Below are 53,222 nucleotides of genomic sequence, written 5' to 3' on the forward strand. Positions count from 1 at the left end.
CCGACACCACGCTCGATCAACTCCCTCGCCAACCGCGAGGACGCCGAGTCCAACTCCGCGTAGGTCAACTCACGATCATCGACAGGATCTCCCGTCGGATTGAACCTGATCGCGACCTCAGTGGCGGCGGACTCGACCGCAGCCGTGAGTAACTGCCCGAAAAGCAAACTGCTCGACCTGCGGCGACGGCTACCACGAGCGGATCGACGGGCAGTTTCCATTCGAGTGCATTCACCTCTCGCATCGAGCCAGGACTCGGCCCTACCCCGATCAAGGGCGTGATTTCCGAGGCCAGTGCGGTCCGAGCAATCATATTAGGGACTGATCGGTAGCCACGCGCGATGGGATTGTCACGGCTGCCGCTGCTGTGGTGCGCGCACCCTCTGGTACTGCCATCCTTTCGTCGAACACCGTCCGATCCCGCACGGAAGTGGTGCAGTACCTGATTCCTGCCGTTGGATCGATGCAGGTTCTGTCATGTTGCAGGAGTGGGCGAATCGGTCTACTTGTTCACAGCCATCCACGCCGGGTGGCCTGCACCCCCGCCTGGAACCGGGTGCTCGCGCCGAGCCGCTCCAGCAGCCGGGCGGTACGGCGGACCACGGTGCGTCGGGACATTCCGAGCCTGCGGGCGATGGTGTCGTCGGTGGCGCCGAGACCCATCAGGGTCAGGATCGCCCGGTCACGTTCGTCCAGCGCCTCCGCGCTCGGATTCACCGAGATGGGCGCGGCCAGTGCCCAGAGCACGTCGAAGGTCTTGATCAGCAGGTCCAGCGTGGATGAGCCGGTGATCCGCAGACCCATCGGGTCGGGCCTGCGTTCGTCGGCGTGCAGCACCAGGCTGGCCCGTTCGTCGTCGCTGATGATCAGCTTGAACGGCGGCTCGGGCAGCGTTCTGGCCTGCGCCCCACTGGCATTGGTGGCCAATGCGTGCCGCAGGCGCTCCGGGTCCTGGTAGACCGTGTCTTGATAGAGGGTCTGGTAGCGGATGCCTTCGCCGATCCTGGCTCGTTTGAGCTGGAACAACTGGCGCTCACGGTCCAGATCGCTGAGATAGGGGCCGCGTTCGACGAGCTTGACGCAGGCGCGCGCACCGGTCTGCATCTCCTCGAAATCCGCGAGCATCTCCAAGCGCTCGAACACGGGTACCACCGCGCCGTTGCCGCGTGGCGAGCGGCGCACCGAACGAAACGTCTCGCTCAGCCGCGCGGCGGCAGAATGCATCTGGTTGATTTCCAGCTGCCTGCGCCGCGCTTCGGCTTCGGACAACGATTCCGGCGCGTGCGCGTCCCATACCGGGTCGCCGTCGGGCGACTCGATGCGGACCGCGGCGCGCAATTCACACAACAGATTCAACGAGTCCGCGGCGAGGTCTGCCGAAACGCCCAGGTACTGCGCGATATCGGCGAGGCTCGATCGCGGATGGTGCACCAGCACGGCGTAGGTGCGGCCGTGCGGTGACCCAGGCTCGAAGATGTCGCCCAGCTCGGTCACGGCCCGAGCCTAACGACCGACCGGTGCCTGTGGGGCGGCTCGAGCAGACCGAATCGCGAAGCGCTCATCGTACCGCCGCAGTGCGGACACCTCGCGGTAGACACCGGCGTGATCGTCGGAACAGCAAGCCCGGCAGCTGAACTCAGTGCGCGGACGGGCCCCACTGCAGAGGCACACCCTTGGCGGCCAGGTAAGGCATCGGGTCGATCTTGGTGCCGCCCTGGTCCCAAATCTCCAGGTGCAGATGCGGACCGGTCGACTGGCCCCGGTTGCCGACGGTGGCGATCACGTCGCCCGCGTTCACCCGCTGGCCCGCGTGCACGAACATCTCGTTCACGTGGCCATAGACCGCGGTGGTGCCGTCGTCCTGCAGCACGCGTACCCACAGGCCGAAACCGGAGGCCGGGCCCGCCTCGATCACTGTGCCGTTGCTGACCGAGTGGATCGGCGAGCCGAGCGTGTCCGCGAAGTCGAGGCCATAGTGCATGGCACCCCAGCGGCTGCCGAATCCGGAGCTGATCTCGCCGCCCACTGGGCGCACCGCCGGGGCCGGAGCGACCTGCTGCTGCGCGCCCTGGAGAGCCTCCTCGGCCTGAGCCAGCGGTCCGACGACCTCCGGCGGCAGGTTCGGGATGCCGAACGGAGCGGCCACCGGAGCAGCAATCTCGGTCGCGGCCTGGGTGGCGGCCTTAGCGGCGGCCGGAGCGAGCTCCCCCCTGGCCTCGACAACCGGCTGCTGCGCGGTTTTCAGCTCGGCGACCTGCGTGATTCCGGTGCCCTTCGCGGTGACCTGTTCGGCCACCTCGTCGTCGGCGTCGTGCGCACCGGGCAACTGCGGGGACGCGTAGGTGACCTGGCTGGCGGTGCCGATCAGCGCGCCGGTGGCAACCACGACGCTCGCGGCGAACTTCGCCCGGCCGGTCGAGGACGGCTCGGCGCGGTGCCGCGTCGGCCGACCCGTGACACCATCGCCGATCAGGCTCATGACGGTTATGGAACTGGGGCCTACACGGTGCTGCGACAAAGCTGCGTCCTTGCCTCGAAGAACAGGGGTTCGTCCCGGATGCCATGATTGGCGACGACCGGTTCATAACGATCCGGTGAAGCCGGTTTAGATAACGTTTTGGCGTCCGTTGTGACGGGAACTCTACCTCGTCGTGACCATTCCGCAACCTTTTGCGGAAAAGTTGCTGTTGAAGTCTGGGTTACCTGCCCACATGAGCGAGACTCGGACCGTGATCATCGACCAACTGGGCGTCCCGATCGTGCTGGCCCCGATGGCGGGCGGGCCCTCCACTCCCGAACTCACCGCCGCGGTCGCCGAAGCGGGCGGTTTCGGCCAGCTGGCGGCCGGCTACCTGAGCGCCGCCGACACCGCCACGCGGATCGCGGCGACCCGCGCCGCAACCGACAAGCCGTTCGGCGTCAATCTGTTCGCGCCGGGACCCGAGACGCCCGCCGCCGAGCTCGCGGACTATCTCACCGAACTCGGCGCCGACCATGAGCTCGGTGACGCGAAGTTCGACACCGACGACTGGGACGCCAAGTTGGACCTGCTCGTCGCCGATCCGGTCGCGGCCGTCTCGTTCACCTTCGGCTGCCCGACCATCGAGGAGATCGCCCGGCTGCATGCCGTCGACGCCGAGGCCTGGGTGACGGTGACGTCGGCGGCCGAGGCACGCGTCGCGGTCGAGGCGGGCGCCGACGTCCTCATCGCCCAAGGCGCGGAGGCGGGCGGGCACCGCGCCACCTTCGTGGACCGACCGGCCGATGACGCGACCGATCCGCTCACACTACTGGCCCTGCTGCAGATCCTGACCGCCGCCACCGATCGGCCGCTCGTGGCCACCGGCGGTATCGTCACGGGTGCGGGCATCGCCGCGGCGTTAGCGGCGGGCGCCGCCGCCGTGCAACTCGGCACCGTGTTTCTGCGCTGTCCCGAGGCGGGCACCAATCAGGTGCACCGCGCCGCGCTCACCGAGGACACCCCCACGATGCTCACCCGCGCCTTCACCGGACGCCGTGCGCGCGGGTTGCGCAACCGATTCATGATCGAGCACTCCGCGACCGCGCCTGCCGCGTACCCGGAGATCCACTACGCCACCGCCCCGCTGCGGGCGGCAGCACGGACGGCCGGCAACCCGGACGAGGTGAACCTGTGGGCTGGGCAAACGCACGCCCTGGCACCGGAGTTACCCGCACGCGAACTGGTTCGGACACTGGCCACCGACACGAAAAGCGCACTGGAATCAGCACTTTCGCGCCGAATCCAGCCTTGTTGACAACGACTTTCGATTAGAATCGAGAGGCATCGCATCGACCGTCTATCCCTGGAGGAAAGCGCTATGTCCCTCGATGTCCCCACCGAACTACTCGAACGCGCCGAGCGCGGCGAGGTCGACGACGCCGACTTCGTCGAGGTCGTCCGCAATTCGCTGCCCTACGCTTGGGAAGTCGTCAGCCGGGTCGCCGGTGACTTGCAGTCCGGCACTGCCGAATTCGCCGACAACACGGTTCCGCCACCGGACGAGGTGGCCCGCGGGCAGCTGCTGCGCGCCATGGCCTCGGACGCGATCCGGGGCGGACTGGAACGGCATTTCGGGGTGAAGCTCGCTTTCCAGAATTGCCACCGGGTGGCCGCGTTCCCGATCTCCGCGGTCGGCGGCGACACCTACACCACGTTCATCGGCACCAGGGCCCAGCTGCTCAACCAGAGCCCGGAGCTGCGCAACTGCTGATCGGCAAACTCTGACACCCGGCGCGGCAAGCGGTTTCGGCACGCGCCGGGTGTTCTCTTGTCAGCATCGCACCTTGCGCGTCGGCACCGGCTGCCGTCCAGCCCTTCGAGTAGTGTGAACCGGCATGAGCAGCAACGATCTTCGGGATGAGATCGAGGGAAGGCTGGCGCCGTGGCAGCAACAGCTCGGCGGGGACCGTGCCGCCTACACCAATCACGTGCTGCGCGTGCTAGCTCTGTGCGATCTTCTGGCAGATGATCAGCAACCCCCACCGAGCAGCCGCGAGGAGTATCTGACCGCCGCCACCCTGCACGACATCGGTATCTGGTCGGCCGGTACCTTCGACTACCTCGCGCCCTCCTGCGACCACGCACGGGCCTGGTTGGCGAGCATCGACCGGGGCGACCTGGCCGGGGTGGTGGTGCCGATGATCACCGAGCACCACAAGATCCGTGCCGCGGGTACGCCGGACGACGCGGTCGAGATCTTCCGCCGCGCCGACGCGATCGACGTCGAGTTCGGGCTGCTCGGCCGGTTCGGTGTATCCAGGGCGGCGTACCGTGAACTGGCAAGACGGTATCCGGACAACGGCTTCCACCGCGCGCTGGTGCGGCTGGCCGCGCGGCGACTGTGCACCAACCCCACGTCACCACTGCCGATGCTGAAGTGGTGACGTGGGGTGGTTGTGCTCAGCCGAGCGTGGTGACGTCCAAGTCGCCCTCGGCGTAGTGGGTGCGCAGCCGCTTCTTGTCGAACTTGCCCACGCTGGTCTTCGGCACCTCCGCGATGAACGTCCAGCGTTCCGGCAGCTGCCATTTCGCGACCTTGTCGGCCAGGAACTCGCGCAGCTCCTCGGGTTTCGCCTCGGCGCCCTCGGCGAGCACGATCGCCACCAGCGGCCGCTCGTCCCACTTCTCGTCCGGCACCCCGATCACGGCCGCCTCGGCGACCGCAGGGTGCCCCATGACGGCGTTTTCCAAATCCACCGACGAAATCCATTCGCCGCCCGACTTGATCACGTCCTTGGAGCGGTCCACCAGGGTGAGGTAGCCGTCCCTGCTGATCTTGCCGACGTCGCCGGTGCGCAACCAACCATCGTGGAACTTCTCGGCGTCCACCGAGACGCCGTCCGGCGAGTAGTAGGAGGTGGTGATCCAGGGGCCGCGTACTTCCAGCTCACCGAGCGATTCACCGTCGGTGGGGACCACGCTGCCGTCGTCGGCGACCAGGCGAGCCTGCACGCCGGCCGGGAACCGGCCCTGGGTCACCCGGTAGGCCCACTGGTCTTCCTCGGTGAGCGCACTCGCCGGCGGGTGCGCGACACTGCCCAGGGGCGAGGTCTCCGTCATACCCCACGCGTGCAGGACCCGCACGCCGTGCTTGTCCCGGAAGGCGCGCATCATCGACGGCGGAACGGCCGAGCCGCCCACCACGACCGAGCGCAGGTGCGTGATGTCCTGTGGTTTCGCCGCGAGACCAGCCAGCACCCCGCCCCAGATGGTGGGCACTGCGGCGGCGAAGGACGGTTTCTGATCGGCCATGCACTCGAGCAGCGGGCCCGGCTGCAGGAAGCGGTCCGGCATGAGCAGGTTCGCCCCGGACATCAGTGCGGCATACGGCAGGCCCCATGCGTTCGCGTGGAACAGCGGCACGATGGTGAGGATGGTGTCGGTGCCGATCAGACCCATGCCGTTGTTCGCGGCGACCTGCATCGCGTGCAGCCAGTTGGAGCGGTGCGAATACACCACGCCCTTCGGGTCGCCCGTGGTGCCGGAGGTGTAGCACATTGCTGCGGCGGACCGCTCGTCGATCACCGGGAAGTCGTAGGTATCCGGCTGCGCGCCGAGCAGTTCGGTGTAGGAGTGCACCTGGACACCGTCCGGCGCGGTGAGCGTCGCCGCGTCGCCGTTGACCACGATGACGTGGCGGACCGTCTTCATCTTCGGCAGCAACTGGGTGAACATCGGCACCAGCGTGCCGTCCACCAGCACCACCTGGTCTTCGGCGTGGTTGGCCACGTACACAACCTGGTCCGGGAACAGCCGGATGTTCAGCGCATGCAGCACCGCACCCATTGCGGGCACCGCGACGTAGGCGACCAAGTGCTCGTTGTTGTTCCACATGAACGTGCCGACCCGGTCGCCGACGCCGATCCCCAACCCGCGCAACGCGTTCGCCAGCCGTACCGACTCGGCGCCGACCTCCCGGTAGGTCATGGTGCGCACGCCGGTACCGGTCCAGGTGGACACGGTGGAATCGCCGACGAACGTCGATGCGTAGCGCAGCAACGTGGCCAGCGACAACGGCTCGTCCTGCATGGTGCTCAACATCGGAACTCCTTTTTCTTCAGTGACTTCCCCTCAGAAAGCCAAGTCGGTGTCGGCAACCTTCGGCGTCTCCGACGTGATCCCGTAGGGCACCCCGATCCCGCGCATCACCTCGGGGTACGGGTCGGTATACCGCTGGCGCGCATGGCGCACGACGGCATGCGCTCGGGGCCGGCCCAGGGCTACGTCGTCGGTGACGCCGAGGTGCCCGAAGGCGCGCCGGATACCAGAGTCGAGATGCTCTGGAATATGGCTCCATCGGACCAGGTCGGGATGCATGGGGAGGTTCGGTACGCGCGCCGGCATGTTTCAGCACACACCGACCATGAGCCACATCACATCGGCGATGCTACCCAACAGTAGGGCGCGGCGGGCAAGGCCTGGCGGGAATCCGGCCGGACGTGCGGTCGCCATCAGCCGCCGCTGGTCAGCTGGGCTATCCGGTCGGAGCGGTCCGGTCCGCCCCGCTGTGCGCCGGATACGCATGGACCACGGCGGTATTCAGTTTCGGCACGACGTGGGTGAGCGTGTGCTCGGCGTCGTGCGCGACCCGATGGGCGTCCGCGAGCGTGATCGTCGGTGCGACGTCGAGCTCGACGTCGGCGTGCAGGCGATGCCCGATCCAGCGCATGCGCAGGCTGCGCACGCCCTGCACGTCCGGCTCGGCGGCCAGCGCCCGTTCGGCCACGCTGACCAACCTGGGCTCGACGGCGTCCATCAGCCTGCGCAGCACGTCCCGTGCCGCGGTCCGTAGCACCGCGAGGATCGCGACAGTGATCAGCATCCCCACGATTGGGTCGGCGAGCGGGAAGCCGAGCGCCACTCCCCCCGCGCCGAGCAGCACGGCCAGCGATGTGAGCCCGTCGGTGCGCGCGTGCAGTCCGTCGGCGACCAGCGCAGCCGAGCCGATATGACGCCCGACCCGGATTCGGTAGAGCGCGACTGTCTCGTTGCCGAGGAACCCGATAACTCCCGCTGCCGCGACCCAGCCCAGATGCTCGATGGGCACCGGATCGATCAGTCTGCGCACCGCCTGATAACCGGCGATCAACGCCGAGAGGGCGATCATGGCGACGACGAACAGCCCGGCCAGGTCCTCGGCCCTGCCGAATCCGTAGGTGTAGCGCCGGGTCGCGGCCCTGCGACCGAGGGCGAACGCGATCCACAGCGGGACGGCGGTCAGCGCGTCGGAGAAGTTGTGGATGGTATCGGCCGCCAACGCCACCGACCCGGACACGCCAACCACCAGCAGCTGCAGCGACGCGGTGATCCCGAGGACGATCAGGCTGATCTTGACCGCGCGGATGCCGATCGCGCTGGTCTCCAGCGCGTCGTCCACGCTGTCGGCGGCATCGTGGCTGTGCGGGACGAAGATCTCCCGCAGGACGCCGCGCAGACCCCGTGGCTTCTCGTGCGCGTGGCGGTGTCCGGCATGCGTATGGTGCCGGTGTCCGTTGCCGAGGTGGTGTTCGTGTAGGTGCGCATCCGCTCCGCGCGGATCTTCCGCTCCGGCAGCATGTTTCGCGTGGCTCATCGGGCGTCCGTCCCATCTTGTCGAGGCAGTTCGCGGACCACGTCGTCGCCGCGGTGATGTGGCGGAACACCGGGCCCGGCGTGCTCGGCGTTGTACACCGCGTCCATCACCAGCTGCCGAACGTGCTCGTTCTCCAGGCTGTAGAAGATCGTCGTGCCCGATCGGCGGGTGTTCACCAGCCGCGCCATCCGCAGTTTCGCCAGATGCTGCGACACCGAGGATGCGGGCTTGCCGATCTGTCCGGCCAAGTCGTTCACCGACAGTTCGCGGTCGACCAGGGCCCACAGCACCTGCACACGGGTGGGATCGGCCAGCATCCTGAATACCTCGACAACCAGACCGACCTGGTCTTCCGCGAGCGGAGGACGCATTTCCTGGTTATCTGCATTCATACGCAGATAATAAGGCAGGAAACGGGTCAGACACCAGCACTCCGAGCCGGTGTGGCGGCGGCACCCCCTGCGTCGCCGCCGACACACCGGTCGCCCCCGGACCCGAACAGCTTTCTGTCTTAGTCGAGTGTGGCGCTTGCGCGCCAGCCGAGTGAACCGATATCACCCGAATGAGACAAACGAGATTTCACAGAGGCGAGTGCGGTTTCGGATCTCGTACGCGGCGGCGCGGTGACCAGTGCGAAACCTGTAGCGCCACACCGAAGTTCACGCGCCTGCCGTGCACACATCTGCACGTGCAGATCCGGCCGTCCGAGCGCCCGGCAACTCGGCCGCACGCCCGGCAAGGCCGCGGTTACTGTGAGTCACGAGACAAACCACCGAGTACCGCCGGAGTAGACGACATGCCAGTGGACCGTATGCTGCCCACCCCCGAGGCCAGGGATCTGCTCGAACTGACCCGCGATATCGCCGACAAGGTGCTGGAACCGCGAGTGGTCGACTGCGAGCAGACCGGGACCTTCCCCGACGGCGTCTTCCCCGCGCTCGGCGCGGCCGGACTGCTCAGCCTGCCGTACCCGGAGGAGTTCGGCGGCGGCGACCAACCCTACGAGGTGTACCTCCAGGTGCTCGAGGAACTGGCCGCCCGCTGGGCCGCCGTCGCGGTCGCGGTCAGCGTGCACAGCCTGTCGTGCCATCCGCTGTTCACTTTCGGTACCGACGAGCAGAAGCAGCGCTGGCTGTCCAGGATGCTCTCCGGCGAAACCATCGGCGCCTACAGCCTTTCCGAGCCACACGCCGGATCGGACGCGGCCGCGCTGCGGTGTCGGGCGACTCGCGTCGAAGGCGGTTACCGAATCAACGGCGCCAAAGCCTGGATCACCAACGGCGGCCGCGCCGACTTCTACACCCTGTTCGCCCGCACCGGCGAAGGCTCGCGCGGCGTCTCCTGCTTCCTCGTCCCGAAGGATGCCGAAGGACTGAGCTTCGGCAAACCCGAGGCGAAGATGGGCCTGCGTGCCGTGCCGACCACCACCGCCGCCTACGACGACGCGTTCCTGCCCGGCGAACGCTTGATCGGCACCGAAGGACAGGGACTTTCGATCGCCTTCAGCGCCTTGGACTCCGGCCGACTGGGCATCGCCGCGGTCGCCACCGGTCTGGCGCAACGCGCCCTGGACGACGCAGTCGCCTACGCCAAGGAGCGCGAGGCGTTCGGCCGCCACATCATCGACCACCAGGGCCTCGGCTTCGTACTCGCCGACATGGCCGCCGCCGTCGACTCCGCACGCGCTACGTATATCGACGCCGCGCGGCGTCGTGACATGGGCCTGCCGTACTCCCGCCAGGCCAGCGTGGCCAAACTCGTCGCCACCGACGCCGCCATGAAGGTCACCACCGACGCGGTCCAGGTGTTCGGCGGCTACGGCTACACCCAGGACTTCCCCGTCGAGCGATACATGCGCGAGGCCAAGGTGATGCAGATATTCGAAGGGACCAACCAGATCCAACGCCTGGTCATCGCCCGTCAGCTTGCCGAGAACTGATCACCGCGAATTGGCCGAAAATACCGATTCAGTGACCGCGGATGTCTTCGGACCTGTGGATTCGCGTCTTACGCTCGAGGCATGACAACGCCGTCCATCATCATCATCGGAGCCGGTTTCGGCGGGCTCGGCATGGCACTGGAGCTGCGGCGGGCCGGATTGGACACGTTCACCATCCTGGAGCGCGCCGACGATCTCGGCGGCGTGTGGCGCGAGAACACCTACCCCGGTGCGGCGTGTGACGTGCCGTCGCCGCTGTACTCCTGGTCCTACGAACCGAAATCGGATTGGCCACGGCGTTTCTCCGAACAGCGGGATATCCATACGTATATGCGCGGCGTCGCCGCGAAGCACGGCCTGGAGCACTTCATCCGCTTCGGCACCGAGGTGACCGACGCGGAGTTCGACGAGCGGACCGGCCAGTGGACCGTCGAAACGGCCGACGGGTCGCGGCTCACCGCCGACATCCTGGTCCCGGCGGTCGGGCAGCTGTCGCGTCCCGCCCTGCCGAACATCCCGGGGATCGACACCTTCGCCGGTCCCGCCTTCCACTCCGCCGAGTGGAACCATGAGGTCGACCTCACCGGCACACGCGTCGCCTGCATCGGCACCGGAGCCAGCGCGATCCAGTACATCCCGCGCATCCAGCCGAAGGTCGCGCATCTCAGGCTGTTCCAGCGTTCGGCGGCCTGGGTGCTGCCGAAGGCCGACGTCGAGTACAACGCCGTGCACCACGCGCTGTTCAAGCACTTCCCGCCCAGCCGCCTCGCCGAGCGCTTCGCGATCTGGTCCTTCTTCGAGGTGATGGCGCTGGCGCTCACCGACATCCCTGCGGTGAAGACCCCCGTCATCGCACTTGCCGACCGGCACCGCGCCGCGCAGGTGCCCGACGCCGAACTGCGCGCGAAGCTGACGCCCGACTACGCGGCCGGCTGCAAACGCGGCCTCTTCTCCAACGAATACTTCCCCGCGCTGGCGCAGCCGAACGTCACCGTGGAGACCACCGCGATCGAGGCGATCACGCCGACCGGAATCCGCACCGCCGACGGCGTCGAGCACGAGGTGGACGTCATCATCTACGGCACCGGGTTCAAGGGCACCGAGTTCCTGGCGCCGATGAACATCTACGGTCTCGGCGGGCGCAAGCTGGCCGACGTCTGGGGCGACACGGGCGCGCGCGCCTACCTCGGCCTTTCCGTGCCGCACTTCCCGAATCTGTTCATGATGTACGGACCGAACACCAACGTCGGTTCCGGCTCGATCATCTACATGCTCGAATCGCAGGCCCGCTACATTCGCCAGGTGGTGCAGCACCTCACCAACCGGCCCGGGCACTATCTCACCGCCCGCGCCGCCACCGAGCAGCGCTGGGACGACTGGCTGCAGAAGCGGCTGAAATATACGCCGTGGAACTTCTGCTCCAGCTGGTATCGGAACGCGGCGGGACGGATCACGAACAACTGGCCCGGCGCCACCGTGCTCTACCGCTGGAAGACAAGGACTTTCGACCCCGCCGACTACGACGAGGCACAGGCACCCGCCGCCGTGCCCTAGCGTTGCCTGCTCAGCCCGGTCTCAGCAAGCCGCCAGTAAACTGGCATTGTCCGGGGTCGAGGCAACGGAAGAGGTACGCGGTGTTGTGGCTGCTGATCGTCGTGGTGATCGTGACGCTTGCCGCCTTGCTGGTGTGGCAGGCGCGGCGGAGCAAACAGCGCGCGGCGACCGAACTCGCCGACGCGCTCGCCGAAGCACGGCAGGTGAACGAGCGACTCGGCGGCCAGGTCTACACCCTCAGCGGCAGCAACGACGCGGCCGTGCAGGCACTGGCCGACGCGTCCGAACGGCATCTCGCGGCGGGATCGCAACTCGATCAGGCCCGCTCACCTGCCCAGGCGCGGCTGGCGAAACAGACCGCGCTGGAAGGTCTTTACTACATCAGGGCCGCACGCACCGCCATGCGCATGGACCCTGGTCCCGCGGTCGCGGCGCTCGACGGGCAGGACACCGCCGGACAGGTCAGCGAGAAGCGAGTCGTCCAGTACGACGGCAGGAAGATCGCGGCCTCGCCCGAGCCCTCCTCGGCGACGCCGAACTACTATCCCGGCGGACGAGTCGCCGGACGACCGGTTCCCGCGGGCTGGTACTCCGAGCCCTGGTGGAAGCCCGCCCTGGTCGGCGGCGCCTGGGGCCTCGGCTCCGCACTGCTGTTCACATCGCTGTTCTCCGGGATGTCCGGAGTGGGATATGACGCGCAGGGGTTCGAGAGCGGATACGGCGAGGGATACCAGGACGGGCTCGCGGCCGACGACGGCGGCGGATCAGGCGCGGGGTATGACCAGGGTGGTGACTACTCGGGTGGTTACGACAGCGGAGGCTACGACGGAGGCGGTTTCGACGGAGGCGGCGGCTTCGACGGAGGGTTCTGATCCGTCGGCCACAGCCCGGAACTGCCAGTTTCAATCCGCACCGGAAAGCGATGCGGAATCCCAGCCCTCGACCCGGTAGACTGCTGACGTCCCGGGTAGGCCCAGCGCCCATCCAACCAGCCTTCGTAGCTCAGGGGATAGAGCACCGCTCTCCTAAAGCGGGTGTCGCAGGTTCGAATCCTGCCGAGGGCACAAACCTGCGACGCGTTTCCGCAGGTCAGCAGGTTTTCCTGATCCGTGCATCGCTTCCGGATAGCCAACAAAACCGAAATGTGCAGGTCAAACGGTTGCCCTGGTGCGAGCCCTCTAGGGAAACACAAACCATGGGCAACCAAGCCGGCAACTCGCCGGAATTCAGGACCGGCCGACTTCAGAGCAAACGCCTGCCATTTCAACAGCGCGGCAAGCGCCTTCCCCTGCGCGGCAGCGATGCGCTCTCCTTCCGCACCACCGACGTATCGAACCTCGAAGGACGCCGTCAACCCGTCACACACGATGTCTACACCCCGTTGGACAGGTATCCCGACCGGACTACCGTCCATCCGGCTGATGCATGGTCGCCACCTCCGCCCCGGTCGCCCATCGAGACCTGGTTCATCGGCACGTCCGACTCGGATATCACCGAGTCGACGGGATCGCTCTCGTTGCTCGCAGCCACGCGCGAGATTCTCGATCAGATCACACTCCAACTCGGGCATGCGCGCAGACGAGAGCCGATCCGCCCGACGATGACGACTGCGGTCAGCGCCGGTCTATTCGACCGGGGTTGCGTCATTCATGACATAGCCGCGTGTACGTAACTGGATTCGTCGGGCGGCCGAGAACCCGCGCACGGTCGCCAGGCCCGCCAGTGGCCCACAGAGCGCCACGCTGGCTCCAGCAGAAATCACGTTCGCGAAAGCCGAAGCGCTCAAGCAGAACCCGGACCCCCGCATCCTCGCCGCCGCTGGCATCCCGATGCCAGACCGGACCGGCGCCGTCGCGCAGCTCGATGTGTGGAGCGTGACAGCGATCGAGACCGCGTCGTGAGCTACGAGGAGGCAGGCATCGTGACCCCCGACGAGATCCTTGTTCTGCTTCAGGTCGCCCAGTCCTACGACAGCCGAAACATCGACCGCCTCATGCAATCCGGATGGTTGGACGCAGCGCAGCGTGCCCGCTGGAACCGGGAGGAAGCGCTCGTGGCGATCCGCGCGCATTACTCCGAATCGACCGAGCGCATCATGCCCGGACACGTCACCGCCCGGATCCGTGCATGGCGGCCGGTCAGCCACGCGCCGGAGTACCGGCCAGCGCTCACTGCAGCGCCGCCAGCGACGGCCGAGCAACGGGCCGCCGCACAAGCGTTGTTCGCTGCCAATACCCAAACGTACGAACCCCGGAAGTCCCCGGGAATGGCCCGTAGACGCGTCGATGAGCCGCCGACCGTACGCGAGAGAGTGTGGCCGGAGCCTGTTCGGGCGTTCTCGGCGGATCTGGGGCGGATCCTGAGCGCGCTGCCGGATGAGTAGGGATGCATTGCAAACCCGCTCGCGCTCCGACCCTTCGCCCCGCCCCAGACCGCTTCAGCTGCGGAATCTACTGGAAGGAACTGACGTTGTTCACATCCTGGTGCGGCCAACCGGAGAAGTGATACCTGCACGTCCACTGGGACGCGTCCGAGGTGTCCCATTCAAGTATCTTGGACTGGCCAGAGTCCGAGAGCAGGAAGTACATTTCGTGCCCACCCTCGAACTGGTCGCTGGTCGCACCGGGCGCCAGGTCGAACACCGCTTTCGGGTTCCAGTATTCCTGTAGGAAGACCGAGACCTGCCTGCCCGTGTCGTTGTAAAGCTGGTAGTAACCGGGTGCAGCTTTCTCGGCAGGCGCCTCGGGAACCGACGGCTGTGGGGTGATTTTTTTGATCGCAAAGCCAGTTTCAGTCATGGTGCACTCCCTTTAGTTGTGGCATTGACTTTTAACCCATTGACAGGACCATGGTGCCGACCGTGTAGCGCTACGCGGTTCACCCTTTTTGGGTGAACTGCATGCACGCCGCGATACGCCGGACGTCAGGCAGATTGGGCCGTAGGCGGGTCGGGCGAGGGCGCGGCGGAGGCCTGCTCGGTTGCTCTCGGCCGACCTGGTACGGATCATGAGCGGGCTGCCGACTGCGCATCGGTACTCGCTTCACCCCAACTGGGTGAATTTCCGTCGAGTCAGTATAGAACATATGTTCGATTCGTTGTAAGGTCGGGCCATGCCCGAACTCAACCGACTCGACTTCGCGCGAATGCAGGTAGAGGACGTGCGCCGCCAACTGCTCGACGCCGCCGCCTTCGGCAAATTCCTACCACCCGAACCACTTGAGATCATGGCGCGGAAGCTCGGTGAGGCGCTGCGCATCTACACCGACGCCGCCCACGGCACGGGATGATCAACGCGGCTTGCTGGACTTGGTGCTGTGGACCGGCAACGGGCATGAACAGCTACCCATAATGCAGTGGTGCCTCAGCAATCCTTCCCCCCACGTACCGGGCGTGCTGGCTAGAAATCAGTGAGCCAGCAACAGGTCGAATCGGCTGCGGAACTGTTCGGCATCGTCCGTGCTGGCCCGGTCCGCGGCCGTCCGTGCTGGCTGCAACTCGCTCACCAAGCAGTGAGACTTCACCGGCCCCTCCAGCAACGCAAGAGCAGACAGGCCCTCCGTGACCGCTGCACTGTCGTCGCCGAGACGGGCCAGCGACGCCGAGTAATAGGCGCGATACGACGCCTCGTCCCGCGGCTTGTTGTGCGCGCCGACGCTCGCCTGATAGAACTCCACTGCCTTGTCATGCTGCCCCAAGAACGTTCCCGCCTGCGCAGTGATGCTTTGGATCTCCGCTGCGGTCACGAAGCGCAGCCAGATCGGATCCTCGGAATCATCCAGGCCACGATCAACCTCACGTAGGGCACGGTTTATCGCCGATTCGGCCTCACGCTGGTCGCCAATCGCCGCGTGAGCGACAGCCTCCCGCGCCGACGAATATGGGAACAGTGAACCGATCCGTGCAGGCGCACCGCAATCGTCAGACCGGGTAGGTACCCACGATGACCAGGCGTTTTTCAGTTGCCCATGTTTTGCGTGTCCTGCCGAGGGCACAAACGTGCGACAGCGTTTCCTCAGATCAACGGGATTTTCCGGACAATCCCGAAATGACCATATCGAGAAGCCCCAGGCCAAACGCGGTCCTCCTGTGCGCTCTGCCGGGCACATCGAACGGCTCGGTTTCGGACCGGCCGTCGCCACCGGGTTGTTCCTCGTGGTCATCGTCGCACTACGGGCGCGACCGCTCAGCTGTTTGGCGTGCGGCTGGTGAAATCGAAGGAGCCGCCGTCGACTCCCCAGGAGATGATCCGGTCGGGATGGGATCCGAATGATCGAGCGCTCCTAGGGAGGGAACGGCGGCTCTTGGTCGTCGAGGGCTTCGGCCGTGCCGCGCACCTCGATGCCGCGAATAACATACGGCTCCAACGAGACCTGTTGGTCGACGACGAACGACACCCGACTGCCCGCCTCGACGTTGCGGTACTTGCGGCTGGTGTGCATGCGCATACCGCCGATGTCGATGGTGCCGTCGGTGTTCACCCGATAGCTGGTCGGGTTGTTCTGCACAACGCCGTCGGGCTATACCGTGGCCAGCCGGCCGATCCCGGCCTCCGCGAGGAACTGCTGCTCATTCGTCGTGAAAGTCACCGATGAAGCGTAGCGGGATGCCTCGGCAGCGACCGCACCATCCTTTGTTTCGTTCAGTAGCCCAAGCCATGTATGCAGGCGTTCAACGCCTGCGACCACGACGCTGCGAAAGACATCTTCACGATCGACTTCGGCGACTCCGGAGACCGCGACACATCCAATGGGCTGGTTCAACCATGAGGCACCCGATGACCGGAGCAGCTCAGAAAGGAACGACAGGGTTCTCGCCCGAGCCTACGAGTAATCGGCGAATCCGCAGTGCTCGTCGGTGACGGATCAGATAGTTCCCGTTGTCGAGTTGGACAGGCTTCTTCCACCGCAAACGGTTCACGTCGAGCGCGACGTAATGCGACAGATGCGGTGACAGGCCGATGCGGTCCGCCAACTCGATGTCAGGAATCGTGCCCGGCGCGATGGTGGTCAGGAATTGACCGCGCCGGTCTCCGGGGCCCCATGACGACCGAAGTTTGCCGCTGCGGAGAATGCTTTCCAATCCGTGGGCGGACGTGTAGTGGTACATGACGCGCGGCGGCCGCTGACCGGTACCAGCTGCCGGCAGCTCGACGCTTCGGCCCGGCCCGAAGGTCGGTTCCAAGGGCCCCATCGAGCCGAACTCGCTATCCGCCGCACGCAATGCCTCTGCGGACTCCGACGTGTATTTCGCTGTGCGACCAATTCTTTCAGCCACCGCATCGCCACCGCGCTGGAACGCCACTGCGATATCGCGGGCAACCCGCGTCAGCAGACGCGCGATCGGCGTGCTCACGGCATCTGGCCTGGCGATCGTCGACCACTCATCGGCCCTTGAAGTCAGACGGTCTGCGGTCCAGCATGGCCTCGACGGCCTCCCGGTGATCCTCGGTGTGATGGGCGGCAGCCTGCATCGCCGCGGACAGCTCCAGGTGGCTTTCCAGGCTCTGATGTAGGCCTTCGCGCAGGAGGCGCTTGGTCATCCGCAGCACGTGCGGTGGGTTGGCGCTTACCCGGGTGGCGAGCCGGTGGGCCGCGTCGAGGAGGGCGTCGGCTTCGACGACCTGGGAGACCAGGCCCCAATCGAGAGCGGTGCGCGCGTCGATCGGTTCACCGGTGAAAGCCATTTCACAGGCTCGGGCCATGCCGATCGCCTTCGGCAGCAGCCAGGATCCTCCGTCACCGGGAATGAGGCCGACCCTGACAAAGCTCTCGGCGAATACCGCGGTGCTCGCGGCGATCCGCAGATCGCACAGCAGCGCCAGATCACAGCCCGCGCCGACAGCGGGACCGTTGACCGCGGCGATCGTTGGTATCTCGCAGTGGTACAAGGCTTTCGGAATGCGCTGGATGCCGTGCCGGTACCCTTGACGCAGCTCCGCCGGTGTGCCGCCGAACATTCCGGCCCGATCGCGCATCTGTTTGACGTTGCCGCCGGAAGAGAAGGCCGACCCTGCACCGGTGAGAATCGCCGCCCGCAAGCTGTGGTCTCGATTGGCCGCCGTCACCGCGTCCTCGAGGGCGATGATGGTGTCGGCTTCGGATATCGGGTTGCGTGACGCTGGGTTGTTCAGCGTCCAGACGACGACATGGCCGATTCGGTCGATCAGGACCGGTTCATTCATTGTCGCCTCCTGATGCTCTCTCCGACAACACGATTCGGATATCAGCGAGGAAAATACCGGAACTCGAGACAATCACCGGATTGAGGTCGAGTTCGACTATCTCCGGGTGCGCGGCAACGAAATCGCCGATGCGGACGAGGAATCGGGCCAGCTCGTGCCGGTCGACCGCCGGAAGATGACGGTAGCCGTCGAGCATGCGGGAGACGATCGTCTCGTCGATCATTTCGCGGGCCTCGAGCTCGGTGAAGGGAGCGGCCCGGAATGCGACATCCCGCAATGCCTCGACCATCACCCCACCGCTGCCGAAGGCCACCACCGGTCCGAAGATCGGATCGTTAGTGGCGCCGACGAGCAGTTCGACTCCGGCGTCGGCCATGGGGGTGATGATCACACCGTCGATGCGGGCGTCGGGCACGTGGGCATGGACGGAGTCGATGATCGCTTGGGCGTGCTGGGCGGCATCGGAGGCCACCACCCCGAGCCTGACCCCTCCGACGTCGGATTTGTGGATCACCTGCGGAGAAACGACTTTCAGCGCACACGGCCGTTCATAGTCGGCGACGGCCGCGACCACCTCAGCAACGGTACGAGCGAATGTCCAGGCGCCGACATCGATTCCGGCGGCCGCGACCACCTGCCGCCCGGTCGGCTCGTCGAGTAGTCCTGATCCTTCGATGGCCGGGGCGGGGGACGGAAGTACGAGCGAGGAGTGTCGACCGGTACCGGCGAGCAGGCGGCCGCGCCGCTCCAGGGCCGCAACGACCCGCACGGCGTGATCGATGGAGCTGAGCACCGGTATACCACCGGCCCGAAGGCGGTCGTGGTTGGCTATCTCGAAACCGGCGTAGCAGCTCTGGATCAGCAGAGGGACACCGTGTTCGGCGATGAGCGCGAGCAACGCGCCGCTGGCGGAGTCCTCGATCTCGCGCAGTTCGGGATCGAATCGCAGGTGGTAGCCACCATAGAGGCCGATGATCAGTACGAGACCGACCTCGGGATCGCGCATGAGGACATCGACGGCCTCGGCGAACACCATCGGGTCGGTGTCGGTGGCGCCGGCCACGTCGACCGGATCGGCCACCGCGGCGGCGTCGCCGAGCAGTTGCCGCAGCCGCAGCCGGGTCCGCTCGCCGAGCCGGGCCAGCTCGATGCCACCCGCCGCTAGGGCATCGGCGGCCAGCGTGGCGTGGCCGCCGCCATCGCTGAGGATCGCGACCTTGCGCCGCGGGGCGATGGGGGCGCAGGTGGCAAGAGCGCCTGCGACGACCGCGAGTTCGTCGGAGCGGTCGACGAGCTCCACCCCGGCCTGCCGGAGCACGGCTGTCGCCACGGCGTCCGATCCGGCGATCGAGCCGGTGTGCGACCGCGCGGCGCGGCGCCCCACTTCCGATCGTCCGCCACGCAGCACGACAACCGGTTTATCCGGCACGGCATGAGCGGCGGCGACCAGAAACGACCGTCCGTCGACGAATCCCTCGGAGTGGATCGCTACGACGCCGGTGCGCGGATCGCGAACGAATTCGGTGAGGCATTCGTCGTAGCGGACATCAGCCTGATTGCCCAGCCCCACGTAGGCGTGGAATCCGGGACCTTTGATCGCGCGATCGTCGTTGACCAGCGATAGCAGCATGTTTCCGCTCTGGGTGATCACACTGATCGGACCGCACGGAACATCCGCGAGGCCGACGAGGTTCGCACCCGAGTAGACGTTGAGCAGGCCCGAGGTGTTGGGGCCGATGACCCGAATACCGGTCTCCGCGATCGTCGCTGCGAGCGCGGCGGCGAGTTCGGCGCCGGCTTCCCCGATCTCTCCGAAACCGTTGGCGAGCACGACGGCTCCGGCGATACCGGCGGCGGCGCACTGGCGCAGCATGTCAGGGACGGCGGCGGCGGGCAAAGCGATCAGCGCGACGTCGACGCCGTAGGGCAGCCGATCGATCGACGAGTACACGCCGAGCCCGAGGATCTGCAGGGCTGTCGGGTGGACCGGATAGATGGGATGGGCGTAGCCGGATTGCTGTAGGGCCCGGATGGCCTGGAACCCGCGCTTCGCCGCATTGGCGGACGCTCCGACGATGGCGATGGAATGTGGGTCGAACAGCCGCTCGAGAGCGGTGCGGACGCGAGCGTCGAGAAGGGACGCGTGCTCGTCGGTGCTGGTCATGCCTACTTTCCTTCGAAGTTTGGGGGGCGGCGTTCGGCAAACGCGGCGAGACCCTCGGCCCAATCCCTGGTCGCCATCAATTCGAGAAGCTCCCTCGGCTCGGTGGCGAACGCGACATCGGGGGGATCGTCGCGGCGCAGCGCCGCCTTCATCCGGGTCAGTGCGAGTGGCGCCTTCGCCGCGAGGGTTTCGGCGAGCGCTTGGGCCGACCCGAGCAGGAGATCCCTAGGTACCGCGGAATGGGCCAACCCCCATTCGAGTGCCTGCCGACCGGTGAATCGCTCTCCGAGGATCAGCATCTCCGTGGCCCTACGCAGACCGACCAGACGCGGAAGCCGGTTGGTCACGCCACCGCCGACGAAGGTGCCGATGCTCACCTCGGGAAACCCCATCTGCGCGTCCTCGGCCATGACCAGGAAGTCCGCGCTGACGGCCAGTTCCGCACCGGCACCGAGGGCATATCCGTTGACCGCCGCCACCACCGGGGTGCACATCGTCTGGATCTGCTCGCAGGCGCGCTGGCCCAGCTCGATGTAGTGCTCCTGCTCCGCGGGCGTCCTGGTGCCGGACTTGTGCGCTTTCAGGTCGGCACCGACGCAGAACGCCCGTCCGGTACCGGTGAGGACGACACAGCGGATACCCGGATCGAAATCGGCGGCATTCAGTTCGTCGACCAGGGTCTGGTACAGCTCCGCACTGACGGCGTTGAGCCGCTCAGGGCGGTTGAGAACGAGTGTCGCGGTGGAACCGGATCTGCTCACCAGCACGGTGGACATGGGCCTCAACTTCTTCCTGATCGCTGCCTGACGCATTGCGGGACAGGCAGATCGGCCGACCCGCACACCCCGCGATCCGCGGCGCCGGGCTGCCCGGCCCGCGTTCGATGGCTCCACTATGCCATCAAATTTGCAAACTGCAAGTTCTATGCAAAATCTATTGCATCTACTGTGCGGGCCGTGTTTCATGTCACTATCAGCTATCGGGTCACGGCCCACGGCGGGAAGAAGGCATCGTGCCAACCTCGGGGAATCTGCAGCGCAGCATCAACACTCGTCAGCTGACAATGATCGGTATCGGCGGAGTCATCGGCGCCGGGTTGTTCGTGGGAAGCGGTAAGGCGATCGCCGCGGCGGGGCCGGGCATCGTCTTCGTCTATCTGCTCACCGGCCTCGTCATCATCCTGGTGATGCGCATGCTCGCCGAACTGGCCACAGCCAGCCCCGAGACCGGATCGTTCTCGAGCTACGCCTCCCGAGAACTCGGTTCCTGGGCCGGTCTGGCGGTCGGGTGGGTGTACGCCTACCACTGGTGTGTCACAGTCGCTTTCGAGGCCATAGCCGGTGCGGCGATCGCCAACCAGCTTCTGCCGTCGGTGCCGACCTGGCTGTATTCCCTGATCTTCATGAGTGCCCTGACCGGCGTGAACCTTGCGGCGGTGACGTCCTTCGCGCGGTTCGAGTTCTGGTTCGCGATGATCAAGGTGATTGCGATCGTGGCCTTCATCGGAATCGGTATAGCCGCGGCCTGTGGCCTGTTCCCGCACTACCACGCGCCAGGGACGGCGAACCTGCTCGGGCAGGGCGGCCTGTTCCCGAACGGATTCACGCCATTGCTCGTGGCGTCGTTGACAGTCTTCTTCGCCTACTTCGGTACCGAACTGGTGACGATCGCCGCCGGTGAGGCGAAAGATCCAGTCAGTGCGGTGCGCGCGAGTATGCGCAGCGTCGCCGGACGCATCCTGATCTTCTACGTCGGCTCCATACTCGTTGTGGTCACGCTATTGCCTTGGAACGCAACGCAAATCACCCAAAGCCCCTACGCCGCGGTACTGAACCTGCTGGGAGTTCCCGGTGCACAGACCATCATGAATCTGGTCGTGCTCACCGCGGTGTTGTCGTGTCTGAACTCGGGTCTCTACTCGTCTTCACGGATGCTCTTCGCGCTGTCGCGCCGCGGTGAAGGCCCCCGTTTGCTGGGCAAGACCGCCCGCTCCGGGGTTCCCGCCGCCGGTGTTCTCGCCGCCTCCAGTGCCGGATTCCTTGCGGTGGTGGCGAACTACTTCCTGCCCACCGGAGCGGTTTTCACTTTCCTGCTCAGCTCCTCGGGCGCGATCGCTGTCGTGGTCTACCTGTGTATCTGCGCCACCCAGATCGTCGGACGTCGCAACAAGACCGCAGCGCAGGTCGCCGCCCTTCCCGTGCGAATGTGGGGCGACCCATACCTGTCCTACGCGGTCGGCGTCATCCTGCTGTCCATCATCGTCGGGATGGCACTGACCTCCAGCACCCGGACTCCGCTCGCACTGACCATGATGGTCACCGCCACCGCCGTCGCCGCAGGCCTGATTCATCAGCGCCGGGCGGTCGCGGCGCAGATGGCGAGGGCGGAGTAGATCACCGCGCCTGCGTTATTCGCCGACGGCATCGGAGGCATAGACGCCGAACTCGCCGAGCAGTTTTTCCTCCTCGAGCAGCGTCGTACGCACCCGATGCCCCAGGATGTGCGCGACCTCACCCGTCATCGCCTGAGCGAGGGAGGTGAAGGCGGTCATCGATCGCAGCACGCTGGCGCTGGACGCCTCGATGTAGAACGTGTCGTGTGCCGAAACCGCCAGCGGTGAGACGGCGGTATCGGTCAATGCGATGACGTGCGCACCGCGCTGCCGAGCCCACTGCGCGGCACGTACGGTGTCGAGGCTGTAGCGATGGATCGACATCGCCACGAAGCAGTCGCCCGCACGCACCCGGCGCAGTTCATCGGTCAGGGTGCCGGCGGTGGCATCGACCGTCGCCACGTCCTCGCGCAGCATGCGCAGCAGGTAGCTCAGCAGATACGCCGGCGCGTGACATTTGCGCAGACCCATCACATGCACCCGGGCCGCATGGGCCAGCCGATCGACGGCCGACTCCCACATCGCGTTTTCGATGCGCGCGAATGTCCGGGCGATATTCGCCTGATCCAGTGCCACGGTCTGTTCGCGCACCCCGGCCCCCTCCGCGACGAGGTGCTCGAGATTGTCGAAGCGGTGCAACAGTTGCGCCTGCTCCTGCAGTCGCTCGCGACACAATCGGGTCAGTCCTGGATACCCCTTCAAACCCAGACCGTTGGCAAACCGCACGACGGTGGCCTCATTGACTCCGACCGCGCTCGCGAGTTCGGAGACGGTCATGAACGCCACCGCTTCTGGATCCGACAGCACGCGCTGAGCCAGCTTCTTGTGCGAAGTGGACAGCGAATCCATTCGACCGCGAATTTCGACCAACAGCTCGGCGAAGGTCGCAGGGCCCGCCGCAACGTTCGCGTTCGTATCCACCGAGCCTCCTCCGACCGACTTTGCAATGGCAGTACTCTGCTAATTTAGCCGATTTCGGCGGTAGCACAGCCGCCCGAAGAGGTCGGCGTCGAGCATCCCCGGGAGGTAGCCGAGCTGTTCGCTTCCGAATAACCCCGAGCACATCGGCAGCAGCGGCAGGAGACGACGATAACCCATGAGCCCCTTTCCTCGCGCCGCGGCGAGAAACGGCCGTTTCCGTTGCAGCCCAGTGCAATTCATGTGTCCGACGAGGTGCTCACCGACCTTCGGCAGCGACTGGAGCCGACTCGCTGGCCGCTCGACGCGGGTAACGAAGACGGGTACTACGGCGTGCCTCGCAGCTACCTCCAGAAACTTGTCGAGTACTGGCGCACCGACTACGACTGGCGCACGGCCGAGGCCGCGATCAATGCCTACGAGCACTACTTCGTCGACGTGCAGGGTGTGCCCGTGCACTTCATGCGCAGGCCGGGCGTGGGTCCCGCCCCGACCCCGGTACTGCTCACCCACGGCTGGCCATGGACTTTCTGGCACTGGGCGAAGGTGCTCGACCCGCTGGCCGACCCCGGTGCGTTCGGCGCTGATCCCGCCGAAGCCTTCGACGTGATCGTCCCCTCGTTCCCCGGCTTCGGGTCCTCCGCACCGCTGCCGGACAACCCGGATATGAACTTCTGGAAGGTCGCCGACCTCTGGCACATCCTCATGACCGAAACCCTCGGCTATCCGAAGTACGCCGCCGCGGGTTGTGACGTCGGCGCGCTGGTCACCGGCCAGCTCGGGCACAAGTACGCCGACGAGCTGTATGCCATCCACATCGGGTCCGGTCAGAAACTCACGCTTTTCGACGGCGACCGGGCATGGGACATCAGCGGGGGCAGGTCTATTCCCGATGGGATACCCGCCGACGTCCGCGCCCGGATCATCGCACTGGAACGTCGCTTCGCCGTCCATCTCGCCGCGCACGTGCTGGAGCCGAGCACACTCGCCTACGGGCTGTCCGACTCGCCCGCCGGGATGCTCGCCTGGATCCTGCAGTGGTGGGTGAGCTGGAGCGACAACGGCGGCGACATTGAGGCCGTCTTCGCCGCAGACGACCTGCTCACCCACGCCATGATCTTCTGGGTGACCAATTCGATCAGCACCTCGATCCGCACCTACGCCAACAACAACCGATACCCGTGGACTCCGTCACACAACAGGCAGCCGGTCATCGAAGCGCCCACCGGCATCACCTTCGTCGGCTACGAGAATCCCCCCGGCATCAGCACCGACCGCCGTGTACAGAGCTTCCTCGACAGCGACCGCGCCGGTTGGTACAACCACGTCAACCTCGCCGCACACGACCAGGGCGGCCACTTCATCCCGTGGGAGATCCCCGATCTATGGGTCGACGATCTGCGCCGTACGTTCCGCGGGCGACGCTGACCGAACGCCGCACGAGCGTTGTCGTGGCCTCATGAAGAGGTTCCCCCGATATGAGCTGCGCGGTGTTCTTGCCATACCGAGCTTCGGGATCGAATGCCAGGACCGAGCGTCCGCCGTCGGCCGACTGGATTGCGCAGTTGACGAAGTCGCTCTCCGTGCGCGGAATTGCGGCAGGCATCCGACCATTCATGGGAACAACGCTCAGGCCACGGCAGTATCGTCGACCATCGTTGTGCTGAGAGGCGATATGGGCCGTGATCTTCGACAGTCTTGATGTGTCATATGGCGAAATGTGGGGTTCGCAACGCGGCATGACCCATCCCGCGCAGATGTCGCGTGAGGTTGCGGCGCGCAGGCATGTCGCCGAAATGGGATACGCGGTTTTGCTGGCCGCACAGGAGCGGCCGCTGGCGCTGGTCGAGCACTGGCCGACAGGGGATTGGCGTGTGTATCTCTTCGACGACAGGACCTATCGCGCGCAGATGATCGACCTCGAGCCCCACGGCGAGGGGGTGTTGCGGATCTCTCGGAACACCCGGTGGCAGATTTCGGGCGAGGAGCAGTACTCGTCCGGTAAATGGGATGTCGAAGAGACCACGACCATATCGGCTGACGGGCAGGTCGAGATCAGGTCCAAGTTCGATGGTTCGGACAATGACTGGTTCGAGCGGCATACCGCTCGAATTCGCGGCCAGGCGACTTCCGGGCCGGGAAACGTAACGGTGCAGCGGTTTTCGGCTTCCATCGAAGACTTCCTCAGCCCCACGCCGGAATTCGGCGGCTGGCAGGTGTTCGTGCCGCTACTCGCCCAGCAGGGCCACGAGCCCGCCTCGGCGGTGGTCCTGCGCGATGCACCAGCGGGCGAGGAGCAGGGGCCGCTGCGCGCCACCGGAATCGAGCAGCTGTTCACTTCGGGCACACGCGGCACCTCGGACGGTCCTGCGGTTGTCGAACTCAGCGTTGCCGGGCTGCTGCGGGTTCCGTCCGGGCGGCTGGTTGTTGCGGATCCCGGTTGGATCGACCAAGAATCGCTGACCGTCACCGTGCCACCGGGCCAGTACCCGGTCACGTTGTCGTTGATACGGTCCGCCGACTCTACACACTCGGGCTCGCGTGTGGCCGCGGCCAAGGTGACTGTTGTGGACACACCGGCCAGCGAGTGGGAGATGGCGCTCCGGCCGGGCCAGGACTTGGGGCTGCTCGGCGAGGGCCAGTTCTACGGGGTCGGTGTGGACACCGGCATGGCGGCTTTCATCGATGCGACCTATGGGCCAGTGAGCGAAGCGGACCTCTACGACTTGGTCGAACGGCTCGACAGCCTTTTCGCGGTGGAGCTGACCACCTCGGAGTCCGAGCCGAACCTCATCGCCTTTCACGCCGGCTGGGGCGACGGAAGCTACCCCGCCTGGATCGGCCGCACCGAAGGCGGACAGGTCAGTTGCGTCGTCATCGACTTCCAGCTCTACCCCCCTTCCCAGGGGGAGTAGTCACCGGGGGCCGAGGTCCAGGCGCCCGGAATCCGGCGTCAGCCGAATGAAACCGCTTCCGAACAAGCGCTTTTCGGTCGGGAAACCCAGCCGATTATCTGGTCGCCGATCGAAATAATCAGCAGCACCGTGGATATCCCGTGGGCGCCAACGGCAAGTCCGCGAGAGTGGGCCGGCATGCACGCCGCTGCAACACCGCTGGTCCCGGACTCGGCGCTCGTCGAGTCCGGGACAGTAGCTCACCGCGGCGCATTTGCCGGGTCAGCCAGCGTCGGGTGCCGACCTTCGCGGTTCGCGCGCCGCACGTCTTCGAAGAACTCGCGCGAGAACATCGCGGACAGGACCGCGATGCCGCCGCGGTGCACGCGGAACTCGCTCGTCAGGCTGGTGCCGGTCAGCCGGACGACCCTGCCCGCGACGTCCCGCAGCCGTGCCATGTCCTTCACCCTGCCGCGACCGGTCCACCGCAGCGCGGTCTGGTCGATGACGGCGTCGTCGGGAACGAGCAGCTTCACCATGGCGTGATCCAGGTCGGCGCGCACTTCGATATCGCCGTCGCCCACGATCCGCGGCGAGCGGAGATCCAGGACGAGAGCGCCGTAGCGGGCGGTCACCTCGAATCGGGAGGCGTCGGTCCAGTCGCCGAGCCGCTTGGCGGTCTCGTGGTCTACGTGGATTCGGGCCGGAGCGGTCGTGAGGTTCATGTCGGGTCCTTTCGGGCGGTTCCTCGCTGCTGAATTAATAGTGCCATGGATACTAGTTACTTTGCAACTAGTATCCAATTATCTAGTGTTCGTGCAACCATTAGAATGGGCTTCATGACAGCATCGGCGCAGATCAAGCGGTCTCCCCTAGCGATGGCACTGCTCGGGATCCTGCATCTGGAACCGATGCACCCGTACGCCATCCAGCGGCGGCTCAAGGAATGGGGCAAGGACAAAGTCGTCAACGTCGCGCAGCGCGCCGCCCTCTACAAGACGATCGCTCGACTGCAGGACGCCGGGCTGGTCACCGTTCGCGAGACGGGCCGCGACCAGCTCTACCCAGAGCGGACCGTCTACGAGATCACCGATGCGGGACGCGCGGCCTTCGCCACCTGGCTGGCCGCGATGCTCGGCGAACCACGCAACGAATACCCCGAGTTTCCGGCCGCGCTGTCGTTTCTCATGCTGCTCGGGCCGGACGCCGCCCATACCGAACTGGAGCGGCGCGCCATGGCGCTGCGCGACCAGCTGGCCGAGATGGCAATCGAGGCCGACCAGGCAGCGAACATGGGCCTGCCGCGCGTCGTGATGCTGGAGGACGAATACCTGCGCGCCGTGACGGCGGCCGAATTACGTTGGCTCGACGGCGTACTCGCCGATCTTGCCGCAGGGACTCTGACCTGGTCCTTCGAGTCACTCGCGCCGTTCCAGAGCGACAACCCCGAGCCGCCGCACGCGTGAAAACGTAGGGTACCGATTATGGTGCCCACCGAGATGTCCGAGCTGGTGCAATCGGTCGTCGAGTCGTATCTGCTCGACGGAACGCGCCGGTACAACCGCCCCGAGGTCGCCGAGCGGACCGGGACGACAAAGGCTCTCACCCGGCGGCTGTGGATAGCGTTGGGTTTCCCCTCCAGCGTGGACGATGATGCGGTCGACTACACCGACGCCGACGTCGCGGCAGTCCGCAACTTCCAGCAGCTGCACGTCCTTTCCTCGGCCGACAACCGCCAGCAGGCGGCGACCGTGCGCACGCTCGGGCAAGGTATGGCGCGGCTGGCGGAGTGGCAGGTCGATTTGGTGCTCGCGGAGATCGCCGAGCGCATTGCGGAGGCGGGCCCGGGAGCCGAATCGGCCGAGACGGTGCGCGCCGCGACCGAGGGCGCCATCGCCACGCTGGAGCAGCTGAACAGCTATGCGTGGCGGCGGCATCTCGCCGCGGCGCTGTCCCGCTCGCTGGACCCGGGAACGACGGCGGGCGAGTCGATCCGAGAGCTGGCCGTCGGCTTCGCGGACATGGTCGGCTACACCCGGCTGACCAGGCACCTGCATCCCGACGAACTGTCCATGCTGCTGGAGGCATTCGAATCCACGACAACCGCGGCCATCACCGAGAACGGCGGCTGGGTGATCAAGAACGTCGGCGACGAAGTGATGTTCGCCGCAGAGAGCGCCGTTGATGCCGCCCGGATCGCGCTGGCCATCCAGGAGTCGACGATGATGGTCGGCGGCACGCCGGAGCTGCGCGTCGCCGTCGCCTACGGCCCGGTGCTGCAGCGCTTCGGGGATCTGTACGGCTCGGTGGTGAACATCGCGTCCCGGCTGACCGGCGTCGCACGGCCGGGCACCGTGCTGATCGATGATGCCGCCGCCGCCGCCGCGCTGGACGGCGAGCCGGAGTTCGACATCAAGAACCTGCGCAGCGTCCGGGTGCGCGGCTTCAACCGGCTACGCCCACACGTGCTGCGCCGCAACGGCAAAAGCAAGTAGGTCCCGCGCCGCGCCCGCGCCGGACGGACCCAAGGCGGCTGCCTCGCCTTCACTCGGCCCGGCGCACAAGCGACTACCTCGAGCCTCCACTCGACCCAGCGCACAAGCGACTACCTCGAGCCTCCACTCGACCCAGCGCACAAGCGACTACCTCGAGCCTCCACTCGACCCAGCGCAGGCTGTGGGCGGACTTCGGTCCGACTGCGCCGATTAGGCTCGTCCCGGTGGAGACGGACTGGTCACGGTTGCGCGCGCGTTCCCTCGTCGAAGAGGACGCGGCGATTCTCGCGTTGCACAAGCCCGCCGGAATCTCCGTCACCGGCGAACGCCATGACACCGACATGGTCGAACTCGCGGCAGCCGCGGGCGAAACGTTATACCCGGTGCACCGGATCGACAAGGTGACCTCCGGCCTGATCTTGTTCGCGAAGGAAATCGGCGCGCACGGTGAGCTGACCAGGCAGTTCAACAAGCAGACCGCCGACAAGGCATACCTGGCCGTCGTCGCGGCCACCGGGCTGCCCGACACCGGGGTGATCGATCTGCCGCTCAGCGTCGGACGAAAGAACCGGGTGCGGATCGCGGCGCCGCGGGAGCGCATACAGCACGAGGCGGATCGGTGGTTCGTCGAAGAAGCCGATCTGCTCGACGCCAAGAACTATCCGTCGGTCACGCACTTCGCGACCGTGCTGCGCGGTGCCACGCACACCGTCCTCGCGCTGCGGCCGGTCACCGGGCGCCGCCATCAGATCCGGGTCCACCTGGCCTGGACTGGTCATCCCATCGTCGGTGACCCACTGTTCGACCGATCGGAAACGCATGAGCGAACCTATCTGCATTCCTGGCGTCTCGGTCTGACCGCGTCGTGGCGCACGCCCCCGGAACTCGTGCTTGCCGCCCCGCCCGACGCCGGATTCTGGCGACCGATAGACGGATCGGACGAGGTAGCGGCGCTCGAGCGTGCGAGCGCGCTGCTGCACACCATCCGCTGAGTCGCTCGAGCTAGCTCGGCGAACGCCCGAGCACAAGCAGGATCCGATCCAGCACCGACGTCTCGTCCGGGACCACCGATCCCGGCGCGAAAGCCGCACCAGGGGCCGAGCGTTCCGGACCGTTGGGGACGGCGAGCGCGATACGTAGCGCCGCCTTGCCGAGGTCTTCGTCCAGGGTGATGGTCTCCCCGATCGACTGCGCGACGTCCCAGGCGTGCACGACACTGTCGATCAGATGGAAGCCGATCGCGAGGCCGGCGGGGAAACTGTAGCCGGGCAGGATCTCCGGCAGCAGCAGCGCTCGCTCGAACACATCCTCGGCGGCGAACGCGGCGATCACGTCGTCGGCCGAGGCGCGATAGTCCGCGGCCGGATCGGTAGCGGGGCGGACCGTCCAGAGCCCGGGATCGTCGCTGCCGCGCGCGGCGGCGGCGAAGCCGTCGTTCTGCGTGATCATGTGCTCCAGCAAGGCTTGGAGATTCCATTCGGCACAAGGTGTTTCGTCGCCGAGCCGGTCGGGGGTCACGCGGTTGACGGCATCGACGCTCAATCGCACGGCACGGGTATGCAGGTCGCGCAGATCCTGCTCATTTCCAATAGTAAGCATCAATATATCATATGCACATACTTACCATTTTCCAAGCAGTATCTTCGATCCATGCCAGAAGCCCGTCCCGACCTCGCCGCGATGATCGTGCCGCTCGGACGGGCGCTCATGGCCGCGGAGGCGCCCGTGCTAGCCCGTCACGAGCTGTCGATGTGGGGCTATGTCGTGCTGCTCGGCCTCGACGCCGAACCCGTCTACACTCAGGCGGCCCTCGCCAAGGCGATCGGCGCGGACAAGACCCGCATCATCGGCGTGCTCGACGAGTTACAGCGGCGCGGGCTCATCGACCGCGCACCAGACCCAGCGGACCGGCGGGTGAACCTGGTGTCGCTCACCGAGGCGGGCCGCGCGCTGCGCGATCGTGCGCAACGCGAAATCCAGGCGCAAGAGAATCGGCTGCTCGATCAGCTCCCCGCCACGGACCGGCGAGTATTCCTGCGCGCACTACGCACCCTTTCCACGGTCGTCACCGAGCAGCCCAAGTAGGACCGGCACGGGGGGACGCGGCACACCGCCGATGCCGCGAACTCGGCATCCTGGCTGTCGCCGACCCAGGCAGCCACCCGGCCCGCCGATACCGGCCACTATGCCCACACCCAGCGGGTTTCGACCGGTGATCAGCCTCATAACGACGCGTAATACGCAGGTCATCTAGCCTGATGACGTGCTGCGGACGCGACGCGAGCACACTCTGGCGCACTGCAGCGATCCCCTAGTGAAAGCGAACGCCGATGATCCTGGTGGCTCAGGTCAGCGACACCCATTTCGATCTCGGCACCCGCAACGCTGAACGTGTGGAGCGGGTCATGGCTTTCCTCGCCGACCTCCGTCGCAAGCCCGATGCCATCCTGGTGACCGGCGACGTCACCGAGGGCGGAAAGCCGGAGCAATATGCCGAGGCCAGGCGCGCCTTCGACATCGACATCCCGGTGTACCCGATCCCGGGCAACCACGACGACCGCATTGGCTTCCGCACCACCCTGCTCGGCGAGCCTGTTTCCGACGCGCCGATCAACCACGCCCATCGCATCGGCGACCTCACCGTCGCCCTGCTGGATTCGAGCATCCCCGGCGAGGCCGGCGGGCAGCTCACCGACGAGACCTACGACTGGCTGCGCGGGGTCCTCGCCGCGGCGCCGGCAGCCAAGCCGGTCCTGCTCGCGCTGCACCACCCTCCCGCACACCTGTTCAGCCCGGTCGTCGACGAGATCTCGCTCGCCGACCCGCGGCGGCTCGCCGACCTGGTCGCGGGCGACGATCACATCGTCGGTGTGCTCACCGGGCACGCGCACTCGTCGGCGACGACCACGTTCGCGGGACGTCCGCTGCTGGTGGGGCCGAGCACCGCGTCCGTGCTGGGCGGCGAATGGGAGCTCGAACTCCCCGACCATGTCATGGACTATGCGCCGGACCCGGCGGTCGCTCTGCACGTCATCGAGAACAACCGCCTGACAACCCATTTCCGCACGGTCCCGATGGGCGGCTGGATGGGGGTACAGCCCGGCTGAGTTCGGTTTACCCGCCGGGAGCCGGGGCAATCGGGAGACGACAGCGACGCCTACCCCGGAGGACCCGCCATGGTCGACCAACCATCCGCAATGGTGAAAGGCGCGTTCGCGACCGGAGCGCGGCTCCGGCACGCGCGGTTGTTCTACGCCGACGGCGTACATCTGTCCGGCCGACTGCACGCGGAGAGCGAGTTCGAGCCGCTCTTCGGCAGCGGCGAACGTGCCGTTATCGCGAGATTGTCCAAGTGGGCGGGTACGCCGGCGGCCTTGCCCGATGTACTCGGGTTCGCGTTCCGGGTGCTCGACCGGGATAACGAGCCGTGGGACTTCGCCTTGTCCACGACCGGTGGTGGCCCGTTGAGCCGATTCGTGTTCACGCCTGCCCGTGGTTGGGCCAGCGCCCGCTACGGCAGCCTGCTGCCCTATCGGGTCGGAAAGTCCACGCCGACCTGGTTCTTCGCCGAGCCGGACGCCGATCAGCCCAGCTCGGCGTCGCTCGACGCGATGAACGAGCACCTGCGTGAACACATGGTGACCTTCACCCTCACCTCGAGCGGCATCGGTGTGCCGCGCCTGCGGCTCGCCGAACTCACGCTCCGCCACGAGGAACCCGCCGAGCACCGGACGGACTATTTCGATCCCATGCTCAATCATCCGCCCGAGGTGAAAATGTTCCCTGAGGCGGTCGGCAAGATTCGCGAGCTTGCCTACACCGGCAGTCGAAGCGGACGTGGCGAAGCGACCTAGCGTCGCGCAGCGCATTCGCGGCGGTAGGCCGCGGGGGTGCCGCCGGTCCACCGCTTGAAGGCGTAGATGAACGTGGACGCTTCGGCATAGCCGAGGCGGATCGCGACATCGCTGACCGAAAGCGGGGTGGCGGTGAGCATTTTCTCGGCCAAAGCGCGGCGGACTTCGTCCAGCAGCGCGCGGTAGCTGGTCCCGGCCGCGTCGAGGTGGCGGCGCAGAGTGCGCGTACTCATATTGAGATCGCTTGCCACGGTGTCGATTCCGGGCGACGCGGCGAATCCGTCGGCGCCACCGCGCGGCACGAGACGCGCACGCACCTCGGCAGCGATACCGGTGCGGGCCCTGCGGCGGTGCACCAGGTCCCGGCACTGTGCCAGGCACATCGCCCAGGTGTGCTCGTTCGCCTGGGGCAGCGGCTGCTCCATCAGCACCGGATCGATGGCGAACAGGTTGTGCGGCATATCGAACTGCGGCCGCACCACCGTGACCTCCCTGATCCGGTCGGCGTAACTCGGTGCGGAGAAATAGAATTCGGCCCTGGTCAACGGTAGATGCGTGCCGAGCAGATCGCTCATCACCTGATGCATCGCGGTCACATCGCGTTCGACCAGGAACTGCCGCACATCGGCAGGCACCGACTCGTCGTGCACCCACGCGACGAACTCGCCCTCGCCCCACTGGGCCACCGGCAGGCAGAAGGTGAAGCTCAGGTCCAGATAGCGCAGCGCGAAACTGATCGCCTCCGCCAGCGTCGGGCTGCTGACACAGGCGAAGCCGAAGATGCCGAAGGTGGTGATCCGATAGCGGCGGCCGACCTCGATACCGAGCGCGGGCAGATCGGGCAGTGCGCGGACGAGATTGCGGATCACCGCGAGCTCGGCGTGCGCATCGATCTGCGCGTCGGGATCGCGCAACTGCCGCTCGGTGAGCCCGGTGCCGCGCAGCATGCGCACGGTGGGAACGTCGTGCTCGGCCGCGTAGCCGACCATCAGCGCCACGCTTGCCACGCCGCGCGGAAAATTCCAATCACGGATTCCCGGACCCTGTAGCCGCTGCACGCGGACATTATGGCCGAATATCTCGATACAACGGGCGGTGGCTCCTACAGTGGAGTCATCCAGGGTCAGGGTCTCTGTGAGGAGTGCCACTTAACGCTTCTCTCGCCTGAAGGCGGGTGATTTCACGCTCGGACCGCGACCCCACCAGCCGCCCGAGGGAGGTGATCGGATTGTCTGACGTCGTCGACACGTGTGTGGCCGCGCTCTGCCACAGCCAGAATCACTCTGGCGGCGTTCCGGTCCCGACAGGCGGTGTACTCGCAGTCGTGGCATCGGAAGGTTCGTTCGGCGAGTTCGAGGTGTTGCTTGGCTCTCGCGAAACACCTCGAACACGTCATCGTCGTATAGGCGGGCCTCATTCCACAAAAACCGGCAGCGATGCCACTCAGCTTCCAGACCGGACTCCACGGTGGAACCCAGCCGCAACCGATAGCTGTACCGCACCACCTCCGCCATGCCCGCGAATCCAGCCGACACCACCGACACACCATCCCGACCCAAGAAACCGCGAAAGGAGGACGGCGCTTGCTCACCCTCGTAACCGAGGGAGTCTCCGCGCCGCACACCTGATGACAGCAGGCAATGGGCCATCGATCCTCATCGTCGGCGCGGGCTTCGGCGGCATCGGTATGGCAATCGAATTGCTCCGCAATGGTTTCGACGACATCACGATCCTCGAGCGCGCCGCCGACCTCGGCGGCGTGTGGCGGGAGAACACCTATCCGGGCGCCGCGTGCGACGTGCCGTCCCCGCTGTATTCGTACTCGTTCGAACCCAAACCGGACTGGCCGCAGCGGTACTCGGGGCGCGCCGCCATCCATGACTACCTGCGCGACGTCGCCGAGCGGCACGGTGTGCTCGACATGATCCGGTTCGGCACCGCCGTGACCGACGCGGAATTCGACGACACCACCGGCCGCTGGACGGTCCGCACCGCGGACGCGGATATCCGGGTCGTGGACGTGCTGATCTCGGCGGTGGGCCAGCTGTCCCGCCCAGCCATGCCGAGAATACCCGGCATCGCCACCTTCACCGGCCCGTCGTTCCACTCGGCGGAATGGAACCATGACGTCGAACTCACCGGCAAACGCGTCGCCTGCGTCGGCACCGGGGCCAGCGCCATCCAGTTCATCCCGGAGATCCAGCCGCAGGTCGCCCACCTCACCCTGTTCCAGCGCACGCCGGCCTGGGTGGTCCCGAAATTCGACACCGACTACTCGCCGATCCAGCACAGCCTGTTCGCGCGGGTCCCCGGCGCGCTGCTGGTCGAGCGGTTCGGGTGGTGGTCGATCGCCGAATTCATCTCGCTCGGGCTCGTCGAGTTCCCCGCGATCGCGCGGCTGGTGGCGCGTATCGCGTCCCAGCACCTGGCCAGGCAGGTCGAGGACCCGCGGCTGCGGGCCGAGCTCACCCCCGACTATCCGGTCGGCTGCAAGCGCGCGCTGTTCTCCAACGACTACTACCCCGCGCTGACCCAGCCGAACGTGCAGGTGGAAACCACCGCGATCACCGAGATCGCACCAGAGGGCGTACACACCGCCGACGGTGTCGTGCACGAGGTGGACGTGATCATCTACGGCACCGGGTTCAAGGGCACCGAGTTCCTCTGGCCGATGAACATCTACGGCCGCGCGGGCCGCAAGCTGTCGGACGCGTGGGCCGACGGCGCGCACGCCTACTACGGCATCTCGGTGCCGGACTTCCCCAACCTGTTCCTGGTCTACGGGCCGAACACCAATCTCGGCGTCGGCTCGATCATCTACATGATCGAATCGCAGACCCGCTACATCCGTCAGGCCGTCCAACTGCTCGCCGACCGCCCCGGTCACTGTCTCGATGTGCGCGCAGACCGGGAGGCGACCTTCAACACCGCCCTCCAACAACGCCTCGCCCGCACCCCCTGGAACTTTTGCTCCAGCTGGTACCGCAACTCCGGAGGCCGAATCACCAACAACTGGCCGGGCTCCCAAACCAGCTACCGCCGCTCCCTCCGCAAACTAGACCCCACTGCCTACACCCTCGCCCCCGTCTGACAAGTAGCGCTCCTCAGAGGCCCTCTCGTATTACGGCAAATCGTGCACCACTCGCCGGGCTGGCAGACTTGTTCCGTGAGTGCACTGCCCTTTGAGGGCGATCCGGGCGAGCGGGGGCCGCTGCGTCCGATCGAGCTGGCCACCGGCGCCGTGCTGGGCGGCGCGACCGTCGGGCTGGTCACCGTCGGCTCGGTAATCCCGTTCGCGGCCGCGCTGCAACTGGTCGCCGCGGTGCCGATGGCACTGATCGCACACCGCTACCGACTGCGGGCCCTGGTCACCGCCACCATCGCGGCCACGCTGGTCACCTTTGTCGCAGCGGGTGTGGTGCCCGCGATCGGGTTGGTGTCGTCGGCGACGCTGGGCGGGATCATAGGCACGGTGAAGCGGCGCCGCGGCGGTATCGTCGCGGTGTTCGGGCTCTCGATGCTGACCGGACTGGTCTGGGCGTTGTTCTCCGTCGGGTCATTGCTGCTGCTCTCCGCGTCCCGCCACCTGCTCTTCGACAACATCCGCAACGCCTCGCGCGGCGTACAGGATCTCGCGGCGCGCCAGACGCAGCTGGAACCCCTCGGGCGGGCCGCCGCCGACCTCACCGACTCGGTCCTGCGCTGGTGGTGGGCCTGGATCGGCGGCAGTGTCGCGATGGGCATGGTCGCCACCGGACTGTTCTCCTGGTACGTACTCGGCTCGGTGCTGGACCGGCTCGTCCTGCTGCCGGGCCGGGATCGGCTGGACGCGCCACACGACGACCGGCCCATCGCGCCGCTGCCGGTCAGGGCGCGCGGGGCCGGATTCCGCTACCCGGGCGCGGTGCGCGACGCGCTGTGTGACATCGACCTCACCGTCGAAGTCGGTGAATTCGTCGCGGTGGTCGGGCACAACGGATCGGGCAAGTCGACGCTGACACGGCTGCTCGCCGGGCTGCCACCTACCTCGGGAACGGTCGAGCGTCCCGGGTCGGCCGGCCTCGGACGTCTCGGCGGAACGGCGCTGGTGTCGCAGCGACCGGAGAGTCAGACCCTCGGTGTGCTCGTCGCCGACGACGTGGTGTGGGGATTGCCCACCGAGCTCGCCGCCGACGTGGACGTCGACGGACTGCTCGGCGAAGTCGGTCTCGGCGGCATGGGCGCGAAGGAGACCGCCACACTCTCCGGCGGGCAGCAGCAACGTCTCGCCGTCGCCGCGGCGTTGGCCCGTCGCCCCGCCCTGCTGATCGCCGACGAGGCGACCTCGATGATCGATCCGGGCGGCCGCCGCGAACTCGTGGAACTGCTCGCGGCACTGCCGAAACGGCACCCGATGGCAGTCGTGCTGGTCACCCATCACGAGGCCGACGCCGCCGCGGCTGATCGAGTCGTGCACCTGGCCGCCGGACGCTCGGTCGAGAACCTGCCCGCCTGGCCGCGCCCGGTGCGCGACGCCAGGCGCAGGCCGATGGGCGAGACGATCCTCGAACTACGCGGCGTTCAGCACACCTACAACCGCGGAACCCCCTGGGAAGCACCGGCTCTGCACGGCGTGGATCTCTCGGTCCGGCGCGGCGAGGCGCTGCTGGTCGTCGGCGGAAACGGATCGGGAAAATCCACCCTGGCTTGGATCACAGCCGGACTGATCGAACCGAGTTCCGGCCGGTGCGAGCTCGGCGGAAAGTCGATCGCCAAGCAGATCGGACGCGTCGAGTTGGCTTTCCAGCATTCCCGCCTGCAACTGCAGAAGCAGACGGTCGGCGCGGAGATCGCGGACTGGGGCGGGCGGGCCACCGGGTCGGGCGCGGTCGGGCGCGCGCTGGACGCGGTGGGGCTGGATCGGTCCCTGGCCGCGCGCTCCATCGAGGAACTCAGCGGCGGACAGGCCAAGCGGGTCGTGCTTGCCGCCATAGTGGCGAGCCATCCGCAGGTCGTCGTACTCGATGAGCCGCTCGCCGGCCTTGACCCCGAAGGCCGCGCCGATATCGTGGAACTGCTGGCGCGGCTGCGAGATTCCGGCCTGACGCTGATCGTCATCTCACACGACGTAGCGGACATGGCCGCGGTGTGTGACCGGATGGTGCATCTGCGGTCCGGACGGATTCTGGCGGCCGAGTCCGCACGCGATACCGCGCTGCTTGCGAACAGCCCCGTGCGACATCGCGATTCCCCACCGACGCCGCTGCGCCCGCCACGCGATGCGGCGTGGCGGCTCGAGCACGGAGGTCGATGATGTCCGCTGAGTCGGCCCGTGAATTGGGAGTCCGCCGATGAGCAAGCGACCAATCAGCACAGCCACCCCGGTGATCACGGCGGAGCCGAGCGCCAGCGAGGTGGAGTCATGAGCGAGCGCAGCGAGCGACCAATCAGCACAGCCACCCCGGTGATCACGGCGGAGCCGAGCGCCAGCGAGGTGGAGTCATGAGCACCGTGCTGTTCCGTCAGGTTCCCGTCGCCAGCCCGGTGCACCGGCTGTGGGCGGGCACGAAGATGATCGGGGCGTTCCTGATCAGCCTGCTGCTGATGTTCCTCCCGTCCTGGCCGGTGCTCGGCGTGATGGTCGCCTTCCTGGTGTTCGTCGGCGTGGTCGCCCGGCTGCCGCTCGGCACGCTGCCGCGTCTGCCGTGGTGGTTCTGGGCGCTGCTCGCCGCCGGAGCCCTGATCAACGTGCCGGTCGGCGGCGCTGCGGTGCTGCGGTACACGCAGGTGGTGGTGTTCGGCCTGATCCTGGTGGCCGCCTCGTTCCTCATCGCGTGGACCACGCCGATGAGCGACATCGCGCCCGCCTTGGCCAAACTCGGTGCGCCGCTGCGCAAGCTCCGGGTGCCCGTTGACGAATGGGCTGTCGTCGTCGCACTGACTCTCCGCGGCCTTCCGCTGCTACTGGAGGAAATCCGGGTCCTGCGTGCCGCCCGCCAACTCCGCCCCAAGGACAGCCTGCTGTACCGCGCCGCCGAAAACCCCCTGATCGACATTCTCACCGCCGCTATGGCGGTGTGCACTCGCCGCGCCGGCGAACTGGGCGAGGCGATCACCGCACGCGGCGGCACGGGGCAGCTCACCGCATACCCCAGCACTCCCAGCTACCGCGACGCCATCGCCCTCGCAGTGGTCATCGCCGTCTGCCTCGGCGCCATCGGGCTGCACCTGCTGCTCTGAACCCGGCCGACGAGCAGCATGGACAGCAGCCGCGCGACGACGCCCGGAACGGCCGAGTGGCCTCGGTGGCAGGTGGCGCGATTCCCACCGATTGCCGGAAGCGGTTGTGTCGACGGCGCCGGGACTTTGCGACATCGAATAGCCAACGGCTATAACAAGACTAGCGCAATCAAAAAGAGGATGAATACCCGTTCAATTCGACGTCTAAACCTTTCAGTCACAGTACAGTTACTTGTCGGGAGCTGTCTTCTTGATCACATCACAGCTGTACACGCTTGCGGGGGAAGGAATTTCGGCGCGCGCGGCGTTCCCTAGAGATCAGGACCTGATGAGATTGGAACCGGAAATGATTGTCCATAAAATCGCAGCGGCTGTCGTGCCACTCGTCGCCGCGCTGACGGTGGGCGCGGGCACCACCCATGCGGAACCAGCCGCCGCCCCCGTCCCGAACATCGAATACAAGGCCCAGCTGATAGGCGAGAAGATCGTCACGACTCTCACCGGGGGCACGTTTTCAGCGTCCGGCGGGTCGGTCGACGTCAAGGATGAAGCCGGAAACGTAGTGGTCACAATGCCGCTGGCCTTCCGGCAGGACGGGCTCGAGTACCCACTGCCTTATGCAGTGAAGGACGCAGACCGGGTGCTGGAGCTAACCGTAGTCAGGGATACCGCGCACGCTCACCCGGTCGCCACACCAGTCGCTTCCCCGTATGAGAACCAGCTAGCTCAGCAAGCCTTCTTGACTCAGTTCGGCATCGCCACCGCCGTTGGCGGGTTCATCGGCACTGCCATTGGAGCGGCTGTCGGACTGATCGGGATTGTCGGTGGTCCGGTAGGTGTCGGCACAGTGCTTACCGGCGCCGCGATCGGGGCGGTCATAGGGACTCTGGTTGCCGGCGGCCCCGCGTTGATCGTCGCCGGTATCGACCTGATCAATACCCTCAACGCCCAGCCGGGAACCACCAAGTGGGTGGACGCCACCGGCCGCTGAAGACCTGACACACGCACCCTCGACACGGCGCGCATCGAATCACTGGTGATTCCGTGCGCGCCGTCTTGCTTCCCGCCCAACCGATGCGCGTTCTCCTCCTCGCACAGCTATCGAGACACCAGAATTCAGAATTCGATGCGCCTACTCGCTCGGAGCAGCGCCACGGTCTGGAGTCGCCGAACCCCCGCACCTAGCGGCGGCCCGGAGGGTGGATTATCGCGAATGACACCCAGGCGCCACCGGCACCCTTGCGAACCGATCCGCAAGGTACCCCATCGCCCCCGACGCCTCACCGATCGCCGTCGGATTGTGAGTCGGCAGCATCGAGTGCAGCGACGTGATGGTTGCCCCCTGCGCGCAGTACCGCCCGAGCAGGTCGGTGAATCCGGCCACGGGTATCACGTCGTCGGTCGTGCTGTGGTACAGGTACATCGGTACGGCAGGCGCGCTGCCGCCGAGCTCTTGCGCCGCGGTCGCGGCCCGAAAAGCGGGGTGGGACAGCACATCCGGGACCGTGGCGAAGTCGTCGACCCGCGCCCCGACGTACTTCGGCACCAGATCGGACCCGCAAGCCGCCGCGTCCTCGGCCAGTGCCGCCTGCCCACGGTCGTTGAGCAATTCCAGGACGCCGTCGGCGGGATTGTTGCGGGCGACCGCGAACAGGATGAGGATCGCCAACCCGGCCTGCACACCACCGTCCGCGTGACGGGCGATGGCGGGCCAATCCGCCGGAACACCTCCTGAGGTGATCCCCGCGAACCGGACGTCCGGCGCGTAGCGCGGTTGCAACTGCGCGGCCCACAAGGTGGCGAAGGCGCCGCCTGAATAACCCCATGCGCCGATCGGCGTGGCGGGTCCGAGGCCGGCCGCAGGGAAATCGCGGGCCGCCCTGATGCCGTCCAGCACGCCACGTCCGGAGTTCACCCCGTCCAGGAACCGGGACCGCGGGCCTTCGTAGTCACTGGCCACTACGGCCCATCCCCGTCGGAGCGCTTCGGCCATGAACGGCGTGTCGATCAGCGTGTTGACCACGCCGGTATCCCAGCCTCCGCGCAGCGCGAACGAGGGCGCGCAATGTGTGCCGAGACTGTCCTCGGGGACCTGATAGGACAGCAGTGGCCGTGCCCCCGGTCCGAACCACGGCAGTATCGGCACCATCACCGTCGCAACGCCGGGCGCGGGACGGTCGCTCGCGTCGGTAGTCCGATATGCGACCTGCCACGCCGAGACCGGAAGGGGCAGACCGAACAACCCGATCGGCCGGGAATCCAGAACGGCGCCGTTCGGATACGAGGCGAGGTCGGCAGGTTCCGCGTAGAAGGGATCGTCGTCCGGGCGTGGCACACCCGCGAACGCTGCCGGGACGGTGATGAGCGTTGCGGCGAGGAGGGCCAGCGCCGCGAGAACGGTTGCCGGAATGGTGCGCAGGGCGCACAGGCCCCGATGCCGCGACTGCCCAGTGACAGACGTTCCGTGAATCTTGTTCATCACGGCCTCCCCAGTCCGGCGAGACACGATGGAAAGCCCGAGCGCCGACACGCCTCCCGCCTCTGGGTACCAAGGATACTGCCAGGTCAGAGGCCCGGCAACGGGTCACTTCCAGGTCGGACCCACCGCCGCGGCTGTCCTCTCGGCTGGCTACAGTGGTGCGAAATAGCCTTTAGCGCAACCCGATCGCCGCAAATTCCGCGCCGTCGGCGACCAGAACGCAACAAAGAGGAGTGGCCGAACATGCGGCATGGCAACGGATTGGACATCCCAGAAGGACTCGCCGATGTGTGCGCGCCGGACCGACTGGCAGTCATCGTCTACGACATGCAGGTCGGCGTGCTCAGCCAGCTGCCGGACGGCCCGGAGATCATCGAGCGCGTGGCGCGGGTGGTGGACGCGGCGCGGTCGGGCGGTTACCCCGTGGTCTTCCTGCGCCACTTCTTCCTGCCCGAGCGCCTCAGCGGAACGTTCGCGCTGCGCATGGCCATGAGCTGGCAGCAGGTGGATTCGGTGGACAAGGTGCGCTTCATCCTGCAACGCGACACCCCGGCCTTCGAGCTGGTTCCCGAGCTGCAGCCGCGCGAGGACGAGGTGGTGTTCGACAAGACGTCGATGTCCGCGTTCGAAGGCACTCCGCTGGCTTCGATGTTGCGCGACCTGCGCATCGGCGCGTACGCGATCGCGGGCGTCGCACTGGAGATCGGCATCGCCCCCACCGTCACGCACTCCACCGACCTCGGTTTCGTTCCGGTGGTGATCAGCGATGCCTGCGGCGGCCGGGACAAAGAGGCCATGGCGCGCGCCTACGACGACTTCGAATTCCAAGGCCACACGCTGGTCACGGACATCGCCACCATCACACCGCTGCTCGCGGGCGCCAACTGACGAAGCAGCGGGGACATGGCGGTACGGCCGGAATCGGGCCAGCGTCATGTCCCGTTCGGCGTCACTGCTTGCGCAGCGCCTTCTTGGCCGCTTCCTGGGCGGAGTCGACCTGGCTGACGAATTTGCCGTCGGTCTTCTTGTCGACGAGGTCGCCCGCCTTGTCGATGACCGCGTCCACCTTGTCCGCGTTCTTCTGGGCCAGGTCGATCGCCTTGTTGGCCAAATTCTTGAAATCCACCGTGTACTCCTCGTTCTCGCGCCGGGTACCGCCGCGAACTCACCCTACTCAGCCCCATCGCTTCCGGGCGGGCGCTGCGACGCGGAGTGACCGCGCTCAGTCCGAGCCGCCCAACCACGCCGGATGCCACAGGCGACCGGATTCGGTCCAGTTCATGAATCGCACCGTGCCGCCGAGCTTCGGCGTCACCCAGACCGCCTCCTTGCGCTCGTCGGCGGTGAGATCGTTGTCGAACGGACAAGTCTTGCGTTCCAGCTTGCTCAGCCGTTGGGCCAGGTCCCGCAGGTCCGGCTCGGTGAACCCGGTGCCGACCCGCCCGACGTAGTACAGCCGCCCCTCGTGTGGAATGCCGACGAGCAGCGACTTGAAGTTCCTGGCCGCGCTGCGCCGCCAGCCACCGATCAGCACGTCCTGGGTGCGCCAGTTGCGCTGCTTCACCCACGAATGCCCGCGCTTGCCCGGCAGATACACCGAGTCCTTGCGTTTCGCGACCACGCCCTCCAGCCCGTGTTCCTGGCTGTAGTGCACCGCATCGGCGCCCGAACCGTCCAACCGCGGCGGCACCAGCAGCGACGGGGCATTCGCCGCCAGCGCCTCCAGAACCCGGCGGCGGTCCGAATACCGTTTGCGGACAAGGGAGGTGCCGTCCAGATACAGGACGTCGAAGGCGACGAATACAGCCCGCGCCGCATCGGCCTGCAACAACCCGAGGGTGGCGACGCCGTGATCGTCGAATACCACCGCCTCGCCGTCCAGGACCACGCTGTGCTCGGCCAGTTCCCGCGCAAGTTTCCGCATTCCCGGGTAGCGATCGGTTACCACATTCCCGGCCCGGCTGCGCAGGGTGAACGCACCGGAGTCGATCTCGGCGATCAGCCGGAACCCGTCCCACTTCGTCTCGAAACACCACTCGCCCGCGTCGAGGTCGGCGACGTCGCCGGGAGTGGCCAGCATCGGCGCGAGGCCGCGCGGGAACGGTGACGCCCCGCTCGACGGGCGGACAATTCGACCGGCAGACGCCTCGGGTTCGGCGCCTGAACCGTGCTCCGCGTCGTCCGGCCCCGCGTCGTTCTGCTCTCGCATGAGGTGCATCAGCCACTGGTTGCCATTGGTCTGGATCAGCGCGTACCGCCCATTGAGCTGTCTGCCGTGGAAATGGACGATCACCTCGTCGTCGCGCCATTTCTCGGTGTCGTAGGTGCCGGAATCCCAGATCGTCATCTCGCCCCCGCCGTACTCCCCCTTCGGGATGGCGCCGTGGAAATCCAGATATTCCAACGGATGGTCCTCGGTGTGCACGGCGAGCCGGTTCTGGTGCGAGGAGGTCGGCGGGCCTTTCGGTACGGCCCAGGAGACCAGCACCCCGTCGCGCTCCAGCCGCACGTCCCAATGCAGCCGCCGCGCATGATGCTCCTGCACGACGTACCGCTTGTTCTCCGCCGGCTCGGGCCGCTCGGCGGGAATCGGCTCGGGGGTGCGCGCCGGATCGCGCATCGACCGGTACTTCGCCAGCGCGTCCGCGCCCGATTCCGCCGAGGCCGAGTCGAGCGGCAGGTCGAGCTCGGCCAGCAGATCACCTTCCGACCGGAACCGAGCGAGGACTTCGTCGAATGGCAAGTGCCGCAGCTTCTTCCGGTTCTCGATCTCCTTCCAGGTGCGCGGTGCCGCGACAGTGGGCTCCGGGCGTCCGCGTAGCGAGTAGGGCGCGATGGTGGTCTTGGCCGGGTTGTTCTGGCTCCAATCCAGGAAGATCTTCCCGCCGCGCGCCGACTTCGCCATCGTCGCGGTGACCAGATCCGGGTGCAGCTTCTCGAGATTCGTGGCCACCTGCTTGGCCACTGTGGACGCGCCGCCAGGGCTCAGCTCCCGATCGAGCGGCACGTAGAGGTGAATTCCCTTGCTGCCACTGGTGACCGGGAACGTGCGCAAGCCGATCTCATCGACCATGTCGCGTACCGCAAGCGCCACCCTGGCGCATTCGGCGAGCCCGGCCCCCGGGCCAGGATCGAGATCGAACACCAGCCTGGTCGCCGGACCCGTACGGTCGCCGTCGAATCGCCATTGCGGCACATGGACTTCCAGCGACGCCTGCTGACCGAGCCAGGCCAGCCCGGCCTCGGAATCGACCACCGGATAGACGACCGTGCGGCCGGAATGCCGGATCGTGTGTCGCTCGAGCCAGGACGGCGCATGTGACGCGAGATTCTTCTCGAAGAAGGAGGGCTCGTCGACTCCGTTGGGCCAGCGCTTCCTGGTGACCGGACGCCCAGCGATATGCGGGAGCATGGCGGGCGCGATCGCCGAATAGTAGGCGATGACTTCGCCTTTGGTGGTGCCGGTTGCCGGATACAGCACCTTGTCGAGGTTGCTCAGCTCAACCTCGATACCACCGAAATTCCGGCGGGACACCATATCCGCAGTGTAGAGGCGGAGACCGCACTCGGCCCCCGCCACGACCTCAGGCCTGCGGCCCCTGCTGGCCGGACTGGTCGGGCGGGACCACCTTCTTGGCGGCCTCTTTGCCCTTCTCGATCTTGTCCGAGTATTTGCCGTGCGTCTTCTGGTCGATGAAGTCACCGGCCTTGTCGACCGCGTCGTTGATCTTGTCGGCGTTCTTGGCCGCCGCTTCCTTTCCCTTGCCGACCAGGCCCTTCAGAGTGTCCGCGAAACTCATCGCCGTCATTCCCTTCCTGTCGCCAACTATCCGGAGTTATTCATCCAACATTCTCCCACCAGGAATCCCCTGGGGAGACACCCTGCGAATCCACACGCTGCCCCGGCATCGGCACGGCGACGGTGGTGCCTGCGGCCCGAGCGGCCGCCACCATCCGCTGCACCGGCTCGGACCACCCGTGGAACGCGAGGTTGAATGTCGCCCAGTGGATGGGCACGAGGAGGCCGTGCCCGGGGTCGCCGACACCCAGGTCGGCGTGCGCCCGGACCGCCTCCTCCGGGTTCATGTGCACGTCCGGCCAACGCTCGTCGTATGCGCCGATCGGCAGCAGCGTCAGATCGAACGGACCGAGCGCCGTGCCCGCCTCGGCAAAAGCCTTGGTGTATCCGGTGTCGCCGCCGAAGTAGGCCCGTCGCGTCGATCCGACGATCGACCACGACGCCCACAACGTGGTGTTGCGGATCAGACCGCGGCCCGAGAAGTGCCGGGCCTCGGTACAGGTCAGCACCAGATCGGCACTGCCCCTGCCACAACCCAGCGCGGAGAGCGATACCGAACCGCCCCAATCCAATTCGATGATGCGATCGTCCGGGACACCCCAGTGCCGCAGGTGCGCGCCGATGCCGATCGGGACGAGGAACGGCGCGCTCTGGCGCAGCACCAGTTCCCGGACGGTCTCCTTGTCCAGGTGATCGTAGTGATCGTGCGAGATGATCACCGCGTCCACCGCGGGCAGTTCGGACAGCGGCTGCGGCACCGGGTGCATCCGCGCGGGGCCTACCATGGCCGACGGCGAAACCCGTTCGCTCCATACCGGATCGGTGAGAATCCGATAGCCGTCGACCTCGATCAGGGTGGTGGCGTGGCCGTACCAGGTGACGGCGAGGTCGGCGGCCTCGGGTGGAGCCTGCGGGGTCTGTAATGGAATCGGCCCTGGCGGCCTGCCCACGTTGCGCTTGGTCAGGGCCGAGACCAGCAGGGAGGAAGCCGAACCCGCGGCCAACTGGCTGCTGGGCTCCGTGTTGTGGAACTGGCGGTCACGGTAGCTCGTCGCGCCCGCCGCGTACGGCTGGATCGCCGAGATCGAAGCGCCCATCGCGGAGGGGATACCCCACACCGCCCGCACCACCCAGGTGACGCCGAGCGCACCGGCGGCCGCACCGGCGATACGTCGAAGGTCCATCATCGCCCCACAAACTTCGCCGCACGCTTTTCTTGTCGGGCCAAGCGCCCCTCCCGGGCGTCCTCGCTCGTCCACGCTGCCTCCAGTGCGGCACGCTGCTGCGCGTTCTCCGGGTCGCGGGTGCCGTCGTCGTTGAGCACCAGTTTCATGTGCCGCAGCGACAGCGGCGCCAGCTCGGCGATCTCCTTCGCCCAGATCTGCGCGTCGGCGAGGGTGCCGATCCGGTTGGCGAACCCGAAGGCGTAGGCGTCGGCGGCCGACACCGGTTCCGCGCCGAGCAGGACGGTCCTGGCTGGACCACCGCCGATCAGCGAGACCAGCCTGCGCATGGTCCAGCCGTCCACCGTGATGCCCAGCTTCGCGGCCGGGATCGCGAGGTAGGCATCGGGCGCTAGCACCCGCAGATCCGAGGCCAGCGCCAGCTGCACACCCGCACCGAACGCGCCGCCGTTGATCGCCGAAATCACCGGGATCGGCGCCGATTCGATCGTGTGCAGCATCTCCCGCAAGCCGGAGAGGAATTCGTCGGACTGCACGCCGGACAGATCGGCGCCCGCACTGAAAATCGGGCCTCGCCCGGTCACCACGATGACCCGTGCCTGATCGGCGACGGCGGCAAGGACAGCTTCGCGCAGCAGCGTCACGAGCTCGCTGTCGAGCGCGTTACGACGCTCCTCCCGTTGTAGTTCGATGGTGACTACGTCACCATCGCGGCTGACGCCGAGCATTCGACCTCCCCAGCTGAACGGTCCTTCTGATTCTCTTCACTCTGCCACAGCCGACCGCCCGTTCCGTGGTGGGCGATACGATCACCGGCTGTGCCGACAGACTTCGACATCCTGGTGATCGGCGCTGGTCAGGCGGGGCTGTCGGCCGGTTACCACCTCCAGCGTCTCGGGCTGCGTCCCGAACGGGACTTTCGCATCGTGGACCATGCACCAGGCCCCGGCGGCGCCTGGCAGTTCCGCTGGCCCTCGCTGACCCTGGACACGGTCAACAGGGTGCACGACTTGCCAGGCATGTCCTTCGCGGAAACCTTGCCACCCGGCTCGGCGACCGCCCCCGCCGCGACCGCGGTTCCGCACTACTACGAGCTGTACGAGAAGCGGTTCGACCTGCGGGTGCGCAGGCAAGTGTCGGTCACGGTGGTTTGCGATCGCACCGAGGACGGTAGCCCGGCCCAGCGCGGTCCGCTGCTCAACGCGGAAACCGACGCGGCGGGCACCCTCCGGGTGCGCGGCGTGATCAACTGCACCGGCACCTGGGAGCATCCGTTCATCCCGCGCTACCCCGGCGCGGAGACCTTCGCCGGGCACCAGCTGCACACCCGCGGCTACCGCACCGCCGAGGAGTTCGCGGGCAAACACGTCGTCGTGGTCGGCGGCGGTGTCTCGGCGGTGCAACTGCTCGACGAGATCTCCCAGGTGACCACAACCACCTGGGTGACGAGGACACCACCGCAGTTCCGCGATGGCACGTTCACCGAGGAAGTCGGACGGGCCGCCGTAGCGATGGTCGAGGACCGGGTGCGGCACGGGCTGCCGCCCGGCTCGGTGGTTTCGGTCACCGGCCTGCGCCTCGACGACCGGTTGCGGGCGGCGCGGGCGCGGGGCGTGCTCACGCGGCTGCCGATGTTCGAGCGCATCGAGCCCGGCGGGGTGCGCTGGTCCGACGGCACCTTCCAGCGGGCGGACGTGATCCTCTGGGCCACCGGGTTCCGCAGCGCGCTGGACCATCTGGCGCCGCTGCGGCTGCGTGGGCACGGCGGCGGGATCACCATGTCCGGGCGGCTGGCCACCCAGGTGGCCGCCGATCCTCGGATCCATCTGATCGGTTACGGGCCGTCGGCGAGCACCATCGGCGCCAATCGAGGGGGGCACGCGGCGGCGATCGAACTCGCCGACCACCTCGGGCTGCGCTGACCGGCCAGACCGGCAACCGGGTGGGTCAGTCCGACAAACCCATCGTGAACGTGTCCGGGTCGGGACCGATCCGTTCGCCGCTGTCCAGCGCGTTGATCGCGTCCATCTGCTCCGGGGCGAGTTCGAAGCCGAACACGTCGAAGTTCTCCGCGACCCGCGAAGGCGTGACCGACTTCGGGATGACGATGTTGCCCAGCTGCAGGTGCCAGCGGATGATCACCTGAGCCGGGGTGCGATCGACCGCGGCGGCAACCGAGACGATGGTGCTGTCGTCGAGCAAGGTGCCTTGGCCGAGCGGGCTCCACGCCTCGGTGGCGATCGCGTTGGACGCGTGGAACTCCCGCAACTCGCGCTGGGCCAACCGGGGGTGCAACTCGATCTGGTTCACCGCAGGGATTTCGCCGGTCTCGGCGATCACCTGCTGCAGGTTCGCGACCGTGAAATTAGAGACGCCGATCGACTTGACCCGCCCCTGCGACCTCAGCGCCTGAAAGGCGCGGAAGGTGTCGACGAACCGGCCCGCAGCGGCCACCGGCCAGTGGATGAGGTAGAGGTCGAGGTAGTCGAGGCCGAGTCGGTCGAGGCTCGCTTCGCAGGCGCGCAGCGTGGAGTCGTAGCCCTGTTCGGAATTCCACAGCTTGGTCGTGACGTAAACTTCGTCACGCGGTATACCGGACTCGCGGATCGCACGGCCGGTGCCCTCTTCGTTCCCATAGATCGCGGCGGTGTCGATGCTGCGGTAGCCCGCCTCGAGCGCGGCGGTGACAGCCGGGAAGACACCCTCGGCAGGCACCTGGAACACACCGAAACCGAGCTGCGGGATCACGTTCCCGTCGCTGAGTACGATCGAGGGAACGGCGCTGGTCTCGCTTCTGAAGGTCACATTTCGACGGTAGAAGTGTGGCGGCGAACCGTCAATCACGCCCTCGGGCGTGTTGGCTTACAGTTTGCTGGATGCACCCCAACGTTCTTACGAGCACGTTCCCGGCCCGGCTCGCGTCCAAGCATGCCCCGCTCACCGCACTCCCAGCCCCGTCGAGTGCGAGTCTTACGAGCACGTTCGCAGGCGCTGCAAAACAAACACGGTCAGTGCTTCACGCCCGGCAGCCCCAGCCTGCGGTAGCGCGCTTTCCGCGCCGCGAACAACTCCGGTTCGGATCGGGCGCGCAGGCTCGCGAGTTCGCCTGCGACCGCGGCCACCATCCTGCGCGCGAAGTCCACGGGCTCGTCGGCGGCATCCGGATACTCGGGCACGATTCGGTCGACCACACCGTCGGCGAGTAGGTCGGTGGCACTGATCCGTTGGGCCGCAGCGAGTTCCGCCGCATGGCCGGTATCGCGGAACACGATGGCGCTGGCACCCTCCGGCGGCAGCGGAGCAAGCCAGCCGTGCGTTGCGGCCAGCACCCGGTCGGCGGGCAACAGGGCCAACGCGCCACCGCCGGTGCCCTGACCGAGCAGCACCGAGATGGTCGGCGTGTCCAACGTCACCAGGTCCGCGATACAGCGTGCGATTTCGGGTGCGAGGCCGCGCTCCTCGGCCTCCTTCGACAGTGCCGCGCCCACCGTGTCGATGACCAGCACCAGAGGCAGCCGCAGCTCCTGGGCAAGCGCCATGCTGCGCCGCGATTCGCGCAGCGCCGCCGGGCCCATGGTGTTCTCGCCCTGCTGCCCGCGCCGATCGTGGCCGAACACCACGCACGGCTGACCCCGAAATCGCCCGAGCGCGTGCGCAACGGTGCGATCCGACTCCCCTTGCCCGGTACCGCTGAGCGGAACCCGTTGCGTCACATGACGCAACAGGTCACGGATGCCTGGGCGTTCCGGGCGGCGCGAGATCAGGACCGACTGCCACGCCAGGCCACCCTTGGACGTGCTCGACCCGTCGCCGTAGTTATCCTGTTCCGGCACAAGATTTTTCGAATATTCAACAGATCTTTTCGCCGCGTCGGACGGCTGCGGCGCGGCGTCCCATGTCGTTTCGAGTCGCGACTCCGAGGCATTCGGGGCACGATTCCGCGTTGTATCAGGTTGAGCAGCAGTGGAATCCGACAGCTGGACGCCGCTGAACACGCTCAGAGCGCGATGGACTACTCGGCGGAATACCGAAATCGGAAGGACGCCGTCGATGACGCCGCGGCGGTAGAGGTTCTCCGCGGTCTGCACGCCTTCCGGAAAGGGCCTGCCGTAGAGGGCCTGATAGACCCGGGGACCGAGAAACCCGATGAGGGCGCCCGGCTCGGCAAAGGTAATGTGCCCCAACGAACCCCACGAGGCGAACACGCCACCCATTGTGGGGTTGCGCAAGTAAACCAGATACGGGTACCCGGCGGACTTGTGTGCCGCAACCGCACCAGCGATCTTCACCATCTGCACGAAGGCGACGGTGCCCTCCTGCATCCGGGTTCCGCCGGAGGTCGGCGAGGCGACCAGCGGCAGGCCGAGTTCGGTGGCGCGCTCAACCGCTGCGACGATCCGCTCCGCCGCGCCGACCCCGATCGAACCCGCCAAGAATCCGAACTCGCAGGCAATCACGGCCACGAGGCGACCACGCAGCAGCCCCTCCCCCGTGAGTACCGACTCATCGGTGCCCGCCGATACCGCAGCATTCCGCAGCGCATCGCGATACCGCGGAGTCGCGGCCACCGTCACCGGCGGCCGGTCCCAACTGACGAACGATTCCGTGTCGAGCAGCTGCTCGAGTAGGTCCCGCGCCGAAATACGCACCGGGCGAGCCTATCCGGCCGAACCCGATGCGTGATGGTGCCGCGCGAGCACTCAGTAGCCCTGCATCACCTTGCGCAGTGCGTACTCGGTGAGCGTGACGAGCGCGTGCTTGGCGGGCTCACGACGCCGGGCATCGATGGACAGAATCGGCACATCGGCGGGCACGGCCAGCGCCTGCCGAATGTCCTCTAGCGGGTACCGCGGCGCGTCGTCGAATTCGTTGAGCGCCACCAAGAAGGGTAGGCCGCGCGCTTCGAAATAGTCGACCGCCGCGAAGCTGTCCTCCAACCTGCGAGTGTCTACCAGCACCACGGCGCCGATGGCGCCGCGGATCAGGTCATCCCACATGAACCAGAAGCGGTACTGGCCCGGCGTACCGAAGAGGTACAACACTAGATCGTCGGCGAGACTGATGCGGCCGAAGTCCATCGCCACCGTGGTGGTCGACTTCATCGGAATGCCGGTCAGGTTGTCGATACCGGCGCTGGCATTGGTCACCAATGCCTCGGTGCGCAGCGGAACGATCTCCGAGACAGCACCGACCAACGTGGTCTTGCCTACACCGAAGCCACCCGCGACCACGATCTTCGCCGAGGTCGGCTTGCTGGTACGGGTGTCGACCTGCGCCGTCGAATTAAATACGCCGGAGTCCACTGAGAACCCTTTCGATCAGCTCGCGACGTTCATCGTCGCTGGAATCGTCTTTCAAAGTTGCCGAAACGCGCACGTGCCCGGCCTCGATCAGGTCGGCCACGAGCACGCGAGCCACCCCGATGGGGATACCCAGTCGGGCTGCTACCTCGGCAACGGACGGCGATTCTCTGCACAACTCCACGATTGACGTCTCGATGTTGCTCAGTTCGAACTGCCGCTCCAGGGCGACCGGATGCGATGCGACAAGGGCCTCCAACGCCAACTCGACCGCGGGCCTGGTGCGGCCTGCGGTCAGCGAGTATGGCCGTACGAGGCTCGGCTCGACGCTCCTCATGCGGTGATCTTCTATGTCCATCCCACCATCAGGAACCCATCGTGACGCGTGGCGTGGCCTGAACCGACTGCCCCACACGCTCGACCAACAGAGCCATCTCGTAGCCGACCTGGCCGATGTCACAGGACGTGTTGGTCAGCACCGCGAGATAGGAGCCGTCGCCAACCGCCATGAGCAGCAGGTAGCCGTGCTCCATCTCGACGACGGACTGCAGCACGGTTCCGCCCTCGAACAGATTCGAGACGCCCACTGACAGGCTGGCCAGGCCCGCCGTCACGGCCGAGAGCTGCTCGGCACGATCGACGGGCAGCTGGGCGCTCGCGGCCATGAGTAGGCCGTCAGCCGAGACCAGAACAGCATGGGCTACGCCAGGAACCTCGTTGGCAAAGTTCGAAACCAGCCAATCCAGCTGACGATTCGTACCACCTAGATCGGGGTTCATCGGTCTCCTTTATCTCCGGTTAGGTTCATTGCTCTCATTGCGCGGCCATCCCGGACGCCCTGCTGGTGACGACTCAAGCTGGACCTGATTGTTTCTGGATCGCGATGCGGCGCCCGGTCCACCGCACCGCTTACGGCGCCCGGGACAAGCCTTCCGCCCGGATTGCGTTGCGGCAACCCCGCCGCCGTCTTTGTTTCGGACTGCGCCTCGCTCGCGCGACGAGCCGCCTGCCAGCCTTCGTCGCCCGGGGATTCGAACGACGCGGCCATCTGGGACCGGTCGCTGTTGGGATCCGAAAGCCACGCCGACATCATCTCAGCGAAGATCGGCGTACCCATCGACGGCCCCGACTCGGGCGCGGGCTGCAGCCTCGTCTGGAAGAACGAGGCTGTCTTCGCCGGGTTGGACCGGTAGCTGTGCTTGCCGGGATCGCGCCCCTGCGCGGCGGCGGGGTCCTCACCACTGGAGCTCGCCGCGGGCTGCGTGCTGCGATCCCGTTGTGGCAGAGCGACTCCCGGCGGCGCGGGCTCGCGCCGCGGCACTTGGGCGCCTGGCTGCCGCTGCGGCAGTCCGGTCGGCCCGACATCGCGCTGCGGCAGGCTCGCCGCCGTGGACGAACGCTGCGGCAGACCACCGCTGCCCGGCTCGCGCTGCGGCAGGCCATCGCTACCCGGCTCGCGGCGGTGCAGGCCGTTGGCCGCCGGATCCCGTTGGGGCAGACCATTCGATGCGGAATCCCGCTGGGGCAGACCATTCGCTGCGGAATCCCGCTGGGGCAGACCGCTCGCTGCGGGCAACGCACCCGAGCTCGGCTCGCGGCGGTGCAGGCCGTTCGCGGCCGGATCCCGTTGGGGCAGACCATTCGCTGCGGAATCCCGCTGGGGCAGACCGCTCGCTGCGGGCAACGCACCCGAGCTCGGCTCGCGGCGGTGCAGGCCGTTCGCGGCCGGATCCCGTTGGGGCAGACCATTCGCTGC

The 53,222-nt window shown here is 66.8% G+C and carries 53 protein-coding genes, 1 tRNA gene and 2 pseudogenes; 25 read left to right on the forward strand and 31 right to left on the reverse strand.

Features of this window, described 5'->3' with window-relative positions:
- Nucleotides 1-510 precede the first annotated feature (510 nt).
- Both AB4Z47_RS24810 and AB4Z47_RS24815 read right to left on the reverse strand, forming a co-directional pair.
- Nucleotides 511-1,494, reverse strand: a complete 984-nt coding sequence (locus AB4Z47_RS24810; protein WP_441954045.1) for a DNA-binding response regulator — start codon at nt 1,492-1,494, stop codon at nt 511-513.
- A 142-nt stretch (nt 1,495-1,636) separates the two neighbouring features.
- Nucleotides 1,637-2,479 (reverse strand): M23 family metallopeptidase, encoded by an 843-nt coding sequence (locus tag AB4Z47_RS24815; protein ID WP_441954047.1) that lies wholly within the window; start codon nt 2,477-2,479, stop codon nt 1,637-1,639.
- Nucleotides 2,480-2,711: 232 nt separating this feature from the next.
- On the opposite strand from AB4Z47_RS24815, the gene AB4Z47_RS24820 reads away from it, so the two are divergent.
- The 3 genes from AB4Z47_RS24820 (at nt 2,712) to AB4Z47_RS24830 (ending at nt 4,905) form a co-directional block, all read left to right on the forward strand.
- Nucleotides 2,712-3,776, forward strand: a complete 1,065-nt coding sequence (locus AB4Z47_RS24820; RefSeq protein WP_441954049.1) for a nitronate monooxygenase — start codon at nt 2,712-2,714, stop codon at nt 3,774-3,776.
- A 63-nt stretch (nt 3,777-3,839) separates the two neighbouring features.
- Nucleotides 3,840-4,232, forward strand: coding sequence for an SCO5389 family protein (locus AB4Z47_RS24825; protein WP_441954051.1), 393 nt, complete (start codon nt 3,840-3,842; stop codon nt 4,230-4,232).
- Between the two features lie 124 nt (nt 4,233-4,356).
- A complete protein-coding gene (locus AB4Z47_RS24830) occupies nt 4,357-4,905 on the forward strand; it encodes an HD domain-containing protein (RefSeq protein ID WP_441954053.1) in 549 nt (182 codons plus the stop codon).
- 16 nt (nt 4,906-4,921) lie between these two features.
- Here AB4Z47_RS24830 and AB4Z47_RS24835 read toward each other — a convergent pair whose 3' ends face one another.
- The 4 genes from AB4Z47_RS24835 to AB4Z47_RS24850 all read right to left on the reverse strand — a co-directional run bounded on the left by AB4Z47_RS24835 (nt 4,922) and on the right by AB4Z47_RS24850 (nt 8,485).
- Nucleotides 4,922-6,562: a long-chain fatty acid--CoA ligase gene (locus tag AB4Z47_RS24835; protein WP_441954055.1), complete on the reverse strand. Its 1,641-nt coding sequence runs from the start codon at nt 6,560-6,562 to the stop codon at nt 4,922-4,924.
- Nucleotides 6,563-6,592: 30 nt separating this feature from the next.
- Complete coding sequence (locus AB4Z47_RS24840; protein ID WP_441954057.1) at nt 6,593-6,838, reverse strand: hypothetical protein; 246 nt, start codon at nt 6,836-6,838, stop codon at nt 6,593-6,595.
- Between the two features lie 157 nt (nt 6,839-6,995).
- Nucleotides 6,996-8,093: a cation diffusion facilitator family transporter gene (locus AB4Z47_RS24845; RefSeq protein WP_441954058.1), complete on the reverse strand. Its 1,098-nt coding sequence runs from the start codon at nt 8,091-8,093 to the stop codon at nt 6,996-6,998.
- Entirely contained in the window at nt 8,090-8,485 is a 396-nt protein-coding gene (locus AB4Z47_RS24850) for an ArsR/SmtB family transcription factor (RefSeq protein ID WP_441954060.1), read from the reverse strand. Before AB4Z47_RS24850 ends, AB4Z47_RS24845 begins: the two co-directional genes overlap by 4 nt.
- 404 nt (nt 8,486-8,889) lie before the next feature.
- On the opposite strand from AB4Z47_RS24850, the gene AB4Z47_RS24855 reads away from it, so the two are divergent.
- The 6 genes from AB4Z47_RS24855 (at nt 8,890) to AB4Z47_RS24880 (ending at nt 13,969) form a co-directional block, all read left to right on the forward strand.
- A complete protein-coding gene (locus AB4Z47_RS24855; protein WP_441954062.1) occupies nt 8,890-10,032 on the forward strand; it encodes an acyl-CoA dehydrogenase family protein in 1,143 nt (380 codons plus the stop codon).
- A gap of 81 nt (nt 10,033-10,113) precedes the next feature.
- Nucleotides 10,114-11,586 carry a flavin-containing monooxygenase gene (locus tag AB4Z47_RS24860; RefSeq protein WP_441954064.1) on the forward strand — a complete coding sequence of 491 codons (1,473 nt, stop codon included), beginning with the start codon at nt 10,114-10,116 and terminating at the stop codon, nt 11,584-11,586.
- Between the two features lie 83 nt (nt 11,587-11,669).
- The gene (locus AB4Z47_RS24865; RefSeq protein WP_441954135.1) at nt 11,670-12,458 is read left to right on the forward strand and encodes a DUF1542 domain-containing protein; all 789 of its coding nucleotides are present in this window, start codon (nt 11,670-11,672) and stop codon (nt 12,456-12,458) included.
- A 119-nt stretch (nt 12,459-12,577) separates the two neighbouring features.
- Nucleotides 12,578-12,650, forward strand: a tRNA-Arg gene (locus AB4Z47_RS24870).
- Nucleotides 12,651-12,730: 80 nt separating this feature from the next.
- A complete protein-coding gene (locus AB4Z47_RS24875; RefSeq protein WP_441954066.1) occupies nt 12,731-13,258 on the forward strand; it encodes a hypothetical protein in 528 nt (175 codons plus the stop codon).
- A 225-nt stretch (nt 13,259-13,483) separates the two neighbouring features.
- A complete protein-coding gene (locus tag AB4Z47_RS24880) occupies nt 13,484-13,969 on the forward strand; it encodes a hypothetical protein (RefSeq protein ID WP_441954068.1) in 486 nt (161 codons plus the stop codon).
- A gap of 67 nt (nt 13,970-14,036) precedes the next feature.
- Here AB4Z47_RS24880 and AB4Z47_RS24885 read toward each other — a convergent pair whose 3' ends face one another.
- Complete coding sequence (locus tag AB4Z47_RS24885) at nt 14,037-14,384, reverse strand: hypothetical protein (protein ID WP_441954070.1); 348 nt, start codon at nt 14,382-14,384, stop codon at nt 14,037-14,039.
- A gap of 313 nt (nt 14,385-14,697) precedes the next feature.
- On the opposite strand from AB4Z47_RS24885, the gene AB4Z47_RS24890 reads away from it, so the two are divergent.
- Entirely contained in the window at nt 14,698-14,874 is a 177-nt protein-coding gene (locus AB4Z47_RS24890; protein WP_441954072.1) for a DUF6374 family protein, read from the forward strand.
- Between the two features lie 117 nt (nt 14,875-14,991).
- Here the strand turns inward: AB4Z47_RS24890 and AB4Z47_RS24895 are convergent, their stop codons facing one another.
- The 7 genes from AB4Z47_RS24895 to AB4Z47_RS24925 all read right to left on the reverse strand — a co-directional run bounded on the left by AB4Z47_RS24895 (nt 14,992) and on the right by AB4Z47_RS24925 (nt 20,708).
- A complete protein-coding gene (locus AB4Z47_RS24895) occupies nt 14,992-15,747 on the reverse strand; it encodes a hypothetical protein (protein WP_441954074.1) in 756 nt (251 codons plus the stop codon).
- A gap of 120 nt (nt 15,748-15,867) precedes the next feature.
- On the reverse strand, nt 15,868-16,092 hold the full coding sequence (locus AB4Z47_RS24900) for a hypothetical protein (RefSeq protein WP_441954076.1): 225 nt from the start codon (nt 16,090-16,092) through the stop codon (nt 15,868-15,870).
- 12 nt (nt 16,093-16,104) lie between these two features.
- Nucleotides 16,105-16,347 carry a hypothetical protein gene (locus AB4Z47_RS24905; protein ID WP_441954078.1) on the reverse strand — a complete coding sequence of 81 codons (243 nt, stop codon included), beginning with the start codon at nt 16,345-16,347 and terminating at the stop codon, nt 16,105-16,107.
- A 28-nt stretch (nt 16,348-16,375) separates the two neighbouring features.
- A complete protein-coding gene (locus AB4Z47_RS24910; RefSeq protein WP_441954079.1) occupies nt 16,376-16,939 on the reverse strand; it encodes an HYD1 signature containing ADP-ribosyltransferase family protein in 564 nt (187 codons plus the stop codon).
- Between the two features lie 28 nt (nt 16,940-16,967).
- Nucleotides 16,968-17,768, reverse strand: a complete 801-nt coding sequence (locus AB4Z47_RS24915) for a crotonase/enoyl-CoA hydratase family protein (protein ID WP_441954080.1) — start codon at nt 17,766-17,768, stop codon at nt 16,968-16,970.
- The gene (locus AB4Z47_RS24920; RefSeq protein ID WP_441954082.1) at nt 17,761-19,932 is read right to left on the reverse strand and encodes an acetate--CoA ligase family protein; all 2,172 of its coding nucleotides are present in this window, start codon (nt 19,930-19,932) and stop codon (nt 17,761-17,763) included. The genes AB4Z47_RS24915 and AB4Z47_RS24920 overlap by 8 nt, the downstream gene beginning before the upstream one ends.
- Before the next feature lie 2 nt (nt 19,933-19,934).
- Entirely contained in the window at nt 19,935-20,708 is a 774-nt protein-coding gene (locus AB4Z47_RS24925) for an enoyl-CoA hydratase/isomerase family protein (RefSeq protein ID WP_441954084.1), read from the reverse strand.
- 236 nt (nt 20,709-20,944) lie between these two features.
- Here AB4Z47_RS24925 and AB4Z47_RS24930 point away from each other — a divergent pair, with 236 nt between their 5' ends.
- The gene (locus tag AB4Z47_RS24930; protein WP_441954086.1) at nt 20,945-22,324 is read left to right on the forward strand and encodes an amino acid permease; all 1,380 of its coding nucleotides are present in this window, start codon (nt 20,945-20,947) and stop codon (nt 22,322-22,324) included.
- 15 nt (nt 22,325-22,339) lie between these two features.
- On the opposite strand, the gene AB4Z47_RS24935 is transcribed toward AB4Z47_RS24930, so the two are convergent.
- On the reverse strand, nt 22,340-23,245 hold the full coding sequence (locus tag AB4Z47_RS24935; protein ID WP_441954087.1) for a MurR/RpiR family transcriptional regulator: 906 nt from the start codon (nt 23,243-23,245) through the stop codon (nt 22,340-22,342).
- A gap of 219 nt (nt 23,246-23,464) precedes the next feature.
- Between AB4Z47_RS24935 and AB4Z47_RS24940 the strand changes: the two genes are divergently transcribed.
- Both AB4Z47_RS24940 and AB4Z47_RS24945 read left to right on the forward strand, forming a co-directional pair.
- The gene (locus tag AB4Z47_RS24940) at nt 23,465-24,670 is read left to right on the forward strand and encodes an epoxide hydrolase family protein (protein ID WP_441954089.1); all 1,206 of its coding nucleotides are present in this window, start codon (nt 23,465-23,467) and stop codon (nt 24,668-24,670) included.
- Nucleotides 24,671-24,945: 275 nt separating this feature from the next.
- A complete protein-coding gene (locus AB4Z47_RS24945; RefSeq protein WP_441954091.1) occupies nt 24,946-26,157 on the forward strand; it encodes a DUF4241 domain-containing protein in 1,212 nt (403 codons plus the stop codon).
- A 239-nt stretch (nt 26,158-26,396) separates the two neighbouring features.
- Here the strand turns inward: AB4Z47_RS24945 and AB4Z47_RS24950 are convergent, their stop codons facing one another.
- Nucleotides 26,397-26,861 carry a hypothetical protein gene (locus AB4Z47_RS24950; RefSeq protein ID WP_441954093.1) on the reverse strand — a complete coding sequence of 155 codons (465 nt, stop codon included), beginning with the start codon at nt 26,859-26,861 and terminating at the stop codon, nt 26,397-26,399.
- Nucleotides 26,862-26,975: 114 nt separating this feature from the next.
- Here AB4Z47_RS24950 and AB4Z47_RS24955 point away from each other — a divergent pair, with 114 nt between their 5' ends.
- The 3 genes from AB4Z47_RS24955 (at nt 26,976) to AB4Z47_RS24965 (ending at nt 29,623) form a co-directional block, all read left to right on the forward strand.
- Entirely contained in the window at nt 26,976-27,602 is a 627-nt protein-coding gene (locus AB4Z47_RS24955) for a PadR family transcriptional regulator (protein ID WP_441954095.1), read from the forward strand.
- An 18-nt stretch (nt 27,603-27,620) separates the two neighbouring features.
- Entirely contained in the window at nt 27,621-28,631 is a 1,011-nt protein-coding gene (locus AB4Z47_RS24960) for an adenylate/guanylate cyclase domain-containing protein (RefSeq protein WP_441954096.1), read from the forward strand.
- Nucleotides 28,632-28,855: 224 nt separating this feature from the next.
- A complete protein-coding gene (locus AB4Z47_RS24965; protein WP_441954098.1) occupies nt 28,856-29,623 on the forward strand; it encodes an RluA family pseudouridine synthase in 768 nt (255 codons plus the stop codon).
- Nucleotides 29,624-29,633: 10 nt separating this feature from the next.
- Here AB4Z47_RS24965 and AB4Z47_RS24970 read toward each other — a convergent pair whose 3' ends face one another.
- Nucleotides 29,634-30,230: a TIGR03086 family metal-binding protein gene (locus AB4Z47_RS24970; RefSeq protein WP_441954100.1), complete on the reverse strand. Its 597-nt coding sequence runs from the start codon at nt 30,228-30,230 to the stop codon at nt 29,634-29,636.
- Nucleotides 30,231-30,281: 51 nt separating this feature from the next.
- On the opposite strand from AB4Z47_RS24970, the gene AB4Z47_RS24975 reads away from it, so the two are divergent.
- From AB4Z47_RS24975 to AB4Z47_RS24985, 3 genes are all read left to right on the forward strand, one after another.
- Nucleotides 30,282-30,716 (forward strand): MarR family winged helix-turn-helix transcriptional regulator, encoded by a 435-nt coding sequence (locus tag AB4Z47_RS24975; RefSeq protein WP_441954102.1) that lies wholly within the window; start codon nt 30,282-30,284, stop codon nt 30,714-30,716.
- A gap of 245 nt (nt 30,717-30,961) precedes the next feature.
- Nucleotides 30,962-31,738 (forward strand): metallophosphoesterase, encoded by a 777-nt coding sequence (locus AB4Z47_RS24980; RefSeq protein ID WP_441954104.1) that lies wholly within the window; start codon nt 30,962-30,964, stop codon nt 31,736-31,738.
- Nucleotides 31,739-31,807: 69 nt separating this feature from the next.
- Nucleotides 31,808-32,485 (forward strand): phosphodiesterase, encoded by a 678-nt coding sequence (locus AB4Z47_RS24985; RefSeq protein ID WP_441954106.1) that lies wholly within the window; start codon nt 31,808-31,810, stop codon nt 32,483-32,485.
- Here AB4Z47_RS24985 and AB4Z47_RS24990 read toward each other — a convergent pair.
- Nucleotides 32,482-33,543, reverse strand: a complete 1,062-nt coding sequence (locus AB4Z47_RS24990; protein WP_441954107.1) for an AraC family transcriptional regulator — start codon at nt 33,541-33,543, stop codon at nt 32,482-32,484. The two genes, AB4Z47_RS24985 and AB4Z47_RS24990, sit on opposite strands and share 4 nt — an antisense overlap.
- Before the next feature lie 122 nt (nt 33,544-33,665).
- Nucleotides 33,666-33,902: pseudogene (locus AB4Z47_RS24995) on the reverse strand (zinc ribbon domain-containing protein); the annotation flags it as partial.
- Between the two features lie 210 nt (nt 33,903-34,112).
- Between AB4Z47_RS24995 and AB4Z47_RS25000 the strand changes: the two are divergent.
- From AB4Z47_RS25000 to AB4Z47_RS25015, 4 genes are all read left to right on the forward strand, one after another.
- On the forward strand, nt 34,113-35,576 hold the full coding sequence (locus tag AB4Z47_RS25000; RefSeq protein ID WP_441954109.1) for a flavin-containing monooxygenase: 1,464 nt from the start codon (nt 34,113-34,115) through the stop codon (nt 35,574-35,576).
- Between the two features lie 75 nt (nt 35,577-35,651).
- On the forward strand, nt 35,652-37,778 hold the full coding sequence (locus tag AB4Z47_RS25005; protein WP_441954111.1) for an ABC transporter ATP-binding protein: 2,127 nt from the start codon (nt 35,652-35,654) through the stop codon (nt 37,776-37,778).
- 188 nt (nt 37,779-37,966) lie between these two features.
- Nucleotides 37,967-38,704, forward strand: a complete 738-nt coding sequence (locus tag AB4Z47_RS25010) for an energy-coupling factor transporter transmembrane component T family protein (RefSeq protein ID WP_441954113.1) — start codon at nt 37,967-37,969, stop codon at nt 38,702-38,704.
- Between the two features lie 250 nt (nt 38,705-38,954).
- Complete coding sequence (locus AB4Z47_RS25015) at nt 38,955-39,695, forward strand: ammonium transporter (protein WP_441954115.1); 741 nt, start codon at nt 38,955-38,957, stop codon at nt 39,693-39,695.
- A 213-nt stretch (nt 39,696-39,908) separates the two neighbouring features.
- On the opposite strand, the gene AB4Z47_RS25020 is transcribed toward AB4Z47_RS25015, so the two are convergent.
- On the reverse strand, nt 39,909-41,183 hold the full coding sequence (locus AB4Z47_RS25020) for a lipase family protein (protein ID WP_441954117.1): 1,275 nt from the start codon (nt 41,181-41,183) through the stop codon (nt 39,909-39,911).
- Between the two features lie 243 nt (nt 41,184-41,426).
- Here AB4Z47_RS25020 and AB4Z47_RS25025 point away from each other — a divergent pair, with 243 nt between their 5' ends.
- Nucleotides 41,427-42,071, forward strand: coding sequence for a cysteine hydrolase family protein (locus AB4Z47_RS25025; RefSeq protein WP_441954119.1), 645 nt, complete (start codon nt 41,427-41,429; stop codon nt 42,069-42,071).
- Nucleotides 42,072-42,132: 61 nt separating this feature from the next.
- Here the strand turns inward: AB4Z47_RS25025 and AB4Z47_RS25030 are convergent, their stop codons facing one another.
- From AB4Z47_RS25030 to AB4Z47_RS25050, 5 genes are all read right to left on the reverse strand, one after another.
- Nucleotides 42,133-42,309: an antitoxin gene (locus AB4Z47_RS25030; RefSeq protein WP_441954121.1), complete on the reverse strand. Its 177-nt coding sequence runs from the start codon at nt 42,307-42,309 to the stop codon at nt 42,133-42,135.
- A 96-nt stretch (nt 42,310-42,405) separates the two neighbouring features.
- Nucleotides 42,406-44,721, reverse strand: coding sequence for an ATP-dependent DNA ligase (locus tag AB4Z47_RS25035; RefSeq protein ID WP_441954123.1), 2,316 nt, complete (start codon nt 44,719-44,721; stop codon nt 42,406-42,408).
- A gap of 46 nt (nt 44,722-44,767) precedes the next feature.
- Nucleotides 44,768-44,983 carry an antitoxin gene (locus AB4Z47_RS25040; protein WP_327112347.1) on the reverse strand — a complete coding sequence of 72 codons (216 nt, stop codon included), beginning with the start codon at nt 44,981-44,983 and terminating at the stop codon, nt 44,768-44,770.
- 40 nt (nt 44,984-45,023) lie between these two features.
- Complete coding sequence (locus AB4Z47_RS25045) at nt 45,024-46,166, reverse strand: MBL fold metallo-hydrolase (RefSeq protein ID WP_441954137.1); 1,143 nt, start codon at nt 46,164-46,166, stop codon at nt 45,024-45,026.
- Entirely contained in the window at nt 46,166-46,894 is a 729-nt protein-coding gene (locus AB4Z47_RS25050; RefSeq protein WP_441954125.1) for an enoyl-CoA hydratase, read from the reverse strand. Before AB4Z47_RS25050 ends, AB4Z47_RS25045 begins: the two co-directional genes overlap by 1 nt.
- A 90-nt stretch (nt 46,895-46,984) precedes the next feature.
- On the opposite strand from AB4Z47_RS25050, the gene AB4Z47_RS25055 reads away from it, so the two are divergent.
- The gene (locus AB4Z47_RS25055; RefSeq protein WP_441954127.1) at nt 46,985-48,088 is read left to right on the forward strand and encodes an NAD(P)-binding domain-containing protein; all 1,104 of its coding nucleotides are present in this window, start codon (nt 46,985-46,987) and stop codon (nt 48,086-48,088) included.
- Nucleotides 48,089-48,113: 25 nt separating this feature from the next.
- On the opposite strand, the gene AB4Z47_RS25060 is transcribed toward AB4Z47_RS25055, so the two are convergent.
- The 6 genes and pseudogenes from AB4Z47_RS25060 to AB4Z47_RS25085 form a co-directional block, all read right to left on the reverse strand.
- Nucleotides 48,114-48,971: an aldo/keto reductase gene (locus tag AB4Z47_RS25060; RefSeq protein WP_441954129.1), complete on the reverse strand. Its 858-nt coding sequence runs from the start codon at nt 48,969-48,971 to the stop codon at nt 48,114-48,116.
- 203 nt (nt 48,972-49,174) lie between these two features.
- Entirely contained in the window at nt 49,175-50,815 is a 1,641-nt protein-coding gene (locus tag AB4Z47_RS25065; RefSeq protein WP_441954131.1) for a carboxyl transferase domain-containing protein, read from the reverse strand.
- A gap of 51 nt (nt 50,816-50,866) precedes the next feature.
- Entirely contained in the window at nt 50,867-51,469 is a 603-nt protein-coding gene (locus tag AB4Z47_RS25070; RefSeq protein WP_441954133.1) for a GTP-binding protein, read from the reverse strand.
- On the reverse strand, nt 51,450-51,824 hold the full coding sequence (locus tag AB4Z47_RS25075) for a DUF742 domain-containing protein (RefSeq protein WP_327112335.1): 375 nt from the start codon (nt 51,822-51,824) through the stop codon (nt 51,450-51,452). The genes AB4Z47_RS25070 and AB4Z47_RS25075 overlap by 20 nt, the downstream gene beginning before the upstream one ends.
- Nucleotides 51,825-51,831: 7 nt before the next feature.
- Entirely contained in the window at nt 51,832-52,245 is a 414-nt protein-coding gene (locus AB4Z47_RS25080; protein ID WP_327112333.1) for a roadblock/LC7 domain-containing protein, read from the reverse strand.
- Nucleotides 52,242-53,222: pseudogene (locus AB4Z47_RS25085) on the reverse strand (sensor histidine kinase); the annotation flags it as partial. The pseudogene AB4Z47_RS25085 and the gene AB4Z47_RS25080, both read right to left, overlap by 4 nt.

It is taken from the genome of Nocardia sp. 2TAF39 (genome assembly GCF_052114905.1).
In the GTDB taxonomy this organism is placed as follows: domain Bacteria; phylum Actinomycetota; class Actinomycetes; order Mycobacteriales; family Mycobacteriaceae; genus Nocardia.

Bases quoted from the DNA above. Each gene is read 5' to 3' on its own strand.
- AB4Z47_RS25000 (WP_441954109.1), top strand. From the start codon at position 34,113: ATGACAGCAGGCAATGGGCCATCGATCCTCATCGTCGGCGCGGGCTTC.
- AB4Z47_RS24985 (WP_441954106.1), top strand. From the start codon at position 31,808: ATGGTCGACCAACCATCCGCAATGGTGAAAGGCGCGTTCGCGACCGGA.
- AB4Z47_RS25020 (WP_441954117.1), bottom strand. From the start codon at position 41,183: ATGAACAAGATTCACGGAACGTCTGTCACTGGGCAGTCGCGGCATCGG.
- AB4Z47_RS24830 (WP_441954053.1), top strand. From the start codon at position 4,357: ATGAGCAGCAACGATCTTCGGGATGAGATCGAGGGAAGGCTGGCGCCG.
- AB4Z47_RS25075 (WP_327112335.1), bottom strand. From the start codon at position 51,824: ATGGACATAGAAGATCACCGCATGAGGAGCGTCGAGCCGAGCCTCGTA.
- AB4Z47_RS24840 (WP_441954057.1), bottom strand. From the start codon at position 6,838: ATGCATCCCGACCTGGTCCGATGGAGCCATATTCCAGAGCATCTCGAC.
- AB4Z47_RS24890 (WP_441954072.1), top strand. From the start codon at position 14,698: ATGCCCGAACTCAACCGACTCGACTTCGCGCGAATGCAGGTAGAGGAC.
- AB4Z47_RS24955 (WP_441954095.1), top strand. From the start codon at position 26,976: ATGACAGCATCGGCGCAGATCAAGCGGTCTCCCCTAGCGATGGCACTG.
- AB4Z47_RS25040 (WP_327112347.1), bottom strand. From the start codon at position 44,983: ATGAGTTTCGCGGACACTCTGAAGGGCCTGGTCGGCAAGGGAAAGGAA.
- AB4Z47_RS24920 (WP_441954082.1), bottom strand. From the start codon at position 19,932: ATGACCAGCACCGACGAGCACGCGTCCCTTCTCGACGCTCGCGTCCGC.
- AB4Z47_RS25080 (WP_327112333.1), bottom strand. From the start codon at position 52,245: ATGAACCCCGATCTAGGTGGTACGAATCGTCAGCTGGATTGGCTGGTT.
- AB4Z47_RS24960 (WP_441954096.1), top strand. From the start codon at position 27,621: ATGGTGCCCACCGAGATGTCCGAGCTGGTGCAATCGGTCGTCGAGTCG.
- AB4Z47_RS24825 (WP_441954051.1), top strand. From the start codon at position 3,840: ATGTCCCTCGATGTCCCCACCGAACTACTCGAACGCGCCGAGCGCGGC.
- AB4Z47_RS24855 (WP_441954062.1), top strand. From the start codon at position 8,890: ATGCCAGTGGACCGTATGCTGCCCACCCCCGAGGCCAGGGATCTGCTC.
- AB4Z47_RS24845 (WP_441954058.1), bottom strand. From the start codon at position 8,093: ATGAGCCACGCGAAACATGCTGCCGGAGCGGAAGATCCGCGCGGAGCG.
- AB4Z47_RS24850 (WP_441954060.1), bottom strand. From the start codon at position 8,485: ATGAATGCAGATAACCAGGAAATGCGTCCTCCGCTCGCGGAAGACCAG.
- AB4Z47_RS24895 (WP_441954074.1), bottom strand. From the start codon at position 15,747: ATGACCACGAGGAACAACCCGGTGGCGACGGCCGGTCCGAAACCGAGC.
- AB4Z47_RS24975 (WP_441954102.1), top strand. From the start codon at position 30,282: ATGCCAGAAGCCCGTCCCGACCTCGCCGCGATGATCGTGCCGCTCGGA.
- AB4Z47_RS24885 (WP_441954070.1), bottom strand. From the start codon at position 14,384: ATGACTGAAACTGGCTTTGCGATCAAAAAAATCACCCCACAGCCGTCG.
- AB4Z47_RS25045 (WP_441954137.1), bottom strand. From the start codon at position 46,166: ATGGACCTTCGACGTATCGCCGGTGCGGCCGCCGGTGCGCTCGGCGTC.
- AB4Z47_RS24925 (WP_441954084.1), bottom strand. From the start codon at position 20,708: ATGTCCACCGTGCTGGTGAGCAGATCCGGTTCCACCGCGACACTCGTT.
- AB4Z47_RS24835 (WP_441954055.1), bottom strand. From the start codon at position 6,562: ATGTTGAGCACCATGCAGGACGAGCCGTTGTCGCTGGCCACGTTGCTG.
- AB4Z47_RS24815 (WP_441954047.1), bottom strand. From the start codon at position 2,479: ATGAGCCTGATCGGCGATGGTGTCACGGGTCGGCCGACGCGGCACCGC.
- AB4Z47_RS25010 (WP_441954113.1), top strand. From the start codon at position 37,967: ATGAGCACCGTGCTGTTCCGTCAGGTTCCCGTCGCCAGCCCGGTGCAC.
- AB4Z47_RS25025 (WP_441954119.1), top strand. From the start codon at position 41,427: ATGCGGCATGGCAACGGATTGGACATCCCAGAAGGACTCGCCGATGTG.
- AB4Z47_RS25035 (WP_441954123.1), bottom strand. From the start codon at position 44,721: ATGGTGTCCCGCCGGAATTTCGGTGGTATCGAGGTTGAGCTGAGCAAC.
- AB4Z47_RS24820 (WP_441954049.1), top strand. From the start codon at position 2,712: ATGAGCGAGACTCGGACCGTGATCATCGACCAACTGGGCGTCCCGATC.
- AB4Z47_RS24980 (WP_441954104.1), top strand. From the start codon at position 30,962: ATGATCCTGGTGGCTCAGGTCAGCGACACCCATTTCGATCTCGGCACC.
- AB4Z47_RS24950 (WP_441954093.1), bottom strand. From the start codon at position 26,861: ATGAACCTCACGACCGCTCCGGCCCGAATCCACGTAGACCACGAGACC.
- AB4Z47_RS24970 (WP_441954100.1), bottom strand. From the start codon at position 30,230: ATGCTTACTATTGGAAATGAGCAGGATCTGCGCGACCTGCATACCCGT.
- AB4Z47_RS24915 (WP_441954080.1), bottom strand. From the start codon at position 17,768: ATGAATGAACCGGTCCTGATCGACCGAATCGGCCATGTCGTCGTCTGG.
- AB4Z47_RS25050 (WP_441954125.1), bottom strand. From the start codon at position 46,894: ATGCTCGGCGTCAGCCGCGATGGTGACGTAGTCACCATCGAACTACAA.
- AB4Z47_RS24860 (WP_441954064.1), top strand. From the start codon at position 10,114: ATGACAACGCCGTCCATCATCATCATCGGAGCCGGTTTCGGCGGGCTC.